Origin of the sequence: Methylobacterium mesophilicum (genome assembly GCF_036441335.1) — a bacterium.
GTDB classification, from domain to species: domain Bacteria; phylum Pseudomonadota; class Alphaproteobacteria; order Rhizobiales; family Beijerinckiaceae; genus Methylobacterium; species Methylobacterium mesophilicum_B.
Genome location: NZ_MLBW01000005.1, coordinates 55,564 through 112,184, shown reverse-complemented (window position 1 = coordinate 112,184; position 56,621 = coordinate 55,564). Strand labels below are relative to the sequence as shown.

Here is a 56,621-nt window from a genome sequence, read left to right as displayed (position 1 = left end):
GCCAAGCCCTTCGAGCCGATTTTCAGGCCCGAGCGGTTGATCGAAGGCGGAGACACCGGACGACGGGATCTGGGAGAGCCCTGTGCCGCGAGCGGCACCGTCCGTTCAGCCCCCGGCCGGAGCGAACGCGAGGGGCGGCGCATAGTCGGTTTTTCGCGACCTGGCAAGGTCGCGGCTCGGATCGCGGGCCCGGATCCGCGCGCGGCGGCGTGGATCAGGACATGCGCCCCGAGCCGGGCCCTTCCGGCGCGGCCCTGTCTGTGCGTCACACATCCAGGGGGGCGTGCCGCGCCGCGGCGCTGCCCTGTCCGGCACCGCCTAAGCTTGCCGCTCGGGCGGTTCGATGACACAAGCGCGCCGCGGCCCGGGATCCCCGGCCGCGCTGGTTTCTCGGTAATCCTCCAGATCCGCGATGGCAGAGGCCCCATCTTCCGGCCCTTCCGAGGTCGGTCCCGTGCTGATCACCGGCGCGAGCGGCTTCCTCGGTTCAGCCCTGGTCGACGTGTTCCGCCGGGCCGGCTTCCCGGTGCGCATCCTCGTGCGCGCGTCGAGCCCCCGCCGGAACCTCACCTGGACCGACGTCGAGATCGCCGAGGGCGACATGCGCGACCCGGCCGCCGTGGCGGCGGCGATGCGCGGCCAGCGCTACCTGATCCACGCCGCGGCCGATTACCGGCTCTGGGCGCCGGACATGGAGGAGATCGTCCGCACCAACCGCGACGGCACGCGCCTGATGATGCGCGCGGCCCTCGAGGCCGGGGTGGAGCGGGTGGTCTACACGTCGAGCGTCGCGACGATCAAACCGCCGGCCGACGGCGTCACGCCCTCCGACGAGACCATGCCGCTCACGCCCGAGACCGCGATCGGCGCCTACAAGCGCAGCAAGGTCGTGGCCGAGCGGGTGGTCGAGGAGATGGTTGCCCGGGACGGGCTCAAGGCGGTGATCGTCAACCCGTCGACGCCGATCGGCCCCCGCGACGTCAAGCCGACGCCGACCGGCCGGATCATCCAGGAGGCGGCGCTCGGCAAGATGCCGGCCTTCGTCGATACCGGGCTCAACCTCGCCCATGTCGACGACGTGGCCCAGGGCCACCTGCTGGCGCTGCGCAAGGGCCGCATCGGCGAGCGCTACATCCTCGGCGGCGAGGACGTCTTCCTCTCGCAGATGCTCGCCGACATCGCCGGCATGGTCGGGCGCAAGCCGCCGACCGTGAACCTGCCCCGGGCCGCCGTCTACCCGGTGGCGTTCTTCGCGCAGCTCGCAGCGCGGGTCACCGGCAGGCAGCCCTTCGCGACGATCGACGGGATCCGCATGTCGCGCTACCGGATGTTCTTCTCGGACAGGAAGGCGCGCGCCGAACTCGGCTACACGGCCCGGCCGTACCGCGAGGGCCTGTCGGACGCGATCACGTGGTTCCGGGAGGCGGGCTACCTCGCATGAGCACCCTCGATTCCGCCACCGCGACGCGCTCCGGCAAGGGGCACCGCGACGAGAACTTCCCCGTCGCCTCGCACCTGATCCATCCCCGCCACCGGGGCGCGATCCTGGCGTTCTACAACTTCGTCCGCGCCGGCGACGACGTGGCCGATCACGCCGCCCTGTCGCCCGAGCGCAAGATCGAGCTGCTCGATCGCCTCGCCGACGCGCTCACCGGCGCCGGGCCGTCCGATCCCGAGGCCGCGCCGCTGAAGCGCGAGCTCGCGGCCCGCGGCCTGCCGCCCCGGCACGCCCTGGAGCTCCTCGACGCGTTCCGCATGGACGCGCGCAAGAATCGCTACGCGGATTGGGACGAGCTGATCCACTATTGCCGCTACTCGGCCATGCCGGTGGGGCGCTACGTCCTCGACGTGCACGGCGAGGACCCGGCCCGGGTCTACCGCGCCTCCGACGCCATCTGCGCGGCGCTCCAGGTGATCAACCACCTTCAGGATTGCGGCAAGGATTTCGCCGCGCTCGACCGCGTCTACCTCCCGCAGGATTGCCTCGACCGTCACGGCGCCACCGTGGCGATGCTCGGCGAGCCGAAGGCGCCGCCGCAGCTCCGGGCCGCGATCCGCGAGCTGGCGCAGCGCTGCCTCGACCTCCTCGACGAGGGCGCGGTCCTGCCGGACCTGATCGACGACCTGCGCCTGTCGCTGGAGATCGCCGCCATCCACCGGCTCGCCGTCGTGCTGAGCCGGGGCCTGCTGGAGCGCGACCCGCTCTCGGAGAAAGTCCATCACGGCAAGGCCGCCTTCGCGCTGACGGCGCTGGGCGGCGTCGCCGCCACCCTGGCGCGCCGGCCGTTCCGCGGCCGGACCGTCCGGGCCGCGGCTCAGGGAATCCGCTCGTGACCGCCACCGCCACGCCCGCCCAGGACCCGGAGAGTGCCGCCCCGGCGCTGCCCGCCGCCGGCTCGTCCTTCTACACGGCGATGCGCCTGCTGCCGAAGGAGCGGCGGGAGGCGATGTACGCCGTCTACGCCTTCTGCCGCGCCGTCGACGACGTCGCCGACGACGGCGGCACCCGGGCCGTCCGGCAGGTCGAGCTCGACCGCTGGCGGGCCGACATCGACGCGCTCTACGCCGGCCGGCCGGCCGCGCGCGTGCGCGACCTCGTGGAGCCCGTGCGCCGCTTCGGCCTGAAGCGCGAGGATTTCCAGGCGGTCATCGACGGCATGGCGATGGACGCCGTCGCGGACATCGTCGCCCCCGACGCCGAGACCCTCGACCTCTACTGCGACCGGGTCGCGAGCGCGGTCGGCCGGCTGTCGGTGCGGATCTTCGGCATGCCCGAGGCGGACGGCATCCGGCTGGCGTGGCACCAGGGCCGCGCGCTCCAACTCACCAACATCCTGCGCGACATCGACGAGGACGCCGAGCGCGGCCGCCTCTACCTGCCGCGCGAGAAACTCCGGGCGATCGGCCTCACCGACCCCACGCCGGCAGAGGCGATCGGCCATCCCCGCATCGGCGAGGTCTGCATCTCCCTCGCCCGCGAAGCCGAGGACCATTACCAGGCGACCTGGGAGATCATCCGGCGCAGCCCCCGCAAGGCGACCAAGGCGGCCCGGCTGATGGCCGCCGCCTATCACCTCTACCTGAAGGCGGTCCTCGCGCGCGGCTGGGCGATGCCCCGCGCCCGAGTGAAGCCCGGCAAGCTCGCGCTGCTGGGCGTCGCCGTCCGGCACGGCCTGATCTGATGGGCACGGTCCACGTCGTCGGCGCCGGCCTCGCCGGCCTCTCCGCGGCCGTCGCGCTCGCCGAGACCGGCGCCCGGGTGGTCGTGCACGAGGCCGCCAAACAGGCCGGCGGCCGCTGCCGCTCGTACTACGACCCGGCCCTCGGCCTGACCATCGACAACGGCAACCACCTGCTCCTGTCCGGCAACGCCGATTCCCTCGGGTTCCTCCGGACGATCGGCGCGCCGGCCGACGCCCTGGTCGGCCCGGACGTGGCGGAGTTCGACTTCGCCGACCTGAAGACCGGCGAGCGCTGGCGGCTGCGGCCCAATGCCGGGCGGCTGCCCTGGTGGGTCATGAGCCCGGCCCGCCGCGTTCCCGGCACGCGGGCGCTGGACTACCTCGCGCCCCTCGGGATCCTGCGTGCGGCTTCCGGCAAGGCGGAGGGTGCGGGCGGGACGATCGGCGCGCACATGGCCTGCGAGGGCACGCTCTACCGGCGCCTCTGGCACCCGGTGCTGCTCGCGGCCCTCAACACCGAGCCCCGCGACAGCGACGTCGGCCTGGCGGCGCGGATCCTGCGCGAGACCCTGGGCGCGGGCGGCAAGGCCTGCCGCCCCCTCGTCGCCGTCGAGGGCCTGTCCTACGCCTTCGTCGATCCGGCGATCCGCTACCTGACGGAGCGCGGCTGCGAGATCCGCCTCGGCCGGCGCCTGCGCGGGCTGGAGATCGCGGACGGCCGGGTCGGGCAGCTCGTGTTCTCGGACGGCCCGGAGAGCCTCGGCCCGGAGGACGGCGTCGTGCTGGCGCTGCCGCCGTGGGTGGCCCGGGAGGTGTTGCCCGGTCTCCTCGCCCCGACGGAATTCCGCTCCATCGTGAACGCGCATTTCGCGCTGGTGCCGAAGCCCGGCAGCCCCCTCGTCCTCGGCGTCGTCAACAGCCTGACGGAGTGGCTTTTCGCCTATCCCGACCGGTATTCGGTCACGATCAGCGGTGCCGACCGGCTCCTCGACGTGCCCCGCGAAGACCTCGCGCGGCAGATCTGGGCCGAGATCGCGCAGCTGTGCAACCTTGCACCCGACCTGCCCAGCTGGCAGATCGTAAAGGAGAAGCGTGCGACCTTCGCGGCGACGCCGGCCGAGGCCGCGCGGCGCCCGAAAGCCGAAACCGCCTACGACAATCTCGTCCTGGCAGGCGATTGGACCGCCACCGGCCTGCCGTCGACGATCGAGGGAGCGATCCGCTCGGGCCAGACGGCCGCACGTTCCTTGCGTGCGGGACCTGTCGTGCGCGCTGGAACCCAGGTGCGCGGCGCAGCTTGAGGCATGGCGTCCGCCGCGAGGCGGTCGTTCGAGGCGAGGACTATGAGAGAGGCCGTAAGCAAAGTCGAGGCGCTGCAGCGCTCCAAGACTCAGGGGATCTCGCTCGAGGACGTCGAGCGCGGCGTGGCGCAGGCGACGCGCGCGCTGACCGCCCTGGCGCACGACGACGGGCACATCTGCTTCGAGCTCGAGGCGGATGCCACGATCCCGTCCGAGTACATCCTGTTCCACCATTTCCGCGGCACGCAGGTCCCCGGCGACCTCGAGGCCAAGATCGGCAACTATCTCCGCCGCACCCAGGGGCGGCACGGCGGATGGGCCCTCGTCCATGAGGGTCCGTTCGACATGAGCTGCACGGTCAAGGCGTACTTCGCCCTCAAGATGATCGGCGACGACATCGAGGCGCCGCACATGCGCCGGGCGCGCGAGGGCATCCTGTCCCGCGGCGGCGCGGCCAACGCCAACGTGTTCACCCGCTTCATGCTGGCCCTCTACGGCGAGGTGCCGTGGCGCGCCGTGCCGGTGATGCCCGTGGAGGTGATGTTCCTGCCGAAGTGGTTCCCGTTCCACCTCGACAAGATCAGCTACTGGGCCCGCACCACCGTGGTTCCGCTGTTCGTGCTCCAGGCGACCAAGCCGCGGGCGCGCAACCCGCGCGGCATCAGCGTGCAGGAGCTGTTCGTCACGCCGCCGGAGAGCGTCCGCTCCTGGCCGGGCTCGCCCCACGCCACGTGGCCGTGGACGCCGATCTTCGGCTTCATCGACCGGGTTCTGCAGCGGGTCGAGAATCACCTGCCGCGCAAGAGCCGGCAGCGCGCCATGGAGATGGCCCGCGCCTGGGTGAGCGAGCGCCTCAACGGCGAGGACGGCCTGGGCGCCATCTTCCCCGCCATGGTCAACTCGGTGCTGATGTACGAGGTGATGGGCTACCGGCCCGATCACCCGCAGGTCCGCGTGGCCTGCGACGCGATCGAGAAGCTCGTGGTCGAGAAGGCCGACGAGGCCTACGTGCAGCCCTGCGTCTCGCCGGTCTGGGACACGGCGCTCGCGAGCCACGCGCTGCTCGAGGCCGGCGGCCCCGAGGCCGAGGCCCAGGCCCGCGCCGGCCTCGACTGGCTGAAGCCCCGCCAAGTGCTCGACATCGTCGGCGACTGGGCGGCGCGCAAGCCGAAGGTCCGGCCGGGCGGCTGGGCGTTCCAGTACGCCAACGCGCACTATCCCGACCTCGACGACACCGCCGTGGTGGTCATGGCGATGGACCGGGCCATGCACCAGCACGGCCTCGTCGCCGGCATGCCGGACTACAAGGCCTCGATCGCCCGCGCCCGCGAATGGGTCGAGGGGCTGCAGTCCGAGGACGGTGGCTGGGCGGCGTTCGACGCCGACAACAATCACATGTATCTCAATCACATCCCGTTCTCGGATCACGGCGCGCTGCTCGACCCGCCGACCGCGGACGTGACCGCCCGCGTGGTCGGGATGCTGTCCCAGCTCGGCGAGACCCGCGAGACCTCCCGCGCCCTCGACCGCGGCGTGAACTACCTCCTAAACGACCAGGAGGAGGACGGCTCGTGGTACGGCCGCTGGGGCATGAACTTCATCTACGGCACGTGGTCGGTGCTCTGCGCCCTCAACGCCGCCGGGGTGGACCCGGCCGATCCGCGCATCCAGAAGGCCGTGTCCTGGCTGATCCGGATCCAGAATCCGGATGGCGGCTGGGGCGAGGACGCCTCCTCGTACAAGATCGACCCGGCCTTCGAGCCCGGCTCGTCCACCGCCTCGCAGACCGCCTGGGCGCTGCTCGCCCTGATGGCGGCCGGCGCGGTCGACGACCCGGCCGTGACCCGCGGCATCAACTTCCTGACCCGCACGCAGGGCGCGGACGGGTTCTGGAAGGAGGAGCGCTACACCGCCACGGGCTTCCCGCGGGTGTTCTACCTGCGCTACCATGGATACCCGAAGTTCTTCCCGCTCTGGGCGATGGCGCGGTTCCGCAACCTCAAGCGTGGCAACAGCCGGCGCGTCCAGTTCGGCATGTGACGTCCACCGACGTCCTGGGACCGGCCCGACGGGCCGGTCCCGCTCCGCCGGATCGCAGCGCGCTCGACCCTCTCGACAGCCGATCCGCGAGCCCCGGTACCCGACACGTGGCCTCCTCAGACAGCGATCCCGCGGGACCGGACGAGCCGCCCCCCGCGCCGGATCCGGCCCGGACTCCGCCCCGGCGCTCGCGCCTGCTTGCGGACCTCGCCGGACTCGTCCACGAGCGCGCCATGATCGATCCCACCGCACCCGTCCTGGCCGTCACAGGCCTCGCCCGCGAGCGCCGCATGGCGGCGGGGGAGGGGGTCGAAGCCGTGGGGGCCGGCGGCAACCCGCACCGGCTCCGCCAGCTGCTCGAGGCCCGCGGCCAGCCCGGCTGCCGGGCGGTTGTCAGCTTCGGCATCGCCGGCGGCCTCGACCCGTCGCTCCGGCCCGGCGACGTCGTGGTCGGCACCGGCGTGGTCAGCGAGGAGGGGCGGCGCGCCGCCGATCTCGACCTCTCGGCCACGCTCCTCAACCTCCTGTCCGGCGTCGGAGCGCGGGTGATCCCGGCGGATCTGGCGGGGGTCGATACCGCGGTTCTCGCGGTCGACGGCAAGACCGATCTGCGGACCACCACCGGCGCCGCGGCCGTCGACATGGAATCGCACGTGGCCGCGTCCTTCGCGGGCCGGCACGGCCTGCCCTTCGCGGCCGTGCGGGTGATCTGCGATCCGGCCGATCAGGCCCTGCCGGCCTTCGCGGCCTCGGCGCTCACGCCGGACGGCGAACCCGACATCGCCGCCGTGTTCTTCGCCTTCGCGCGCGGCCGGGCACGCCTGGGAGACCTGATGCGCCTCGCCCGGGACTCGAACGCCGCCTTCGCGGCGCTGGGACGGTGCCGGGCGCGGCTCGGGCCGGGCCTCGGCATCCCGGTCCCGGGGCGCTGAGACGCGCAGACGCCGTGAGGCGGCCACGAAAAAGCGCCGGCCTGCACGGCCGGCGCGAGTCGGAGGTCACCACGAGACGGCGCGGGGCGGACCCCGCGCCGGGACAGACCGGCCTCAACCGGCCTTCTTGTTGAGCGAGACCGCCACGAACCGGGTCTGGCCCTTGCCGCTCTTCACCCGCATCAGCACGGCCTTGCGTCCGCTCGACTCGGCCGCCCGGATCTGCGTCGCCACGTCCGCCGGACGGGACACGCTCTGGCCGCCGACATCGAGGATCACGTCGCCCGCCTCGATACCCTTGGCGGCCGCCGGGCCGTCGGGATCGACCTGAACCACCGCGACGCCCTGATCCGACAGGCCGACATCGCCGGCCGGGGCGAGCTGCAGGCCGAGCCGCGGCTGGCCGTTGCCCGAGTCGTCGTCGCGGCTCGCCATCTTGGTGCCGTCGGTCGGCATCGTGCCCAGCGTCACCGTGGCGGTGTCGGTCTTGCCGCCGCGCAGGTAGCTCAGCTCGACCTTGGCGCCCGGCTTCAGGCCGGCGATCTTGCGCGACAGCTCGCGGGCGCTGTCCACCGTGTCGCCGTTGACCTTCTCGATCACGTCGCCCGCCTTCAGGCCGGCCTTGGCCGCCGGCGTACCGTTCTCGGCGTGGTCGACCAGGGCGCCCTTGGCCTTGTCGAGGCCCAGACCCTCGGCGATGTCCTGCGTCACGGGCTGGATCTGGACGCCCAGGTAGCCGCGGGCGACCTTGCCGTCGGTCCGGAGCTGGTCGACCACCGCCTGAACGGTCTCGGCCGGGATCGCGAAGGCGAGGCCGACGCTGCCGCCCGACGGGGACGCGATGGCGGTGTTCATGCCGACCACCTCGCCGTTGACGTTGAAGGTCGGGCCGCCCGAGTTGCCCTTGTTGATGGGCGCGTCGATCTGCAGGAAGTCGTCGTAGGGACCGGCGCCGATGTCGCGGCCGCGGGCCGAGACGATGCCGGCGGTCACGGTTCCGCCGAGGCCGAACGGGTTACCGATCGCCACCACCCAGTCGCCGACCTGCGGCGCGGCCTTGCCGAACTGGACGTACGGGAAGTTCGAGCCCTCGGTGATCTTCAGCAGAGCGACGTCCGTCTTGGAATCCTTGCCGATGACCTTCGCGTCGAGGGTGCGACCGTCATCCAGCGTCACCTGCACGGTCTTGGCATGGTCGACCACGTGGTTGTTGGTGACCACGTAGCCGTCGGCCGAGATGATGAAGCCGGAACCGACCGCGCCGCGCGGGCCCTGATGCTGGGGCTGCATGCCGCCGGGACCGTTCTGGCCGAAGCGCTTGAAGAACTCGCGCAGCTGCGGCGGCACGTTCTGGAGGTTGCGGCCCTGGCTCGGGCCATCGTCGTCGTCGCTGCTCGCCGAGTCGTCGAGCTTCACCTTCACCGAGACCACGCCCGGCTTCACCTTGTTGACGATGCCGGCGAACGAACCCGGCGGGTGCTCGGGCGCCTCGATCGGCGACTTGGGCAGGGCCTGCGCGTAGGCCGGGGTCGCGGCCGGCAGATAGCCGCTGCCGATGGCACCGCCGGCGATCAGCGCGGCGGCCGCCACGGAGGCGAGGGCGCGGCGCGAGGTGCGGCCAGTGGGACGGGTCTCGGTCATGGGGGGGGCTCAACCTCTCGGGACTGATCGGGACGACGCCGGCGGTCGCGGCCGTCGATGGGATCTGTCTAAGGGGCGGCGCCTGACCCGGGCGTGGCGATCAAATTACCGTTTGGACAGGTGGGCGAGCGGTCGCGGAGCCCCAGCGCGATCGCGGCGAGCGACCGAGATCGGAGAACCGACGCTCCGGCGCGGGCCGGGCCGGATCCAGGCTCGTGCTAACCAGCACCGCAGTTTCCGGGAGCCGATCTAAAATACCGCTGAGTTAGGCAGGCCGGCGTAAACTTGGCGCTGCTAGACCCGAGTGTGTAGGCAGAGGAATTGACGATGAAGGTGCTGTTAGCGGCCGCCATGATTTTCGGCTCGACTGTCGGTGCGCTGGCGGTCGAGTCGTACGCGGATTACCGTGATTACTTCGACGCGAAGCCTGTCGTCAGAAGTCGCGCGCCGTGCAGCGTTTCCGACAGGACGTACGGCGTCGACACGCGCCGCCCCGGCGACGAACGCGCCGCGAAATCGGCGGCCAACTTCCGGCCCGGCTACTGGAACCAGTCGGGCGGTTACGTTCCGCCGGACTATTCCCTGCATCCGCGGGGCGCGTCGCAGGACGGCTTCTGGACCCCGAACGACGCCGCTGCCGCCAGTTGGGGCGGGCCGCGGGCGTTCACCGGCACTCTCGGGACCCGCCGCTGAAGCGCGGCGGTTCCGTCCGGCGCCCGGGCGAGGCCCGGACGCGGCCTTGACGGACCGGGGCGCGCCCCGGACGGGCCCTCAGTCCCCGCTGAGCCGGACCAGAGCTTCCTCGATCTTCGCCAGCCGCGCCGACTCGGTCTCGCGACGCTCGCGGTTCTCCTCGATGATCTCTTCCGGCGCCCGGGCCACGAAGTCGGCGTTGCCGAGCTTCGCGTCGATCTTCTTGATCTCGCCCTGCGCCTTGCCCTGCTCCTTCTTCAGGCGCGCGACCTCGGCCGCGAGGTCGACCACGCCTTCCAGCGGCAGCGCGGCGACGCTGCCGCGCACCAGGAGCTGGACCGAGTTCTTCGGTGGCGTCTCCGAGAAGGTGATCTCCGACAGCCGGGCGAGGCGCAGGAGCGTGTCGCGCCACGCCTCCACCCGCGCCCGGACCTCCGGCGCCGCGCCGACCATGACCAGCGGGATCTGCGCGCCGGCCGGGACATTGGTCTCGGACCGCGCCGAGCGGATCTGGCTGACGAGATCGACCACGAACCCGACCTCGGCTTCCGCGGCCGCGTCGGCGAGGCCGCCGAGGTCCGGCCAGGAGTCGAGGGTCAGCAGGCCGCGCTCCGGCAGGTCGGCGCCCTTGATCGCCCACAGCTCCTCCGTGAGGAACGGCATGAACGGGTGCAGCAGCTTGGCCACCTGATCGATCAGGAACGCCACGCTCGCCTGCGTCTCGGCCCGGATCGCGGGATCGACGCCCTCGCCCTGGAGCACCGGCTTGGCGAGCTCGAGATACCAGTCGCAGAAGATGTTCCAGACGAAGCGGTAGGCGGCCGCCGCCGCGTCGTTGAAGCGGAAGGCCTCGAGGGCGCCCGCGACCTCGTCGACCGCGCGGGCCGCCTCTGTGAGCGCCCAGCGGTTGATGGCGCCGGTGGCGGAGCGCGGGTCGAAGGCCGGATCCAGGCGGCAGCCGTTCAGCTCGGCGAAGCGGGCGGCGTTCCAGAGCTTGGTCGCGAAGTTGCGGTAGCTCTGGACCCGGTCGGTGGACAGCTTGATGTCGCGGCCCTGGACGGCCAGGGCGCAGAGAGTGAAGCGCAGGACGTCGGCGCCGACCTGATCGATCAGCTCCAGCGGGTCGACGACGTTGCCCTTCGACTTCGACATCTTCGCGCCCGACGCGTCCCGCACCAGGGTGTGCAGGTAGACCGTGTCGAAGGGCGCCCGGTCGGTCAGGTGCAGGCCCATCATCATCATCCGGGCGACCCAGAAGAACAGGATGTCCTTGCCGGTCACCAGGGTGTTGGTCGGGTAGTAGCGGGCGAGTTCCGGGGTCGTGTCGGGCCAGCCCAGCGTCGAGAACGGCCAGAGCGCCGAGGAGAACCACGTGTCGAGGACGTCCTCGTCGCGGGTGAGCGCGACCGGTCGGCCGTGCTGCGCGTCGGCCGCGGCCTGCGCCTCGGCCTCGCTCTCGGCGACGAAGATGCCGCCCTCGTCGTCGTACCAGACCGGGATCTGGTGCCCCCACCAGAGCTGGCGCGAGATGCACCACGGCTCGATGTTGGTGAGCCACTGGAAGAAGATCTTCTCGTAATTCTCCGGCACGAACTTGGTCTGCCCGTCGCGCACCGCCTGCAGGGCGCGCTCCGCGAGCGGCTTGACGTTCACGTACCACTGGTCGGTCAGGTACGGCTCGATGACCACGCCCGAGCGGTCGCCGTGCGGGACCGCGTGCGTGTTCGGCTCGATCGCGCGCAGGCGCCCGCGCGCCTCCATCAGCGCGACGACCTCCTTGCGGGCCTGCGCCCGGTCCAGGCCGTGGAGCGCCAGGGCCTCCGGCTCGGGCGCGACGCCGTCGAGGAAGTCGGCGTTGCCGGCGAGCAGCATCCGGCCCTCGGGGTCGAGGACGTTGATCAGGCCGAGCCCGTGGCGGCGTCCGACGTCGAAGTCGTTGAAGTCGTGGGCGGGCGTGATCTTGACCGCGCCCGTGCCCTTCTCGGGATCCGAGTAGGTGTCGGCCACGATCGGGATCAGCCGCCCGACCAGCGGCAGGCGCACGCGCTGGCCGACGAGCGCGGTGTAGCGCGCGTCCTCGGGGTGGACCGCGATGCCGGTATCGCCCAGCATCGTCTCGGGCCGCGTGGTCGCCACCGTGACGACGGCGCCGGTCTCGTTGCCGGCCTCGTCCACCACCGGGTAGTCGAAGTGCCAGAGGTGGCCCCGGGTCTCGATCTGCTGGACCTCCAGGTCCGAGATCGCGGTCTGGAACTTCGGGTCCCAGTTCACCAGCCGCTTGTCGCGGTAGATCAGGCCCTGCCGGTGGAGGTCGACGAAGGTCTTGAGGACGGCCCGGCTCAGGCCCTCGTCCATGGTGAAGCGCTCGCGCGACCAGTCGCACGAGGCGCCCAGCCGCTTCAGCTGGTTGACGATCGCGCCGCCGGATTCCGCCTTCCAGGCCCAGACCTTCTCGACGAAGGCCGCGCGGCCGATCTCGCGGCGGCCGGGCTCCTGACGCTCCATCATCCGCCGCTCGACCACCATCTGGGTGGCGATACCGGCGTGGTCCGTCCCCGGCTGCCAGAGCACGTCCTTGCCGCGCATGCGCTCGAAGCGGCAGAGGATGTCCTGCAGCGTGTTGTTGAGGGCGTGGCCCATGTGCAGCGAGCCCGTCACGTTCGGCGGCGGGATCACGATGCAGTACGGCGGGGCCCCGGCGCGCTCGGGCCGACCGGCACGGAAGGCGTCCGCATCGGCCCAGGCGGCGGAGATCCGCGCCTCGACGGAGGTGGGCTCGAAGGTCTTGTCCATCATCGCGGGTACGGGCCGGCGCTTGTCCAAACGGGGGGGTGCCCCGCTTTCGACCGTCACGCCGCTCCCGTCAACACGCGGACAGGCCCCCGCGGCCACCGCACCCCGGCCGCCGGCTCACCGGCCGCGCGAGACCCGCTCGATCTCGGCGCGCACGAGGCGCTCGACCACGGCCGGGAGGTTGTCGTCGAGCCACGACTTCAGCATCGGCCGGAGCATCTCCTTGACGAGATCCTCCAGGGTCCGGGCGTTCTGCGTCAGCACCGTATGGGCCAGCAGGTTGAACGCGCCGCTGACGCTGGCGTCGGTGGCGGGCGAGACCAGGGCCTCGGGCTCCGGCTCGGGCGCGCGGGCGGCCTGGAGCACGGGCTGCGGGGGCGGTGGGGGCGGCGGCTCCGGGACCGGTTCGGGCTCCGGTTCGGGCGCGGCCGTGACCGGGGCCTCGAAATCGATCGCGTCGAAGTCGAGCAGGTCGGGGGCCGGCTCGGGTTCCGGCTCCGGCTCGACGACGCGCGGACGCGTCACCGGCTCGGCGACCTCCGCGAGGTCGAGCACGTCGTCGGGTTCCGGCGCGGGCGCGGGGACGTCGGCCGGCTTGGCGGCCTGATCGTCGGCGATGATCCTCCGGATCGACGCGAGGATCTCTTCCATCGAAGGCTCGTGCGCCTTATCGGCAGCCTTGTCCTGGAATTTCGAGTCCGGGATCTTGGGGCTTGCTGCACTCATCGGCAGGCGCACTCGGGCATGGGAGACTGGAAAGCGACCCGAACGGATCGATGTTCAATCAGTATTCCATGCCGTTTCATGGCGGCAAGCGCGCCCGCAACACACTCCCCGTGGAAAAGCCGTCAGCGGCCGTCCGGCGTGCGCAGACCGAACCAGAGATCCTTGACCTGATCGTAGTGGACCTTGGCGCTGTAGTATTCGACCGGCAGCGCCGTGAAGCGCGCGGTCAACTGTCCGATCGCCTGGACCACCCCGTAGGAGAAGATCACCCGGTCGCGCTGGGCGACGATGAGGCTCACGCGGGAGTTCAGCAGTTCCTGCTGCGCGTTGAGCACGTCGAGGGTCGTGCGCTGGCCGACGCGCGCTTCCTCGCGCACGCCGTTCAGCGCCACCTCGTTGGCCTGGACCTGGGCCTGGGCGGCGATCACCTGCGCCTTGGCGGCCTCGAGGCGACCCCAGAAATCGACGATCTGGGCGCGGACCTGGTCGCGGATCTGATCGACCTGGATCCGGGCCTGGCCGACCGTCTCCTTGGCCTGCCGGATCTGCGCGTAGGTCTGGCCGCCCTCGTAGATCGGGATCGAGAGCCGGCCGCCGACGAAGCCCACGAAGAAGCTCTGATTCGGGCCGTTCTGGTCGTAGAGCTGGCTGAGCGAGCCCTGCAGGCTGAGCTGCGGCGCGAGCTGGCCCTCGAGGATCTTCACCTGGGCTTCGGACACATCGACGTTGTGGATGGCCGAGACAACCTGCGGATGTTCGCGCAGGCCGATGGCGATCGCCGAGTCGAGATTGCGGGGCACGAACCGGTCCAGCGGCCGACCCGGCGCGAGCTGGCGCGGTTCGACGCCGATATTCTGCCGGTAGACGCCGATGCTCGTGCGCAGGGTGGATTCGGCGGCGCTGACCTGAGAGCGCGCGCCGGCCAGCCGGGCCTCGGCCTGCGCGACGTCGGTCCGGGTCACCTCGCCGACGTTGAACCGGTCACGGGTCTGGCGGAGCTGCTCCTCCAGGACCTCGACGTTGTTCCGGTTCAGCTCGAGCGTCGCCGTGTTGCTGAGCACGTTCATGTACGCCTGGACGGCGTTGTAGAGGACGGTCAGCTCGGTGAAGCGCAGGGTTTCGCGCTGGCTGTAGACCTGCGACTCGGCGCGGCGGACCGTGTTGTCGGTCTGGAAGCCGTTGAAGATCGTCTGCGTGACGTTCAGGCTGGCGGAGCTCGGCAGGTACGTCGTGCGCGTTGTCCGGCTCGAGGTGATGACCTGGCTCGCGATGTCGGCCGTCGCGCCCGAGGACAGACCACCGGCGCCCGTCGCGGCCCCGGTCGCGCTGGTGCCGGTGGTTCCGACGCCCGTGGTCGCGACACCGGTCGTCCCGACACCCGTGGTCGCGACACCGGTGGTGCCGACGCCCGTCGTCGTTCCGGCGCCGGTACCCGCCGTCCCGAGGGAGGAGGCGGCGCTGGTTCCGGTCGTGCCGGCGGAGGCGACGGTGCTCGAGGAGCGCGTCTGCAGGTACTGGACGCCGATGGAGCCGTTGACGGTCACGGTCGGCCGGTAGCCGGACTGCGCGATCGCCACGCCCTCGTCGATGGCGCGCACCCCCGCGCGGCCGGCATTCAGGGTTGGATTGCCCTGATAGGCCTTCGACAGAGCGCTCTCCAGGGTCTCGGCGGACGCCGGCATGGCAGCCAGCATCGCCAGTCCGGACACCATCCCGGCCAGGCGGAATGTCGAGCAACTCGCTGGTGGACGTCGTGTCACGATGAACAAGCCCTTGCGGTCTCTTTCGGTCCGGATGTCCGAGACGAAAACGGCCAAGGTACGGCGTTTCGCTCGTCTCCGATCAAGCCCGCCCCACCGTCACGCTTAGCGCAAACCGGACGCTTTGGCTCGCCTCGACGCGGGCTCGGCGGCGGAATGTGCGGCGTTGGGGCTTTAAGGTGACACACCCCGCATACTCAGCGCGGCGCGCAGGCGTATTGAGTTGTCTAGTTTCATAATACGCTCCCCACAGAGACTATTGCCGACTTGCCGGGACGTGAGAATTCAGAGCTGGCGGATCGCCTCCGGCAGGGGAGAGCGAACCCGACAGCGACTTCCCGACTCCCCGGCGGCGCCGATCCTCACCTAGTACCGGTCCATCCCGCCGCCGCCGGCGTCGGGCTCCAGATCCAGCGGTCCCTCGGGAGCCGACTCGGGCTCGGGCGCGCGCCGGGCGCGCGCCGGCGGGCGCGGCTTGGGGACCGACCCGGTCATCGCGGCCGAGGGCTTCGGCTTCGATGCCGCGCTCGGGGGAGACGGCCTCTCGCGGGAGCCGGCAGGACCGGGTGGTCCGGCCGGGCCAGCCGGGCCCATAGGCCCGGCTTCGCCACGCGGGCCCGTCTCGCCGCGCGGTCCGGCCGGTCCGGCGAGCCCGGGCGCCTGCGGCCCCTGCTGGCCGCACTCGCCGACCACGATGCTGCGGGTCTGCTTCGGTGTCCGGAGCGTCGCGATGCAGGTGGCCGGATGGTAGACGACGCGGAACTCGAAATAGCCGCGGCTGTCGGTCCGGTGCGGGAACTGGCCGTCGAGCGTGATCTCCACCCCCGGATCGTCGGCGTAGCCGATGATCCAGAGATCGCCGCCGGTGATCTTGGCGGCCTCGATGCGCATGTCCCCGGCGTGAGCCGGCACAGCGCAGGCGGCCGAAAGGGCCAGCATCGAACACAGCGCCCAGCGCTCGCGCCCCAGGCGCTTGGCAGATCTCATGGCAGGTCACACAGTCTTTTCGACGGTCAGAATGCCATAGCCCGCAAACTAAGCAATAAATTGCGGAGAAAGTTGGATGTGGAAAAACGCGGCCGGTCGACCGCCGTAATCCGAAATGGGTATTCGAAGGGCGCGCGGCGGGGCCTGTAGCGTGGCCCGGGCGGGACCGGATCGGGCGTGCGTGGACCGGGCCGGCTCGAGGCGTGGTGCGCGTCGATACGCCGGCCGGCGCCTCGCGAGCGCACCGGGTCCGCAGTCGGACACGGGGTGGAGGGTTCAGCCGTGGACGACAACGACCCGCCCTGGGACACGGACCCACTCTGGTACGACCGGACGGAGTCGGTGACGCCGCCGGGGGCCATCCTCGAGGCCCTCGCTTGGCTGTTCCTGCTGGCGATCGCCGGCTGCGCGGCGCTGGTGTGGCTCTACGGGATGCCCGACCGGCTGTGGCGCGCGGCGGCGCGCCGCCTCATGCGCCGCAATCCGGCGGATGCCGAGCGCTTCTGAGCGCGGGCCCGGCCTCTCCGCGTGCCGGCCCCGGTTCAGGCCGCGGCGACGCGCGTGCCGAGAAGGGTGGCTTCCAGAGCCTCAACCGGCATCGGGCGGCCGAGATGGTAGCCCTGCAGGAACGGGCAGCCCATCGCCTGCAGGATGTTGAGGTCCTCGGCCGACTCGACACCCTCCGCCACGACGTCGAGGCCGAGCAGACGGCCGAGGCCGAGGACGGCGAGGACGAGACCGCGCTTGTCGTCGCTCGCACCGAGGCCGGTGACGAAGCTCCGGTCGATCTTGATCCGGTCCGCTTTGAGCTGCCGCAGCGAGGAGAGCGACGAGTAGCCGATCCCGAAATCGTCGAGGGCGACCCGGATGCCGGCGCGGGACAGCGCCTGCAGCTTTCCCTGCACGGCGCCGATGTCGAGGGCCGTCTCCTCGGTGATCTCGATCTCCAGCATGGTGGGCGGCAGGCCGAGGAGGCCCAGGCGCTCGATAACGATCTCGTCGACCGGAACCTGCGCCATCTCCCGGGGTGAGACGTTCATCGCTACGCGCACGCCGCCCAGGCCGCGGCGATGCAGGATCTCCAGCATCGCGCAGACCTGCTCGAGGATGTATCGGAGCAGCGATTCGGTCAGGCCGGCCATCGCGGCGGCGGCGATCAGGTCCGGGGGTGCGATCCAGCCGAGCCGCGGGTGCTGCCAGCGGATCAGGGCTTCCAGACCGACCAGGGTCCGGCCGTCGGCCGCGTAGATCGGCTGGAACCAGACCTTCGGTGCGTTCTCGACCAGGGCCTGGGAGAGGTCGCGCTCCAGGTCCCGCCGCATCTGAAGCCCTTCGCGCAGGCCCGAATCGAACACCCGGTAGCGGTTCCGCCCGGCGGCCTTCGCGGCGTACAGCGCCTCGTCGGCGCAGCTCAGCATCTCGGTCAGGCTGGGTTCCGCGCTGGCGTGGACGCCGATGCTGACCCCGAGGCGGCCCGCGTCGAAGCCGTCGAACGGCTGCGACACCGCGGTGATCAGATTCGCCGCCATGACGTCGTCGGGCACGCCCGATGTCACGGGATCGTACAGCACGGCGAACTCGTCGCCGCCCAGCCGGGCCGCGAGCCCGTTCTCCGGGAGCGCGTCCTTCAGCCGGCGCGCCACCTCGACGAGGACCCGATCCCCCGCCTTGTGGCCGTAGACGTCGTTGACGAACTTGAACCCGTCGAGGTCGAGCATCAGCAGGCTGAGATGACCGGTGCGCGGTCGGTTCTCCGTGGCCTGGAGGAAGCCCGCGCGGTTCAGCAGACCGGTGAGGTCGTCGTGCGTGGCGCGCCACCGCATCTCGTCGACGAGGGCGCTGGCGCTGGCATGGGCCTCGGCGCGGGACCGGGCGAGGGCGTGGGCCTCGTTCTTGAGCCGGCTCGCCTCGCGAAACACCGCCTCGCTCCGGAACGCCGTGTGGGTCAGGGCGAGGAAGTAGAGCAGGACGCAGGCCGCGAGGCAGTTCCGGTCGAAGTCGCCGGCATAGGCGAGGCAGGCGACGACGGACAGCAGCGGCAGGGCGATGAAGGCGAGGGGAATGCGCGCGTACGCGATGCCGTGCGTCACCGCCCCCGCGGTCACGCCGCAGGTGATCGTGAGATAGAACAGGGTCTCGGCGGTGGTGTAACCGTCGCATAGGAGCGGCTGACCGGCCCAGACCAGTCCGGAGAGGAACGCCGCGACCGTGCAGGTGCGCAGGTGCCGGTCGACGGAGCGCGCGGCGGCCGTGGCCAGGCTCGGCGTCACGTCGGCGGTCAGCGCGAGGCCGAGGCAGGGGATACGGCAGAGCGCGATTCGCAGGAGATTGACACTGGTCGAGGCCGCGAACCAGACGGCGCCGACGGTGCCGTGTCCACTCCGGTAGGCGACCAGGACGCTCGCGAGGCCGAGCAGCATGTTGACCGGGATCGCCGCCAGCACGCTCCCGCGCATGGCTTCCAGCTGGTCCCGCCGGATCAGCGCGTTCCACCTCGGATCCGCAGGATGGAGAGAATCACCGGAGCCGGGTGAACCCGGCTCGGATCTCTCCTGCTCCCAAACGATCATCGCATGTCCACTCGAAGGTGAGGGACTCATGGCACCGAATCGTAAGATATCGTTGAACGATCAATGCTCGCCGCGCACGATCCCGCGCTTTTCGCGCGCCGCGCGGGCAGGGACGACGGGTCGCAAGGCATTCCGGCCGCGCCCGCGCGCACCATATCGGGGCCCGGGCCGCTGCCGGGCCCCGGATCGTCCATGGCCCTGACCCGCGACCTGCTCGATATCCGGACGATCTATCACGAGCCCGCCGTCGGCGACTTCCCGCTGGGCCGGGACATCCTGGCGCGCTTCCCCGACGCCGCGCGCATCGTCGTGCCGTCGCACTGGAACATCCCGGAACTCCACGGCAATGCGGGCTCGGTGGAGGATTGGGTGCGGATCAAGCGCTCGACGCTGGTCCTCGGCGTGAAGAAGGGCCTCGCCATGCGCCCCAACGGCCGCAGCGCCCACTTCATCGCGCCCTCGACCTCCAACGGCTGCGCGATGGCCTGCGCCTACTGCTACGTGCCGCGCCGCAAGGGCTTCTCCAACCCGATCTCGCTGTTCGTGAACGTCGAGCAGGCCTGCGCGGCGATCGCCCGGCATGCCGGGCGCCAGGGGCGCCTGCCGGAGCCGGATTCGATCGACCCGGAGCACTGGGTCTACGATATCGGCGAGAACAGCGACCTCTCGGTGGACGCCGCGGTGAGCGACGGTGCGCGCGCTCTGGTCGCGCTGTTCCGCACCCTGCCCAACGCCAAGGCCTCCTTCGCCACCAAGGCCGTCAACCGCGACCTCCTCGCCTACGATCCGCAGGGCAAGACGCGCATCCGCTTCTCGCTCATGCCGGCGCGGATCGCCCGGATCGTCGACGTGCGCACCGCCCCGATCGCCGAGCGGATCGCCGCCATCGACGAGTTCGTGGCCGCCGGCTACGAGGTCCACGCCAATTTCTCGCCCGTGATCCTCTACGAGGGCTGGGAGGCAGACTGGCGGGCGCTGTTCGCCGAGATCGACGCGACGCTGTCCGACGCCGCCAAGGCGCAGCTCAAGTGCGAGATCATCATGCTGACCCACAACGCGGATCTCCATGCGGTCAATCTCGGCTGGCACCCGAAGGCCGAGGACCTGCTCTGGCGGCCGGACATCCAGGAGGCCAAGGTCTCGGAGGGCGGGGGCGCCAACCTGCGCTATCGGTCCGGCTGGAAGGGCCGGTGGCTCGCCCGGTTCAAGGCCCTGCTCGCCGAGACGATGCCCTACTGCACGGTGCGCTACGCGTTCTGAGCGCGGAGGGCTGAACTTCCGGCCACCCGCGGCGTTGGCGCGCCAGCGCAGGAGAGCTCAGCCATGCCGACGCACGAGGACCATATCCGCGAGGCGGTCGACCTCGCCGCGGCGAATGTCGAGGCGGGCGGCGCCCCCTACGGCGCGGTGATCGTGCGGGACGGTGCCGTCCTGGTCCGCGCCGCCAACACCGTGCACGCGACCAACGATCCGAGCGCCCACGCCGAGATGGTGGCGCTGCGCGAGGCCAGCCGGGTGCTCGGCCGCCGCGACCTCGGTGACTGCGTGATGTACGCGAGCGGCCGCCCGTGCCCGATGTGCCACGCAGCGATGCGGCTCGCCGGCTTCCGGGAGGGCTATTTCGCCTACTCGGCCGAGGAGGCCGAGACATACGGCGCCGGCAGCGCGACGATCTACGCCGAGCTCTGCCAGCCCCTCGACGCGCAGCCCATGCGGTTCACGCAGCTCCGGCCGCCGGGCGATTCGCCCTACCCGGCGTGGAAGGCGCGCCGCGAGGCCTGACGCGGCGGCGACGGCCTCAATGGGTCCAGGGGGCGGTGCGGTTGAATTTGAAATTGTCCGAATACGACAGGCCCTTGCGCTGAACGGGCTTGGCCGGCTGCTCGACGCGGAACGCGATCCCCTCGCGCTTCGCGTAGGCCACGGCCTCCTCCTCGGTGTCGAATTCCAGGCGCACCTGCTGGAGCATGTCCGAGGATCCGTTCCACCCCATCAGCGGATCGATCTCGCGCGGGCTGGTCCGGTCGAACTCCAGGATCCACTGCTTGGTCCGGGCGAGGCCCGACTGCGTGGCATCCCGAGACGGACGGAAGATGCGGGCGCTCGGCATCTGACTCGACAAGCTCCTGATCGAATGGTCGGGGCGATAGGATTCGAACCTACGACCCCCTGGTCCCAAACCAGGTGCGCTACCAGACTGCGCCACACCCCGACTGCCACACGGCCTCAATGCCGTAGCGGTTCCGCCGTTCCCCCGCAAGGCGCGGCGCGGGCCGGCCCTGCCGGGAGCCGCTGTCCGCGCGAACGGCGCGGCCCGCCGAACTTGTCAGACAAATTCCGCGGCGTTAGCGTCCGTGGGGGGCGAGGGCCGGCCCTCCCCGCCGTCGAACCGGCGCCTGCCATCACTGGGGGGTGGAGGATGGTGCGCTCGGATCGCCGTGCCGGGCGGCTCCGGTCCTCGTCGCCGCGGCGCTGGACCGTGCCGGCGCGGCGGGCCTTGCCGGTCCGCGTCGAAACGGTGACGATCGCCGCGAGTGACAGGGATTTGCCCGTGTGGACACCGAGCCCGCGCTACCCCGACCCGGCGGTCGAGATCCTCGACGCCGCCTTCGCCCGCTACCGGGTGTTCAACGCGGCCGTCGAGCGGCTGGCAACCGGCTTCCGCTGGTGCGAGGGGCCGGTCTGGTTCGGCGACGGGCGCTACCTGCTCTGGAGCGACATCCCGAACGACCGCATCCTGCGCTGGGACGAGGAGAGCGGGGCGATCGGCCTCTACCGGAGGCCGTCGGGCTTCGCCAACGGCAACACCCGCGACCGGCAGGGTCGGCTCGTCACCTGCGAGCACGGGGGGCGTCGGGTCACCCGGACCGAGCATGACGGCGCGATCACCGTCCTGGCGGACACGTTCGAGGGCCGCCGGCTCAACTCCCCCAACGACGTGGTGACCGCCGCCGACGGCGCGGTCTGGTTCACCGATCCCCCCTTCGGCATCGGCGGCTTCTACGAGGGCGTGCGCGCCGAGCCCGAACTGCCGCAGAACGTCTACCGGCTCGACCCGGTCACCGGCGCGCTCGAGGCCGTGGCCACCGACCTCGCAGGCCCCAACGGCCTGTGCTTCTCGCCCGACGGCCGCGTGCTCTATCTCGTGGAATCGCGCGGGCAGCCGACTCGGCGGATCGTCGCCTACGACGTGGTTGCCGGCCGCGTGCTCCGGGACCGGCGGGTCCTGATCGATGCCGGGCCGGGCACGCCGGACGGTCTGCGCTGCGACGTCGACGGCAATCTCTGGTGCGGGTGGGGCATGGGCGACGACGCCCTGGACGGCGTCATGGTGTTCAACCCCGACGGCCGGCCGATCGGCCGCATCCGCCTGCCGGAGCGCTGCGCCAACCTCTGCTTCGGCGGCCGACACCGCAACCGCCTGTTCATGGCGGCGAGCCAGTCGCTCTACGCCGTCCACGTCGACGTCCAGGGCTGCGCGGGCGGATGAGGCCGGGATGCCCGGCGCATGGTGCGCCGCCGGCGTCGTGCTTGACCGGAGCGGCGCGCCGACCCACTTCCCGTCCGCCGGGGGCATTGCGGGACACCAGCCGATGATCGAACTCCACTACTGGCCGACGCCGAACGGCCATAAGGTCACGATGTTTCTCGAAGAAGCGGGCGTTCCCTACCGCATTCATCCTGTCAATATTGGCAAGGGTGAGCAGTTCAACCCGGATTTCCTCAAGATCGCGCCCAACAACCGGATGCCGGCGATCGTGGACGACGAGCCGGCGGGCGGCGGCGCGCCGGTCACGCTGTTCGAGTCGGGGGCGATCCTGCTCTACCTCGCCGAGAAGACGGGGCGCTTCATCCCGAGCGACCCGCGCGGCCGGGCCGAGGTGCTGCAGTGGCTGTTCTGGCAGATGGGCGGCCTCGGCCCGATGCTCGGTCAGAACCACCACTTCTCGCAGTACGCGCCGGAGAAGATCGACTACGCGATCAAGCGCTACGTCAACGAGACCAACCGCCTCTACGGCGTCCTCGACCGGCGGCTGGCCGACCGCGCCTACGTCGCGGGGCCGGACTACTCCATCGCCGACATGGCCTGCTATCCCTGGATCGTGCCGTGGGAGAAGCAGGGGCAGGATCTCGACGAACACCCGCACCTGAAGCGCTGGTTCACGGCGATCGCCGAGCGGCCCGCCACCAAGGCGGCCTATGCCCGCGCCCCGGAGGTCAATCCCGACTACGGCAAGACCATGAGCGAGGACGCCAAGAAGGTGATGTTCGGCCAGACCGCCTCCAATACCAAGCGCTGACCGGACCATGACCGAGAGCCTGCCCGCCCTGCCGCTGGAGGTGATCCACCGCGGCTGGAACACCTTCGGCATCGCCACGCTGACGCTTCAGGATGGCAGCACCGTGCGGCGGGCGCTGGAGGATCACGGGCAGGCGACCTGCGTGCTGCCCTACGATCCCGAGCGGCGCGTGGCGCTGCTCGTCCGGCAGGCCCGGGTCGGGCCCGCCTTCTGGGGCGAGTCCGCCGAGTTCGACGAGGCTCCGGCGGGCGGCCTCGACGGGGACGCGCCCGAGGCGACGGCGATCCGCGAGGCGATGGAGGAGGCCGGCGTCCGGCTCACCCGGCTGGAGCCGGTCGCCCACGCCTACAGCATGCCGAGCGTGTCCTCCGAGCGCCTCTGGCTCTACCTCGCGCCCTACGGTGCGGCCGACCGGGTCGGCCCCGGCGGCGGCCTGCACGCGGAGGGCGAGCAGGTGCTGGTGATGGAGGTGCCGCTGGCCGCTCTGGCGGATCAGGCCCGGGCCGGACGCCTGCCCGACCTCAAGACCCTGGTCCTCGTCCAGGCCCTGATGCTCCGAAGCCCCGAGCTGTTCGCCGCATGACCCTCTCGCCCACCGCACCCGCGCCGGATGTCCTCGCGGCGATGCTCGCCTTCGCCGAGGAGGCGGCCCCGCTGGCCCTCGCCCTGCGGGCGGGCGGCCTCGCGATGAGCAACAAGGGTCCGGATCTCGGCCAGGCCCTGACCGAGGCCGACCTCGCCGTCAGCCGGCTGATGCACGCGCGGCTGGGCCCCGACCTGATCGAGGAGGAGACCGCCGAGGATCTCGGACAGGCGTCGGCCCGGGCGCTGCTCGCCCGCGACGCCTGGACCTTCGTGGGCGACCCGATCGACGGGACCCGGCCTTTCGCGGGCGGCCTGTCGGGCTGGGGCGTGATGGTGGCGGCCTGCCGCGGTGGCTGGCCCCGCGCCTGCGTCATGAGCCTGCCGGCCTGGAACGAAGACCGCTCCGCACCGGCCGGGAGCGTGCCGGCGGAGGCCACGGAGGGTCTGCTGCTGGCGGCGAGCGAGGGCCGCGCCTACTGGGCCCCGACCCGCGGCGGCCGCATGACGGCGGCGCTGCGCCCGCTCGAGCGCCCGGAGCGCCGGACCGGCCATGTCGGCTGGCTGTCGGTCACGGCGCAGCGCTACACCTTGGATTACGGCCGCGGCTGGTTCCCCTGGAGCGAGGGCGGAGCGATCTCGGACGCCGCGCTCCTGGCCACCGGGCGCCTCGACGCGACCCTGAGCAACAACCGATTGTGGGACCTGGGCCCGATCCTCCCGCTGTTCGAGGCGCTGGGCTTCCGCCTGTTCCACTGGCCCGACCTCGGGGATCCGCCGGCGGCCTTCGTGGACCTGTTCGACGCCGAGCTGTCGGCCCACGACGATCTCTGGCTGGTGTGCCGGGACCGCGCGCAGGCCGCCGATCTGGCGACGGCCATCCGCCGTGCCTAGGACAGCGTGGGGGATGGCCGTCGATCGGGCGGTCCCGGATCGCGGGACGGTCCGGGCCCGGTCTCAGAGCGTCGCGATCAGCGACCGGATCCGTGCCTGCGATGCCTTGAGCCCATCCTCCGCCTGGGCCCTCGCAGCATCCAGCTTCGCCAGCTCGTCCTCCTGGGCACCCATGCGGGTGAGGTAGCGCCGCGCCAGCTCGCTGTCCTTCGGAACGGCGCCGAGATTGCTGCGGATGCGCTCCTGCTCCGCCTGAACCTTCGCCACGCGCTCGCCGATCTCCTCGACGGTCCGGGTCGCCGCGGCGACCTCGGCGCGGGCCTGGGAGAGGGTCTTGAGCTTGCCGCCCAGCTCCGGGTCGGTCGCCAGGGAGGCCCACCGGACGAGCAGCGCCGCGTCGGCGTCGACGAAATCGTAGAAGTCGATCCGGACGCGCTCGAGCACGGCCCGGGTCTCGGCCGTCCCGCCGGCCGGAACCGCGACCTTGAGGCGATAGGCCGTGGGGGTCTCGCTGTCGCGGGCGGACGCGGTGAGGGTCCAGCCATCCCGTCGGGGATGCTCGATGATGACCGAGCGGGCGGCGTCCGGCGCGCCCTTGATCGTGTAGGTCGTGACCTCCCGGGCGATCACCGTCGCGCGCGCCACGCCGTCGACCACCGTGATCTTGGTCAGGGCCTCGCTCGGCGCGGTCTCCGCCTGGACGGCGACCTTGCGGTCCAGGGCGAAGCTGGCGAGCCGCTGCTCGCCGACGGGCGTCGCGGGCAGGCGGGCGTCTCCCAGGTAGCCGGCCCTGCGGTCGTAGAGGGTGATGAGGCCCGCCGGAAGGGTCGCGCCGGAGCTGTTGCGGATCCGGAGGGCCGCGATCGGATGGACCCCCTGGCCCGGCTTCCAGAGGGCGACCCGCTCGGCCTCGATCTCGGTGTCGAGGAACGGCACCGACAGCGTGCCGCCGGCGCGCAGATCGACCGGATGCGGCAGCGTGAAGTTCGCCGCGACATCCCCCTCGCTGGCGGCGGCGCCCACGGTGGCGGCCGCGGCGTCGTAGCTCGGTTCCGCGGCCTCCATGCGGCTGTCGTGGGTGTCCATCCGCGCCATCGGTGCCGGAAGCGGCGCGGCGGCGGCGGCCGGGGCGCGCAGGCGCGCGACCGACTTCGGCGCGACCGTGCCCGGGTCGAGGTCCGGCATGCCGACATCCTCGATCATCACCGGCGCCTCCGGTCTCTTGCGCCAGTAGCGCCGGTGCAGGCGCTGGAGGAGCGCCACCGGCGACCCCGACGAGAGCGTGACGTCGACGCCCGTCCAGTCGGTGCCGAGGGCATTCTCGATGATGGCCCAGGCCTGAAGGTTCGCGCGTCCGCCGCCGCCGTCCACGATGCGGTAGCTCGTCTTCCAGACGGGCGCGGCGACGACGTAGGTCAACCGGACCTCGCGCTGGCCACGCCCCGCGACGTCGACCTCGACCCGGTGGGCGTCGCCGGCCTTGGCCTTGCCGGCCGCCGCGACCGCCTCGGCGATCTTGGCCGCCACGGCCGGGTCTTGGATCGTCACGGAGGCGCCGTCCTCGATCGGCACGGATTCGAGCGTGCCCGCCCCGGTCAGCACGGTCAGGATCGCGACCTCGCCGGTCTCGGTCCCGGCATTCCGCTCGGACACGCCGAGCACTCGCCCCTCGAGCGCGCGCCCGCCGCTCTGCACCCGGACCGGGACGCCCTGCAGCTTGCCCACGAGACGTGCCGGCGCGGACAGGTCGTCCGCGGTGAACGGCATCGTCCGCAGGGTCTCGTCCGCCTGATCCACCCCGTCCAGACGCAGGGCGCCGACGGTCCCGACGGGATCGCGCACGACGAGGCTCTTGAGGATGTCGTCGATCTGCTCGGGCCGGACGCTGAGCCCGATCGTCGCGTCGCCGTCCACCGGATGGAGCTGGGTGACCTCGGCGAGGCCGCCGCTCGACAGGGTGACGGCGCGGATCCCCCCCGGGGACGCCGCCATCAGGGGCGGCGCGGCCGCGATCATGCACAGCAGAACACCGGCCCACACGACATGAGACGTCACCAAATCGTCTGCCTCCCGTTCGAGCGCCGTTCGCCGCGGCATGCGCGGACGTAATGGCGGGTTCGGGCCGCCGGCCGCGATCCGGCAGCGCGAGCGCCTCGCCTGAGCCGCCCGGGGCGGTGGATCGCCTCGGGCCGCGATGGCGCGACGCCAGGATTCTCCGTCGCGTCGGCCCTGTCCAGTCGACTAGCTCATCGCTCGCTCACACCGCCGGCCCGACCCCGGGCGCTAAAAAAAAGGGGCGGCGCGCCGTCGCGTGGCGCGCCGCCCCGGCCGTGGGCCTCAGGAGCGATCAGTTCAGCGTCGCGTTGACCGGCCGGCGCTCGGCCCCGACCGTCACGTCGCCGATCATGAGGCCCATCGGGCCGAGCCGGACCGGCACCGTCTCGCCGTCGTGGACCTTGCCGGAGAGCACCAGCTCGGCCAGCGGATCCTGGACGTTCTTCTGAATCACCCGCTTGAGCGGCCGCGCCCCGTAGGCCGGGTCGTAGCCCTTGTCGGCGAGCCAGTTCTTGGCCTCCTCGTCGACCTCCAGGGTGATCTTGCGATCGTCCAGCAGCTTCTGCAGGCGCCCGAGCTGGATCTCGACGATCGCGCCCATCTCCGACCGCGCGAGGCGATGGAACAGGATGATCTCGTCGACCCGGTTCAGGAATTCCGGCCGGAAGTGACCCCGGACCACGCCCATCACCTCCTCGCGGACCGCGTCGGTGTCCTGGCCCGCGGGCTGGTTCACCAAGTACTCGGCCCCGAGATTCGAGGTCATGATCAAGAGCGTGTTGCGGAAGTCGACCGTCCGCCCCTGGCCGTCGGTGAGCCGCCCGTCGTCGAGAACCTGCAGCAGGACGTTGAACACGTCCGGATGCGCCTTCTCGACCTCGTCGAACAGCACGACCTGGTAGGGCCGCCGCCGCACGGCTTCGGTGAGGGCGCCGCCCTCCTCGTAGCCGACATAGCCCGGAGGCGCGCCGATCAGCCGGGCGACCGCGTGCTTCTCCATGTACTCGGACATGTCGATGCGCACGAGCGCCGTGTCGTCGTCGAACAGGAAGCCGGCGAGGGCCTTGGTCAGCTCGGTCTTGCCGACGCCGGTCGGGCCCAGGAACATGAACGAGCCGATCGGCCGGTTCGGATCCTGCAGCCCGGCGCGGGCACGGCGGACCGCGGTCGAGACCGCCTCCACCGCCTCGCGCTGGCCGACGACGCGCTTGGCGAGCGCGTCCTCCATGGCCAGCAGCTTCTCGCGCTCGCCCTCCAGCATCTTGTCCACCGGCACGCCGGTCCAGCGGGAGACGACGCCCGCGACGTGGGCGGGCGTCACCGCCTCCTCCATCATCGCGTCGCGGCCGTTCTCGGCCTTCGCCTCGATCTCGGCGAGCTGCTTCTCGAGGCCCGGGATGACCCCGTAGGCGAGCTCGCCCGCGCGCTGGTACTGGCCCTGGCGCTGGGCCGCGGCGAGGTCGTTGCGGGCCTCGTCGAGCTTCTTCTTGAGGCCGGCCGCCGTCCCGAGCTTGTCCTTCTCGGCCTTCCAGCGGGCGGTGATCGCCGCCGAGCGCTCCTCCAGGTCGCCGAGTTCCTTCTCCAGCCGGACCAGACGGTCGCGGGAGGCGGAATCGGTCTCCTTCTTGAGCGCCTCGCCCTCGATCTTCAGCCGGACGATCTCGCGGTCGATGTTGTCGAGCTCCTCGGGCTTCGAATCGACCTGCATGCGCAGGCGCGAGCCGGCCTCGTCGACGAGGTCGATCGCCTTGTCGGGCAGGAAGCGGTCGGTGATGTAGCGGTTCGAGAGCGTCGCGGCCGCGACCAGGGCGGAATCCTGGATGCGCACGCCGTGGTGCTGCTCGTACTTTTCCTTGAGGCCGCGCAGGATCGAGACCGTGTCCTCCACGGTCGGCTCCGACACGAAGACCGGCTGGAAGCGCCGGGCGAGCGCCGCGTCCTTCTCGACGTGCTTGCGGTACTCGTCGAGTGTGGTCGCGCCGACGCAGTGCAGCTCGCCGCGGGCGAGCGCGGGCTTCAGCAGGTTCGAGGCGTCCATGGCCCCGTCCGCCTTCCCGGCGCCGACCAGCGTGTGCATCTCGTCGATGAACAGGATGATGCCGCCCTCGGCCGCTGTGACCTCGGAGAGCACGCCCTTCAGCCGCTCCTCGAACTCGCCACGGTACTTCGCACCGGCGATCAGCGCGCCCATGTCGAGGGCGAGCAGGCTCTTGTCCCGCAGGGACTCGGGCACGTCGCCGTTGACGATGCGCAGGGCCAGACCCTCGACGATCGCGGTCTTGCCGACGCCGGGCTCGCCGATGAGGACCGGGTTGTTCTTGGTGCGCCGGGACAGGACCTGGATGGTCCGCCGGATCTCCTCGTCGCGGCCGATGACCGGGTCGAGCTTGCCGTCCCGGGCGGCCTCGGTGAGGTCGCGGGCATACTTCTTCAGCGCGTCGTAGGCGTTCTCGGCCGAGGCGTTGTCGGCGGTGCGGCCCTTGCGCAGCGCGTTGATCGCGGCGTTGAGCGAGGCCGGGGTGACGCCCGCCGCCTGGAGCGCGCGGCCGGCCTCGGAATCTTTCTCGACGGCGAGGGCAAGGAGCAGCCGCTCCACCGTCACGTAGGAATCGCCCGCCTTCTCTGCGGCCTTCTCGGCGGTGTCGAACAGGCGCATCAGCTCGCGCGTCGCCTGCGGGGCGGACGCGTTGCCGGACACCTTCGGCTGCTTGGCGAGCCACTGCTCGGTCTGAGCGAGCGCCACCCGGGACTGGCCGCCCGCGCGGTCGATCAGGCCGGCGCAGAGGCCCTCCGGATCGTCGAGCAGCACCTTGAGCAGGTGGCCCGGCTGAAGCTGGGGATGTCCCTCGCGCATCGCGAGGTTCTGAGCCGCCTGCACGAAGCCGCGCGCGCGCTCGGTGTACTTTTCGAAGTTCATGCACAACCCTCCCGTACCGGCATCCGCCGCCCGATGAGAGGCGCGGCGCCACCGAAACGTCGCCCTCCGGCTATCCGCCGCGCGAGGGCCCCGGCGCCTTCGATGGCCGCCGGTAGACCCGATGTGGTGTTGCAATTGAGCACCACAAGGGGCGGCGAAGCCCTTGCGCGCCGGATCATTTCAGGGCCACGCTCCGCGCATGACCGCATTGATTCATGTCAGCGCCCTGTATCGCTATCCGGTGAAGGGCCTGAGCCCCGAACCGGTCGACCGGGCGGAGCTCGAGACCAGCGGCTACTTCCCGGGCGACCGGCTCTACGCCATCGAGAACGGGCCCTCGGGCTTCAACGCGGTCGCGCCCCGCCACCAGCCCAAGACCAAGTACCTGATGCTCATGCGCGACGAGGCGCTCGCCCGCCTGCGCACCCGCTACGACGATGCCACGGCGACGCTGACCGTCGAGGGGCACGGCGAACCGCAGGCCTTCCGGCTCGACACCGAGGCGGGCCGCGAGGGGCTCGCGGAGCTGATGCGGCGCTACGTCCCCGAGAGCCTCCGGGGCGAGCCGAAGGTCCTCGCCGCGCCGCCGCAGTACCGATTCACCGACTCCCCGACCGGCTACGTGTCGCTGATCAACCGGGCGAGCGTGGCCGCGGTCGAAGATTACCTCGGCGCGCCCGTCGATCCCCTGCGCTTCCGCGGCAACCTGCTGGTCGAGGGGCTTGCCCCCTTCGCCGAGCTGGAGATGGTCGGGCAGGTGGTCGAGGCGCCGAGCGGGCTGCGCCTCAAGATCACCAAGCGGACCGTGCGCTGCGCGGCGACCAACGTCGACCCGGTGAGCGGCATCCGCGACGGCGACATTCCCTGGACCCTCGACGCGCGGCTCGGCCACCGCGACCTCGGCGTCTACGCGGAGGTGATCGCCGGCGGGGCGCTGGCGAGGGGCGACGCGCTGCGCGTGGTGGGGTGACGCGCGACGGGTGATCCCAGCGCTGCCGTCGTTGCGAGCGCAGCGAAGCAATCCAGGCAGCGCTACGCTGACAAGCCGCGCGCCGCCCCGGGTCACTTCGCTGCGCTCGTGATGACGGGTGGACGCGGTCCAGTGGACGTCGTGTCAGAGCCGCGACACGTAGGCCGCGAGATCCTGGATGTCGGCCTCGCTCAGCCCCTGCGCGACCTCGTTCATGGCGGGGTCGTAGCCGGGCCGGGCGTTCGACTTGTAGCCGGCGAGCGCCTTGGCGAGATACTCCTCCCGCTGCGCCCGGATTCGCGGGATCGCGTCCCGGCCCGCGAGATCCGGCCCGTGGCAGGAGTTGCACTGGTGCTTGGCGACGAGCGCCTGCGCGCGCGCCGTCACGGCCGCATCGGCCGGCGGCCCGGACCGGTCGGGCGGCGGCAGCGTCGCAACCGCGTCGGCGTAGGCGCGCAGGTCGTCGTCGGAGAAGCCCGCCGCGACCTCGTTCATCGGCGGCGCCTCCCGCTGCTTCTCGCGGAACTGGAAGAGCTGCGTCACGACGTAGTCCGGGAGCTGCCCCCCCAGCGAGGGCACGCCCTCCGTCGCCGAGGTACCGGCCCCGTGGCAGCCGATGCAGGGCGCGAGGCGCTCCTGCGTGGCCGCGTCCGGGGCGGCGAGCGCGCCGCCCGCGAGCAGCAGGCCGCCGAGGGCCGTGGCCGGTCCGCGGAGCGCGCGCAGGTGACGGCGCATCACTGGCCGTAGCTGACGCGGTAGATCGCGCCGTTGTAGTCGTCGGAGACGAGCAGCGATCCGTCCTTGGCGACCAGCACGTCGACGGGCCGGCCGACATACTTGTTGTCTTGGAGGAAGCCGGTCAGGAACGGCTCGACCGCGGCGATCTTGCCGTCAGCTCCGGGCTTGGCCACGACCACGTCACCGCCGAGCTTGGTCGTGCGGTTCCACGAGCCGTGCCGGGCGACGAACATCGCGTCGCGGTAGGCCTCCGGGAACTGCGTCCCTGTGTAGAACCGCAGACCGAGGGAGGCCGTGTGCGGGCCGAGGAGCGCCGCCGGCGCGGTGAATTCCGAGCAGGCATGGCCCCAGCCGTATTCCGGATCCGTGAACGTGCCCTGGTGGCAGTACGGATAGCCGAAATGCTGCTTGCCCGGTTCCGTAAGGACGTTCAGCTCGTCGTTCGGGATGTCCTCCGAGACCCAGTCGCGGCCGTTATCGGTGAACCAGAGCTGCTTGGTCTTCGGGTTCCAGTCGAACCCGACGGTGTTGCGCACGCCGCGGGCGATCACCTCGGCGTTCTTGCCGTCGAGGTCCATGCGCCGGATCTGCGCGTGCGTGTCCGGCGGCATCACGATGTTGCCCGGCGCGCCGACCGGGACGTAGAGCTTGTTGTCCGGGCCGATGGCGATGAACTTCCAGCCGTGGGCCTCGTCCTTCGGCAGGTCGTCGTAGACCAGGGTCGGCTTCGCCGCGCCGTCGAGATGGTTGGCGATGTCGTCGTAGCGCCAGATCTTCGAGAGTTCGGCCACGTAGAGCGCGCCGTCGTGGTACGCGACGCCGTTCGGCCGGTGCAGCCCCGTCGCGATGGTCTTCACCGCGCGCTTCCCGTCGCCGTCCGCCTTCGGCAGCACCGCGTAGACCTTGCCCACCGTCCGGGTGCCCACGTAGAGCGTGCCGTCCGGTGCCTGGGTCATCTCGCGGGCGTTGGCGAGGCCGCTGGCGTAGACCTCGATCTTGAAGCCCTCCGGCACCTTCAGCTTGTCGAGCGGCAGCTTGGCGGCCGCGGTCGCCAGCGGCGGTCCGGCCACCGGTGCGAGCCTGGCCGCGGCGCCGCCCTCGGGCCGGCCGTAGAGGGCCGAGCCGCGATCGACCTGCACGCTGGGAGGCGGGGCTGCGGTCGCGGGCGTCTCCTGCGCGGCGACCGGGCCCGATCCCATCAGGCCGAGACCGAGTCCGGCGAGGGCGGCGAGGCTGCGGGTCAGGATCGGCTGGCTGATCGGCGTCATGGTGTCTCCCGGTGGGGGCGGCCTCGCGGACCGCCCGCCTGCTCTGCACTCTTTATTCAACGGTCGGCCGGGCAGCGCGACCGGGCAGGATGGCGCAGAGGCGACACTCCGCTGCCACCGTAACGGGGGACGGGACCGGGCGCGGCGCCGCGTCCACCGGGGCCATCGTCGGCTGTCGCGTCGGCTCACCTTGCGTTTTGGGCGACGATCTCCGAAAACGCCCCCCGTCCGGGAAGCTTAGGCTTGGCCGGGGCTGCCGGCCGTCCGCCGGGGCCCGGCCGACGCGGCGTTCCGATCCGGTTCGAGGACACGTATCGATGATCGATTACGCGCAGGCGCGGCGGATGATGGTCGACTGCCAGTTGCGGACCTTCGACGTGAACGACAACACGGTCCTCGACGCGTTCGACACCGTGCCGCGCGAGGCCTTCGTGCCGAAGGGCCGCGAGCCCTTCGCGTATATCGACCAGACCCTGACTCTCGGCGAGGCGGCCGGCGAGACCCGCTGCATGCCGGCCCCGATGGTCGTGGCCCGGATGATCCAGGCCCTGCGGGTCCGACCGGGCGTGGCCGCCCTCGACGTCGCCACTGGCTACGGCTACGCCGCCGCGATCATGGCGCAGCTCGGCGCGCAGGTCACGGCCCTGGAATCGGTGCCCGATCTCGCCGCGGCGGCGCGCACCCGGCTCGGCGCCTCCGCCCAGGTCGTCGAGGGCCCGATCGCCGATGGCGCCCCCAAGCACGGCCCGTTCGACGTCATCCTGATCAACGGGCGCGTCGAGGTCCGGCCGCAGGCGCTGCTGAACCAGCTCAAGGACGACGGCCGTCTGGTCTGCGTGTTCGGCCCGCACCGCAACGCCAAGGTGACGCTCTTCGTGCGCGCCGGCGACGCGTTCGGGGCCCGGCCGCTGTTCGACGCGTCGCTGCCCGGTCTCGAGGCCTTCGCGGCGGAAGCCGGCTTCGCGTTCTGACAGCGCGCCGCCGGATCGCTTCCGCTTCCGTCCGCGCGGGCGGCTCCGCGGCGGCGCGGGCAGGCTCCGATCAGCCCAGCCTGTAATCCCCCAGCCGGGCCCGACGGGCGCTCCGACGATAGGCCATGACCGATTCGGGCCAGAGGGTGCTGTTGCGCCCGCTCGCGTCGAGGTACCAGCTGCGACAGCCGCCGGCCTGCCAGATGCTATCGGCCATGCGGCTGTGGATCCGGTCGACGAACCGGGCCTGGGCCTCCGGCCGGACCTCGACGGTGCTCGACCCGCGGCGCAGGGCCTTCAGGCAGTCGAGGACGTGCTGCACCTGGATCTCGATCATCGAGACGACCGAGTTGTGGCCCAGCCCGGTATTCGGCCCGAGCAGCATGAAGAAGTTGGGAAATCCCGCGACCGTGATGCCCTGGTAGGCACCCACGCCGTCGGCCCAGGCTTCGGTCAGGCTCCGGCCTTCGCGGCCGACGAGGTGCATCCGCGCGAAGGTCGCGGCCACGTCGAAGCCCGTGGCGTAGACGATCACGTCGAGCCCGTGATGCTGCCCGGCGTCGGTGGTCAAGCCGGTCTCGGTGATCCGGGCGATGCCGTCCGTCTCCAGGGTGACGTTCGGGCGCTGGAGCGCGGGGTAGTACTCGTCGGAGATCAGCACCCGCTTGCAGCCGAGCCGGTAGTTCGGCGTCAGCTTCGCCCTCAGGGCCTTGTCGGGGACAGCCTTGGCGAGATGGTGCCGCGCTAGGGATTCGGCCTGGCCGGTGAGCTTCGAGACCTTGGTGAAGCCGAGCAGCGCCCGCACCTCGTGCAGCCAGAACAGCCGCGCCCGCTCGAGCCGCCGGCTGAGCGGCAGGCGCCGGTAGCGCTCCCGGGCCCGTTCCGCGATGGCGTGGTCGTTCTTGGGCATGATCCAGGGCGGGGTCCGCTGGAACAGCGTCAGGTGCGACGCGACGGCCGCGAGTTCCGGCACCACCTGGATCGCGCTCGCACCGGTGCCGATCACCCCGACGCGCTTGCCCGCCAGTGACACGGAATGATCCCAGGCCGCGGTGTGGAAGGCGGGCCTGGCGAACGCGTCGCGGCCCGGGATGTCCGGGTAGGCCGGATGGTGCAGCCCGCCCATGCCCGCGACGATCGCGCGCGCCGTGATCGGGCCCCGGTCAGTCTCAACGTGCCACAGGGCGCGCGCCGCGTCCCAGGTGGCGCCGGTGAAGGTCGTCCCGAGCTGGATGAGGGGCATCAGCCCGTTCCGCTCGGCAGTGTCCTGGAGGTAGGCGAGGATCTCCGGCTGCGGCGCGTACATCCGGCTCCAGTCGGCCTTCGGGGCGAAGGACAGCGAGTAGAGATGCGAGGGGATATCGCAGGCCGCCCCCGGGTAGGTGTTGTCGTGCCACGTGCCGCCGATGCCGTCGGCCTTCTCGATCACCCGCAGCGGGCCGATGCCCGCCTGCCGGCAGCGGATCGCCATCGCGAGCCCCGAGAAGCCGGCGCCGACGATCAGGACGGCCAGGGTCTCGGGCGCGGGCTCGGTCATCGTGGGGGGCTCCCGGACGGGGCGTGGGGCGCGTGCGCCGTCAGGAAGGCCGCGGCCTCGTCGAGGGAGGTCCGCGCTTCCGGCAGCACGCCGGCGGCGAATTGCCAAGCGTGGGAGACGACCGGGAACAGCTTGAGCTCGGTCTCGACGCCGGCCGCGCGGGCGCGCTCCGCCATGCGCACGGAATCGTCGCGCAGGACCTCGCGGGCGCCGACATGGAAGAGCAGCGGCGGGAAGCCGGTCGGGTCCCCGTAGAGCGGCGAGACCCGCGGATCGGCCGGATCGGCGGTGGTGCCCAGATACATCGGCCGGATCGCCGCGAGCGCCTGCGGGTCGAACATGGCGTCGCGCCACGCATTGGTCACCCGCGACCCGTCCTCGGAGACGAAGTCCGTGGCCGGCGAGAACAGGGCGGCCGCCCAGGGCATCGGCAGGCCGCGGGCCCGGGCCTGGCCCATCAGCACTAGGGCGAGGTTGCCGCCGGCCGACTCGCCCGCCACGCAGGCGGCGCCCTCGGCGCTGAACGCCGCCCAGACGGCCGTGACGTCGTCGACCGCCGCGGGGAACGGGTGCTCGGGGGCGAGGCGGTACTCGGGCGCGAAGATCGTGAAGCCCCGGTTCGCCAGCGCGCCGGTGACGGGACGGTGCGTGCGGGGCGAGCAGGCGATGAAGCCGCCGCCGTGGATGTAGAGCATCCGCCGGCCGGGGCCCGCCTTCGGCCGGACCCACTCGCCCTTCACGCCGCCGACGACGCCCGGCTCGTAGGTGACGCCCTTCGGATCGGGGAAGGTCGGCGCCTCGAAGATGCGGCGGAACGCGGCCGCATCCCGTGCCCGGGACAGGGGGCCGCGGACCCGGCTGCGGACCATGTAGGTGGCGAGATACGCGCGCAGGCTCGCCATCTCAGAGCGTCCCGCCGGACAGGCGCACGATCGTCTTCCAGTAGCCCACCGGCATCAGGCGCTGGATCAGCGCGGCGTTCTTGGCGTCCTTGCCGACGACGATCCGGGGCGCCCGGGCCTCGATGCCGCGGATGATGGCGGCGGCCGCGTCGGCGGGCGCCAGGGTCAGGAGCTTGCCGAAGGCCTCCCGCGCCTTCTCGTCCTCCACGGCCGCGCGCTTCGCCGCCTCCGGGTCGGTCGGCGGCCGCCGGCCGCGGGCGTTGCGGGAGATGGCGGTGGCGACGCCGCCCGGATGGACCACCGTCACCCCGAGGCCGGTGCCGGCGTACTCGTGCCGCAGGGCCTCGGAGAAGCCGCGCACCCCGAACTTGCTGGTGCAGTAGGCGACCTGCCCGGGCGGCGCGATCAGGCCGAACAGGCTCGACAGGTTGACGATCTGCGCCGCCGGCCGGGCGCGCAGCATCGGCAGGAAGGCGTGGCACATCCGCACGACGGCGCGCAGGTTGATGTCGAGCAGCCACTCGAAATCGTCGAGATGCGTCTCGTCGAACCGGCCGCCGAGGGCGACGCCGGCATTGTTGATCAGCAGGTCGAGGCGGCCGGACCGCTCGGCGACCCAGGCGGGCAGCGCGCGGATCCCCTCGGCATCCGTGAGGTCGAGGACGCGCGTCTCAACCGTGACGCCGCGGATCTGGGCGGCGACGGCCGCCAGGCCGGTCACGTCCCGGTCCACGAGGAGGAGGTTGCAGCCCTTCGCGGCGAGGCCCGCGGCCAGCGCCGCGCCGATGCCGCTCGCCGCGCCGGTGATCAGGGCCACCGCACCCGCGAGTTGGAACCGCTGTGCCAAACCGCGCCTCCCCGTGCCGCCGATCTGGATCGGGCGGTTCTCGGGGGATAGGCCCGGCCGGCGGGATTGTCTAGGGTGAACACCCTAGACGGGGACGGGGACATGTCGCGGGGCGAGGGTCGCAGGGGCGGGTGCGAGGCGGAGGTCGGCCCGGAGGTCGGCCCGGAGGCCGGTCCCGCGGCCGCGTCTGCCGACACGCGCACCCGGATCCTCGCCGTCAGCCTCGCGCTGTTCAATGCCCGCGGCCTCGGCCACGTCACGACGGCGGAGATCGCGGCCGCGGCGGGGATCCGCGAGGGCAATCTGCAGTACCATTTCCCGCGCAAGCGCGGGCTCGTCGAGGCTCTGTTCGCCGCCTTCGAGACCGAGGCCGTGGCGGTGGCGGGCCGCATGCCCGCCGACCCCGCGGCGCCGGAGGCGCTGCTCGCCTACCAGAGGTCTTGGTTCGACCTGATGTGGCGCTACCGCTGCGTCTATCGCGACGGCATCGCCATGGTGGAGATCGCGCCGGGCCTGCGCCCCCGGATCCACACGCTTCGGGCCGAGACCCAGGCGCTGGCCCGCGGCGTGTTCGAGGCGGCCGTGCGGGCGGGTCGGCTGCGCGTCGCCCCGGACGCCCTCGGGCGGCTCATCGACAACGCCTGGATCGTGTCGAGCCACTGGATGAGCCACCGCCTCCAGGGCGGCACCGCCCTGACGGAGGCGGACCGGGACTGGGGCTTCGCGCAGGTCCGCGACCTCTTCGCGCCCTATCTCGCGCCCGAGAGCCCCACTTGACGGCCACTGGCCCGATCCTTCCATGCGCTCCGGCCAAGCTCGGACCCGAAGGACGCGATGCTCGACCGCCTGACCCATGCCGGCCTCAGCCTGCTCGTGCTGCTCGCGGTCGCGTTCCTGTTCTCGACGAACCGGCGGGCGATCAGTCCCCGCGTGGTCCTCACGGGGCTGGCTTTGCAGGTCGGCCTCGGCGCGCTGGTCCTGTTCCTGCCCGCCGGGCAGGCCGCGCTGCGGACCGCCGCCGACGGGGTCGTCACCGTGCTGTCCTACGGTGACCGCGGCACGGCCTTCCTGTTCGGCGGGCTCGTCGAGCCCAAGATGTTCGAGCTGTTCGGCGGCTCGGGCTTCATCCTGGCCCTGCGGGTCCTGCCACAGATCCTCTACGTCTCCGCGCTGATCGGCGTGCTCTACCATCTCGGCGTGATGCAGGCGCTCGCCCGCGGGCTCGGCGCGGTGCTCCGGCGGATCCTCGGCACGTCGCCGATCGAGTCGTTCGCGGCGGTGATCACGATCGCCATCGGCCAGAGCGAGATCGCCGTCGCCCTGCGCCCGTTCCTCGCGCTGCTGACCGGGGCCGAACTGTTCGCCGTCATGTCGAGCGGCGCCGCGTCGACGGCGGGCTCGATCCTGGCCGGTTACGCGGCTCTCGGCGTGCCGATGACCTACCTGCTCGCGGCCTCCGTGATGGCGATTCCGGGGGGGCTCGTCTACGCCAAGATCCTCGTGCCCTCCACGGAGCCGACCCGGATCGCCACCACCCGGGTGGAGTTCGGCGAGACGCGGGCGGCCAACATCATCGAGGCGGCGGCCGACGGCACTCAGAAGGGGCTCGCGGTGGCCGTGTCGGTGGGGGCCATGCTGATCGCCTTCGTGGGGCTGATCGCCCTGGCGGACGGCCTGTTCGGCTTCCTCGGGAGCTGGCTGGGCTACCCCTCCGCATCGTTCGAGGGCGTTCTCGGTCGGGCGCTCGCCCCGCTGGCTTGGCTCCTGGGCGTCCCCTGGGACCACGCAACCCTCGTCGGCGGCGCGATCGGCCAGAAGCTCGCCTTCAACGAGTTCCTGGCCTACGCCAACCTGTCGCCGGTGCTGAAGGCCGGCACCCTGGAGCCGCGGGCGCAGGCGATCGCCTGCTTCGCCCTGTGCGGCTTCGCGAATTTCGCGTCGATCGCGATCCAGCTCGCGAGCTTCTCCAGCCTCGTCCCGGAGCGGCGCTCCGAGGTCGCCCGGTACGGCCTGCGGGCGATCCTCGCCGGGACGCTCTCGAACCTCACGAGCGCGGCGATCGCCGGGCTGTTCGTGGCGTGACCGATCAGGTGCCCTTGCGCGCCGCGAGCAGCAGCGCGTTCGGGCGCGTCCGCTTCGGCACCGGCAGGACGCGGTCGAGGACGGCGCCGACCCCGTACGCGAAGGCGAGCGCCGCCGCCCAGGACCACGTCCGCCGGAAGAAGCGGTCGCGGCAGCGCACGGGGCTGATCTTGGCCATCCAGTGGATCAGCGAATCGTGCCGGTCCATGCCGATGGCGTGGACGGCCTCGGGCGTGCAGCCGAGCGTCCCGGCCAGCGCCTCCAGGGCGTTGGGCGTCCACCATGTCAGGTGGTGGGGCGGCGCGTTGATGACGAAGTTCGGGATCGTGGTGTTGGGCGAGGGCCAGAGCGGGGTGCCGATCAGGACCGTGCCGCCCGGCTTGACGCAGGCCGCGAGCGCCCTGGCGAAACCCAGCGGGTCCGCCACGTGCTCGATCACCTGGAACGCGCAGGCGACGTCGTAGACCGGGCCGACGCGCGCCGCGTGCGCCTCCACGGTCTCGTCGAGGATCGCGCCGGTCGGGTCCTCGGCGGAGAAGTTCGGGTCGAGGCCGGTATAGGTGGCGTCCGGCATGTAGGCGCGGAACCCGCCGTGGCCGCAGCCGACATCGAGCACCCGGGCGCCCGACGGCACGTGCGCGGCGGCCTGGCGGAACTCCAGGCGCTCCGTCTCCGGTCCGGCGAGCTTATCGTGCGCCGCGATCCGGCCGTAGAACGCCCGGTAGAAGGCCGCGTCACCGCCCACCGGCGGGTCGAAGAAGAGCAGCCCGGTCGGGGATTCCCAGAGCCGGAACGTGCCGGCGGGGCGCAGCAGCGGCCCGACATCGACGCGGCCGGAATAGTGCCACAGGAGGGTGAGGAAGGCGGCGTCCAGGCGCTCGACGCAGCGCAGGGCGGGAGCGCCGGTGATCGGGCAGGGCGGTATCGCCTGATCGGCCATGCGCGCGCTCTCTGCCAAACCGGTCCTCGCTCGTTCCGCAAGCCCGGATGGTCCGGGATCGCCGCAGCGGCACAGGTTCGGCGCGGTCCGTCAAGCCGAGGCGCGCCTGCTGTCGAGCGCGCACAGAAAAGGCGCCGCTTCGGATGAAGCGGCGCCCGCGAACGTCTGAGCGACGTCTTAGTGGAAGGTGTCGATCTCAGCCGACTCGTAGCTGGTGACTTCCATGCCGACGCAGATCTCGGAGACGACGGGGGCGGACCAAGCCATGATTTCCTCCAGGTAAATTGAAGCGATGGATAGAGGGTCAACGGAGGCCGGAGCGACGCGCGCTCCAGGCCGCGCGACTTAGTGGAACGTGTCGATCTCGGCCGACTCGTAGCTGGTGACTTCCATGCCGACGCAGATCTCGGACACGATCGGGGCGGACCAGGCCATGGCGTTTCTCCTCGCTGTTGGTGAGACCCATATAGGCAATATCTTGGACGCAATACAAGCGAGCACAACACTTATATTTCTCATAGGGAGCCCGGCCGTGTGCCGCCCCGCGGCCGCCCCGTGACTGCGCATCGGCGCCCCGTGGCCGCGCGGCCACCCGCCCGAGCCCTGTTCGGCATCGGCTGCGGATGGGCGCGGTTTCGGCTTGACGGGCCCTGCGCGCGGGCGCACGACGCACCCGCGCGACGGTGTCCCCGACGGTGTCGCGCTCCCATTCCAGCAGCGACCCGCGAAGCGACGTGCCCGACCGATCGTGCCTGCCGTGCCCGGCCCCATGCCGTCGTCCCGCCTGAGCCGCTGAGAGGCCTGGCCGCGGGGCGACCGACGCGGCGGCCGGTCACGGCCCTGAACCCAGGATGACCGGCGCCGCGTCGCCTCGTAACCACGAGGCGAGGCCATGAACGAGATCGCCCCCTTCGACACGCGCGTCGATCCCTCCGTGTTGGCCGCACGCCTGTCGGACGAACGGGCGCCCGACATCGTCGAGGCCCTGAACGACGAGGCTCCCGAGGTCGCCGCCGCCATCCTGCTCGGCCTGCCGACGGAGCGGGCGATCGAGGTGCTGGACCAGCCTGAACTCGACTGCGCCGCCGACATCATCGAGATGCTGCCGCGGGACCGGGTCGCCGGCTACCTATCGGGCATGTCGGCCGACCGGGTCACGGACGTGTTCCGCGAGATCGAGGAGCCGGGCCGCTCCGACCTGCGCGCCCGCCTCGACGCCGAGACCCGCGGTGCCGTCGACCGGCTCTCGGCGTACGGCGAGGAGACCGTGGGCTCGCTGATGACCACCGAGTTCGTCACCGTGCCGGGCACCTGGACGGTGGGCCAGACGCTGGAGCACATCCGCCACGTCGAGAAGACCCGCGAGACGATCTACGCGATCTTCGTGCTCGACCCGCGCACCCGCGCGCTCACCAAGGCGGTGCCCCTGCGGCGCCTGATCTCGGGGGACCCGAGCGACAACGTGCTCAGCGTCGCGCCGGGGCGCCGGCCGCTCGCGGTCTCACCGACGGCCAGCCGCGAGGAGGCGGCCCGGCTGATCTCCAAGTACGACCTCCTGGCGCTGCCGGTGGTCGACGCGGTCGGCCACGTGATCGGCATCGTCACCGTCGACGACATGATCGACGCGATGATCGAGAAGCAGACGCAGGACGTGCAGCGCTTCGGCGGCATGGAGGCGCTGCCCGAGCCCTACATGGATATCGGCTTCTTCACGATGATCCGGAAGCGCGCCGGCTGGCTGTGCGCGCTGTTCCTGTCGGAGATGCTCACGGCCTCGGCCATGCAGGGCTTCGAGGGCGAGCTGGAGAAGGCGATCGTCCTGACCCTGTTCATCCCGCTGATCATGAGCTCCGGCGGCAATTCCGGCTCGCAGGCGACCTCGCTGCTGATCCGGGCGCTGGCGCTGCACCAGATCCGCCTGCGCGACTGGTGGCGGGTGGCGCTGCGCGAGTTGCCCACCGGCATCGTCCTCGGCGCGATCCTCGGCGTGATCGCGGTGGTCCGGATCGTGGCGTGGCAGAAGCTCGGCCTCTACGATTACGGCGCGCACTGGCCGCTGGTCGCCGCCACGGTCGGTGCGGCCCTCGTCGGGATCGTGACCTTCGGCTCCCTCGCGGGCTCGATGCTGCCGTTCCTGCTCCAGCGGATCGGCTTCGATCCGGCCACCGCCTCGGCGCCCTTCGTGGCGACGCTGGTCGATGTCACCGGCCTCGTCATCTACTTCTCGGTGGCGCTGCTGATCCTGCGCGGGACTCTGCTGTAGGGGAGGTGGCCGCGCCTCAGCGCGCCACCGCCTCGGCCAGGCGCTTGCGCTGCACCTTGCCGTTCGCGGTGCGCGGCAGGGCGTCGAGGAAGCGGATCTCCCGCGGGCGCTTGTAGGCCGCGAGCCGCTCGGCGCACCACGCCAGAAGACCCTCCGCGTCGGGCTCGGCGTCCGGCTGGAGCACCACGAAGCCGCAGATGACCGAGACGTCCGCCCGGACCGGCAGCTCGGCGACGCCCACCTCCGCCACGGACGGGTGGGTCGAGAGCGCCGCCTCCACCTCATTGGGCGAGACCCGGTAGCCCATCGCCTTCATCAGGTCGTTGTTGCGGCCCTCGAACCAGAGGTAGCCGTCGGCGTCGAGGTGGGCGAGGTCGCCGCCGACGAACCAGTCGCCGCGCATCACCTCGGCCTCCTCCTCGGGGCGGTTCCAGTAGCCGAGCATCAGCGCAGGCTCGGTGCGGTGGACGGCGAGGAGACCGCTCTCGCCGGCCGGGAGCGGCACCGGCTCGCCCGCCACGGGCAGGATCGCCACAAGCCGGCCGGGCTGCGGCTTGCCGGGCGAGCCGGGGCGCACCGGGACGGTCGGCCCGCTGGAGATGTAGGTCGAGATCTCGCTCATCCCGAGCGCCTCGTAGAGGGGCTTCCCGGTGGCCTGACCCCAGGCCTCCAGCAGCTCTACCGCCAGGGGCTCTCCGGCCGTGCAGCCGTGGCGCAGGCTCGACAGGTCGTGGGCGCCGAGGTCGCCGTACTTCAGGATCTGGCGGTAGAGCGTCGGGACGGCGGCGAACAGGGTCGCGCCGTAGGCGGCGATCAGGCGCGGCCAGACCCCGGGATCGCGCGGGCCGTTGTAGAGCACCGCGGTCGCGCCCACCGACCAGGGATCGCTCAGCCCGACGCCGAGCGTGTAGGTCCAGTTCATGGTGCCGGCGTGGAGCATCACGTCGGTCTCGGTGAGCCCGAGCCAGTGGTCGAGCATCGGGCGGCGTCCGTAGGCGGCGCGGTGGGCGTGCAGCACGCCCTTGGGCCGGCTCGTCGTGCCGGAGGTGTAGATCAGCATCGCCGGGTCGTCGGCGGCGGTGTCGGCGTAGTCGGGCAGGGGCGGGCCGGCCTTCATCCGCGCGACGGCGGCGGCGTCGAGGAGCAGGCGGCCGCCCAGTGCCTCGGGCGCGACGGTGCAGCCGCTGCCGATCACCACGGCGGCGGCGCCGGAATTCTCCATCAGGAACGCCGCCTCGGCCTCAGTCAGCTGCGGCGAGGACGGCAGGGCCACGAGGCCCGCCGCCAGGGCGCCGAAATAGACGAGGACGTAATCGGCCTCATTGCCCATGCGGATCATCACCCGGTCGCCAGGTCTCAGGCCGAGGCCGAGGAGACCCGCCGCGATGCCGCGCACCGCCCGCTCGACGGCGCCGAAACTGAGGCGCTCGGCGGTGCCGTCGCCGACCATGATCAGGGCGGTCTTGTCCGGTCGCAGGCGCGCGTTCTCGGCCAGGCAGTACCGCGCCGCGTTGAAGCGGGCCGGCGGACGGCGATCATCGTGCTGGCTGTCGGACACCGGACGCTCCCCCCGCGGGCTTATCGCCGCGTGTCCCGCCTGGACGCGCCTGCGTCAACTGGGGCGGACGCCCCGCGAGCGCGCGCGGCCTCCGGGGAGGCCGTCGCTCACGTCCGCCGCTGCGCTTGGCCCTCCTGCTCCTCGAAGCCCTTGAGCATCTTGTCGAGGGTCATCGGGTAGTCGCGGACCCGGATCCCGGTGGCGTTGTAGATGGCGTTGGCGAGCGAGGCGCCGGCGCCGCAGATGCCGAGCTCGCCGAGCCCCTTGCTCTTCAACGGGTTCGCCTTGTCGTCGAGTTCCGGGAGGAACACCGCGTCGATCTCCGGGAGGTCGGCGTGGACCGGGACGTGGTACTCGGCCATGTCGTGGTTGACGAAGTAGCTGTAGCGCGGGTCGACCACGGCATCCTCCATCAGAGCGGCGCCGACGCCGAAGGTCATGCCGCCGATCGCCTGGCTGCGCGCGGTCTTAGCGTTCAGGATGCGCCCGCCGGTGAACACCCCGAGCATCCGCCGCAGCCGGATCTCGCCGGTATCGACGTCGACCCCGACCTCGGCGAAGTGGGCGCCGTAGGAGTACTGCGAGAATTTCTGCTTCATCTCGCCGGGCTTGATCTCGCCGGAGGCCTCCAGCCCGGACTTGGCGAGGTCGGTGAGCGACTCCGTGCGGTTGCCGGACGTGACCGCGCCGTCGCGGAAGACGGCGCCGTCCGGGTTCAGGTCGCCGGCCTTGAGCAGGGCCTGTCGGAGGTTGTCGCAGGCGACGTAGAGCGCCGAGCCCGCCGAGCCGGCGCCGAAGGATCCCCCGGAGCCGGCCGCGAACGGGAAGTCGGTGTCGCCCATCTCGACCCGCACGCGCTCGGGCGGGAGCCCCAGCATCTCGCCGGCGATCTGGGTCAGGATCGTGTAGGTGCCGGTGCCGGGATCGGTCATCGCCATCCGCACCACCAGCACGCCGTCCGGCCCGAGCCTGACCTTCGCGGCGGACGGCATCAGCGGGTTGAGGCGCGCGGCCGCCGACATGCCCATGCCGACGAGCCAGCTGCCCTCGCGCCGGGAGCCCGCGGCCTGCCGCTTGTCCCAGCCGAACAGGCGCGCGCCCTCGCGCATGCACGGAACCAGCTTGCGGGTCGAGAACGGGACCTTCTTCTCAGGATCCTCGGCCGGCTCGTTGCGCACCCGGAGCTCGATCGGGTCGATCTTCAACTGCTCGGCGAGCTCGTCCATGGCGCACTCGAAGGCGAGCTGGCCCACGGCCTCGCCGGGCGCGCGCATCGCCGAGGCGATCGGCATGTTGAGGTTCACCAGCCTGTGGCGCGTCACGCGGTTCTGCGCGGCGTACAGGGAGCGGGTGACGTTGGCCGAGGTCTCGAAGAACCCGTCGCCCTCCGCGGTGTCGGACCACGATTCGTGGCTGATGGCCGAGAGCCGGCCGTCCTGGTCGGCGCCGAGGCGGATCCGCTGGATCGTGTCGGTCCGGTGGGTCGCGACGTGGAACTCCTGCTGCCGGGTGAGCGCCACCTTCACGGGGCGCTGGATCACCTTCGAGGCCAGGATCGCGAGCGTCGCCTCCGGCTGGGCCTGCAGCTTCGAGCCGAAGCCGCCGCCGATATACGGGCTGACGATCCGCACCTTCTCGGGGGGCAGCTTGAGCACCGAGCCGAGGGATTTCTGGCCGCGATTCGGCATCTGGTTGGCCGTGTGGAGCACGACGCCGTCGCCTTCCCAGGACGCGATGGTCGCGTGCGGCTCCATCTGCGCGTGGATCTGGTTCGGGGTGACGTACTCCACGTCGAGCTTCACCGGCGCGGCCGCGAAGGCGGCGTCGAAGTCGCCGAGCTTCGAATCCGGCGGCGAGTTGACCGGCTTCGGCTCGTAGGCCGCCGCCAGGCTGCCCCTGAGCAGCCCCTTGGGCTTGGCCGCGTCGTACCGGACCTCGACCAGCATCGCGGCGGCGCGGGCCTGCTCGAAGGTCTCGGCAACCACGAAGGCAACCGGCTGCCCGTAGAACCGGACCTCCGTCCCCTGGAGCTGCGGCCAGACCTGCTCCTTCTTCTCGCCCTGCTCCGGAACGTTCTCGTGGGTCATCACCAGGATCGCGCCGGGCGCCTTGCGGGCGGCCTCAGCGTCGATCGACCGGATCGTGCCCGCCGCGATCGTGGCCGGCACGATAAATCCGTAGGCGGGGTTCTGCAGTGCCCGGGTCTCGTACGCGTAGGGCGCGTGGCCCGTGACCTTGAGCTTGCCCTCGACCCGGTCGAGGGGCTTGCCGACGAGGCCGTCGGGCCGGTCGTCGAGGGGCGTCCGGCCGATCGGCTGGTTCATCTCCATGGGAACGGTCCTTGCCGGGATCTACGCGCGGGTCGCCTGCGCCACGACGGCCCGGAGGGTCCGGCGCGTCAGCGGGATCTTGAAGTCGTTGCTGCCGTAGCCGCGGGCGCCCTTGAGCACCGCGTCGGCGGCGGCGTCGGCGGAGCCGGTCTGGACCAGCGCCGCCTCGGCCTCGGCCACGCGCCAGGGCTTGTGCGCGAGGCCGCCGAAGGCGAGTCGCGCCGCCTGAGGCTTGCCGCCCTCGGCGCCCGCGATCACGGCGGCCACCGACACGGTCGCGAACGCGTAGGACGCCCGGTCGCGGACCTTCCTGTAGATGTGCGTGCCGGACACCGGCTTCGGCAGCGTCACGGCCGTGATGATCTCGCCCTTGCGCAGCTCGGTCTCGATGTGCGGCGTGTCGCCGGGCAGCCGGTGGAAGTCGGCGATCGGGATGCGGCGCGTCTGCCCGTCCGGGTTGACGGTCTCCACCGTCGCGTCGAGGGCCCGCATGGCGACGTTCATGTCGGACGGGTTGGTGGCGATGCAGGCCTCGCTCGCGCCGACCACAGCCATGATGCGGTTGAACCCGCCGATCGCCGAGCAGCCCGAGCCGGGCTCGCGCTTATTGCAGGGCATGGCCGTGTCGTAGAAGTAGTAGCAGCGGGTCCGCTGGAGCAGGTTGCCGGCGGTGGTCGCCTTGTTGCGCAGCTGCCCCGAGGCGCCGGCCAGAAGCGCCTTCGCCAACACGGCGTAGTCCTTCCGGACCCGCGGGTCGGCGGCGAGGTCGGCGTTGCGCACGAGCGCGCCGATGCGCAGGCCGCCATCCTGCGTGGCCTCGACCTTGTCGAGCGGCAGCCGGTTGACGTCGATCAGCGTGGCCGGGGTCTCGATCTGGAGCTTCATCAGGTCGAGCAGGTTGGTGCCGCCGGCGATGAACTTGGCGTTCGGCCGCTCGGCCGCGAGCTTGGCGGCGTCCTGCACGGTGGCGGGGCGCTCGTAGGCAAAGGCCTTCATCTCCGCCTCCTCAGAGGTTGCTGGCGGCGGTGTCGCGGATCGCCGCGACGATGTTCGGATAGGCGCTGCAGCGACAGATGTTGCCGCTCATCCGCTCGCGGATCTCGGCGTCGCTGAGGGTCGGCGTGGCGGCAACGTCCTCGGTGACGTGGCTCGGCCACCCGGCCTTGGCCTCGCTCAGCATGCCGACCGACGAGCAGATCTGGCCCGGCGTGCAGTAGCCGCACTGGAAGCCGTCATGCGCCAGGAACGCCGCCTGCATCGGGTGGAGGTTGTCCCCGTCCGCCAAGCCCTCGATCGTGGTGATCGGGTCGCCGTCGTGCATCGCCGCGAGCGTCAGGCAGGAATTGATGCGCCGGCCGTCGACCAGCACCGTGCAGGCGCCGCACTGGCCGTGGTCGCAGCCCTTCTTGGTGCCGGTGAGCGCCAGGTGCTCGCGCAGGGCGTCGAGGAGCGTCGTGCGGGTGTCGAGGACGAGGTCGTGCGCCTGCCCGTTGATGGTGAGCCGTACCGGCAGGGTTTGGGGAGCCGGGTCGCCGGGGGCCGCCGCGGCGACCGCGGGGGCTGGCCGGAACCCGAATGCGCCCAGGGCGCCGGCCACCGCGCAGCCCTCCACGACGGCCCGCCGCGTCAGAGCGAACGGCTTCGTCGGAGTCGCGTCTGTCATGCTGCCATCCCGCCCGCTCACCGCGCGTCGAACGCCGCGCAGCTTGGAATCTGGTCGGCCAACGTGCGGCCGGCCGGATTAGATCCGGTCCAGACTGCGCCCGTTCAGCGCGGCTCCGCGGCTCCGGGCGCTGGACTCTGGTCGCGACCCGATCGGTCCGTCTCTCCGGCCGCGGGGAAACGATCCGGGGCACCGCGACAGCGGCGGCCGTGGCGCCCGCTGGGTTGCCTCGCCGCGCCCGTGAGGACGGGGGCGCCGCGGAACGCGTCCCGCTGCGAGCGTTTGGGTTGATCGACAACGACACCGGAGTCTCGTCTCATGGCTATCCCGACCCTGCCGCTCAACGACGGGCGCCGCATCCCGCAGATCGGCTACGGCTGCTGGCAGCTCTCGGACGCGCAGGCGCCGGATCTCGTCGGACAGGCCCTCCGCGCCGGCTATCGGCTGATCGACACGGCCGCCGCCTACGGCAACGAGGCGGGCGTCGGGCGCGGCATCCGGGACGCCGAGATCCCCCGCGAGGAGATCTTCCTCACCACGAAGCTCTGGAACGACCGCCAGGGCCGCGACGAGGCCCGGCGCGCCTTCGACGAGAGCCTGCGGCAACTCGGTCTGCCGTATGTCGACCTGTACCTGATCCACTGGCCGTGCCCGCAGCGGCGCCTGTTCGTCGAGACCTGGAAGACGCTGATCGAGCTCCGACAGGAGGGCCGCGCCAGATCCATCGGCGTGTCGAACTTCGCGCCCGAGCACCTCGCCACGCTGATCGGCGAGACCGGCGTGGCCCCGGCCGTCAATCAGATCGAGCTGCACCCCTATTTCCAGCGCGCGGAGCCGCGCGCGGAGGACGCTCGTCACGGAATCGTGACCGAGTCGTGGAGCCCGCTGGGCCGCGGCAAGGAGCTGAACGATCCGGTCATTCTCGCGATCGCGAAGGCCCGCGGGAAGACGCCGGCACAGGTGGTGCTGCGCTGGCAGATCCAGGCCGGCTGCGTGGCGATCCCCAAGACCGCCACACCGCGGCGCATCGCCGAGAACATCGCGCTGTTCGACTTCGAGCTCGGCGCCGACGAGATGGCCCGGATCGCCGGCCTCGACCGGCCCGACGGCCGCATCGGGCCCGACCCGGCGACCTTCTGCTAAGCGCACCAGCCTTCGGCGGCGCAGCGTAACATCGCAGCGCAAAAGATTTATGCTCACAGCTAGCATATCTGGACAGGGACGCGCGGCCCCCATAAGTTAGACGGCACAATGCTCAAACTGAGCATAATGGAGGACGCCATGGCGGCGACCGTTGCACCCGTCTCCCGCACGACGATTCCGGGCCTGCCCCTTCCGGATCTCTACGCCCGTGTCAGCCGGCACGTCCCCGCGATCGAGTGGCCGGCGCTCGCGCCGGACATCGAGGCGATCCTGCGCCTGAAGCGGGAGCGCAACGCCGTGATCCTGGCGCACAACTACCAGGCACCGGAGATCTTCCACACGGTGGCGGACATCGTCGGCGACAGCCTCGCGCTGGCCCGCGAGGCGGTGACCGTCGACGCCGACGTGATCGTGCTGGCGGGCGTCCACTTCATGGCCGAGACCGCCAAGCTCCTGAACCCGAGCAAGACGGTGCTCATCCCCGACATGGGCGCCGGCTGCTCCCTGGCCGATTCGATCACCGCCGCGGACGTGCGCGGCCTGCGCGCCAAGTACCCCGGCGTGCCGATCGTGACCTACGTGAACACCTCGGCGGCCGTGAAGGCCGAGTCCGACCTGTGCTGCACCTCCGGCAACGCCGTCGCGGTGGTGAAGTCGCTGAACGCCCCCCGCGTTCTCATGATCCCCGACGAGTTCCTCGCGCAGAACGTCCAGGCCGAGATCCCGGAGGTCGAGATCCTGACCTGGGCCGGCCACTGCGAGGTGCACGAGCGCTTCACCCCGGCCGATATCCGCGACGTCCGCGACAGCTATCCGGGCGTGACGGTGATCGCGCACCCCGAATGCCCGCCGGACGTGGTGGCCGAGTCGGACTTCTCCGGCTCCACCGCGATGATGATGGACTTCGTCGTCGAGAAGCGGCCGAAGCAGGTGGTGCTCGTCACGGAGTGCTCGATGGCCGACAACATCGCGGCGCAGAACCCCGACATCGAGTTCATCAAGCCCTGCAACATGTGCCCGCACATGAAGCGGATGAGCCTGAAGAACATCCGTCGCTCGCTCGAGACGATGACCCACGAGGTCACGGTCGATCCGGCGCTGGCCGACCGCGCCCGGGCGGCGGTCGAGCGCATGCTCCAGGTGCGCACGCGATGAACGCGATCTCCCCCACCAATGCCGACCGCGTCGTCGTGGTCGGCGGCGGCGTCGCGGGCCTCAGCGTCGCCCTGCGCCTCGCGCCCCGACCGGTGACTTTGGTCACCGCCTCGGCGCTCGGCCTCGGCACCGCCACCGGCTGGGCCCAGGGCGGCATCGCGGCCGCGGTCGGCGACCTCGCCCCCCGCGACGTGGTCGCCCGCGGCATCTTCCAGGCGCTGCAGCGGGGCCGCACGGTCTTTCTCGACGCCCGGGGCGCGCTCGGCGCCGCGATGCCGTCGCGCTTCCCMACCGTGGCGGGGCTCTGCGCCGCCGCCGGCATCGACCCGGCCGCGCAGCCGATCCCGGTGCGCCCGGCCGCGCACTACCACATGGGCGGGGTGAGGGTGGACGCGCACGGCGCCACCTCGGTCCCGGGCCTCTACGCCTGCGGCGAGGTCGCCTCGACGGGGCTGCACGGCGCGAACCGGCTCGCCAGCAACTCCCTGCTCGAAGGTCTCGCCTACGCGCGGTTCATCGCCGACTGGCTCGACGCGCCGCCGCCCGCCACCATCGTGCCCGAGGCCGTGTCGGCGCGCGCCGCCGGCGATCTGCCGGCGATCCGGGCGCTGATGGAGCGCAGGGTCGGCGTCGTGCGCGACGCCGCGGGCCTCGCCGCGGCCGTCGCCACCCTGGAGCCGGAGGCGCAGACCTGCGACGCTGCCCTCGTGGCGCTGCTCATCGCCCGCGGCGCGCTCGCCCGCCAGGAGAGCCGCGGCGCCCACTGGCGCAGCGACTTCCCCCGCCTCGCCCCGGCCGCGCACACCGAGACGACGGCGGCCGACCTCATCGCCGCGACCCCGTCCGCCGAGGAGGCGCTGACGCCATGACCCAGTCGGTTCTCTCCGAAGAGATCCTGCCCCTGCCGCGTCTCCTCGTGGAGCCGGTGGTCCGCGCCGCCCTCCTGGAGGATCTCGGCCGGGCCGGCGACATCACCACCGACGCCATCGTGCCCCCGGGCGAGCGGATGCGCGGCGTGATCGCCTCCCGGCAGGACGGCGTCATCTCCGGCACCGACGCCGCCGCCATCGCGTTCGCGCTTGTGGACCCCGCCGTGACCGTCACGGTCGAGCGGGGCGACGGTGCCCGCGTGACGCCGGGCGACGTGGTGCTGCGCCTCGAGGGGCCGGCGCGGGCGATCCTCACGGCCGAGCGCGTGGCGCTGAACCTGCTCTGCCGGATGTCGGGCGTGGCCACCGCCACCCACGGCCTCGTCGAGGCCGCGCGCCCGCACGGCAGGGCGTCGATCGTCTGTACCCGCAAGACCACGCCGGGCCTGCGCGCCCTGGAGAAGCACGCGGTCCGCGCCGGTGGCGGCTCGAACCACCGCTTCGGCCTCGACGACGCGGTGCTGATCAAGGACAACCACGTGGCGGTGGCCGGCGGCATCGTGCCGGCGATCGAGCGCGCCCGGTCGCGGGCCGGCCACCTCGTGAAGATCGAGTGCGAGGTCGACCGCCTGGAGCAGCTGGAGGAGGCGCTCTCTGTCGGGGTCGACGCCGTGCTCCTCGACAACATGAGCCCCGCTCAGCTGGCCCGTGCGGTGGCGATGATCGACGGTCGCGCCCTGTCCGAGGCGTCGGGCCGGATCACCCGCGAGACGGTGGGGGCGGTCGCGGCCTCGGGGGTCGACCTGATCTCCTGCGGCTGGATCACCCACTCGGCGGCGATCATCGACCTGGGCCTCGACGCCGCCTGACCGGCGGGCCCCGCTCGCCACCGGCGCGGCGGGGCCATCGCGGTCGTTCGACTGTCATCACGTTCGGGTGACAAGTCTTCGTCGGGGTCGCTCGGGAGATCTGCCGAGTCTATCGCCGCGCGGCCGACGCGCTAAGGTTTCGCCCAACCGCGACGCCATCGACCGGACCCGACCGTGAGCCACGCCCTGCCTCCCGCGGCTGCCCCGGCGGTCGATCTCCCGGCGGCGCCCGTCGCGCGCAAACCCGGCGCGACCCGGCACGGACCTGGCACCGCGCTCCTGCTGGGCGCGCTGGGCGTCGTGTACGGCGACATCGGCACGAGCCCGCTCTACGCGTTCAAGGAGGCCGTGAAGGCCGCGACCAGCGGCGGCGCCTCGGTGCCGGTCGCCGCCACCGGCGCGGTGTCGCTGATCCTGTGGTCGCTGATCCTGATCGTGTCGCTGAAATACGCGGTGCTGATCCTGCGCGCCGACAACCGGGGCGAGGGCGGCATCGTCGCCATGCTGGCGCTGCTCGGCGCGCGGCAGGCCCGGCCGGGGACGTGGAAGGCGCTGCTGCTGGTGGTCGGGCTGGTGGGCGCGGCCCTGCTCTACGGCGACGGCGCGATCACGCCGGCGATCTCGGTGCTGTCGGCGATCGAGGGGCTGAAGATCGACGCGCCGGCGCTCGGGCCGTACGTGGTGCCGATCACCCTGGTGATCCTGGTCGGGCTGTTCCTGGTCCAGCACAAGGGCGTGGCCGCCATCGGCCGGGTGTTCGGGCCCGTCATGCTGGTCTGGTTCGTCGTCCTGGTCCTGCTCGCGATCCCCAGCATCCTGCGCACGCCGGAGATCCTCGGAGCGGCCAACCCCTGGCGCGCGGTGGACTTCCTGGTCCATGCGGGCTGGCACGTCAGCTTCCTGATGCTCGGCGCGGCCTTCCTGGCGGTGACCGGCGGCGAGGCGATGTACGCCGATCTCGGCCATTTCGGCGCCCCGGCGATCCGGATCGCGTGGTTCGGCCTCGTGCTGCCGGCGCTGCTGATCCACTATTGCGGCCAGGGCGCGCTGATCATCGCCGACCCGAGCGCGATCGAGAACCCGTTCTACCGGCTCGCGCCGGACTGGGCGCATTACCCGCTGGTGGCGCTCGCCACGATGGCGACCGTCATCGCCTCGCAGGCGGTGATCTCGGGCGTCTACTCGCTGACGCAGCAATCGATCCAGCTCGGCTTCATGCCGATGATGCGGGTCGTGCATACCGATCAGGACGAGCGCGGCCAGATCTACGTGCCGGCGGTGAACTGGCTGCTCGCCGCCGCGACCCTGACCGCCGTCGTGGTGTTCGGCTCCTCCGACGCCCTGGCCGGCGCCTACGGCATCGCGGTCTCGGCGCTGATGGGGATCACCACCCTGCTCGCCGCGCTGATCGCATTGCGCTGGGGCTACAACCCGGTCCTGGTCCTCGCGGTCAACGGCTTCTTCCTGGCCATCGACGCCGTGTTCTTCGCCGCCAACAGCGTGAAGCTGTTCGAGGGCGGCTGGTTTCCGCTGCTGCTCGCCGGCGCGGTCGCGTTCCTGATGCTGACCTGGATGAAGGGCAACCACGTCCTCGAAACGGTCCGCCAGACCATGCGCATGTCCGAGGCCGCCTTCCTGTCCAGCCTCAGCTCGCACCCGCCGGTGACGCTGCCCGGCACCGCGGCTTTCCTGACCGCCGCCACCGAGGGCATCCCGATGGCGCTCGGCCGCCTGCTGGAGCGCAGCCGCTGCCTGCACGAGCGGATCCTGCTGATCACCGTGATCTACGAGGAGGAGCCGGTGATCCCGGCGAGCGAGCGGGCGCAGGTCACGCTGGTCGCGCAGGGCATCCGCAAGGCGATCTCCAAGTACACGCCCGGCATGGAGCGCGTCGTGCTGCGCTACGGCTTCATGCAGACCGCCTCGATCCCCGAGGGCCTGCAATGCGCGGTGGCGAGCGGGCTGCTGCCGCCGGAATACCTGGAGGACATGACCTACTTCGTCGGCCACGAGGTGGTGATCCCGTCGCCGACCCATCCCGGCATGGCGCCGTGGCGGGAGGGCCTGTTCGCCTTCATGAAGCGCAACGCCGAGCGCACCGGCGCGCATTTCGGCCTGCCGACCCGGCAGATCGTCGAGGTGGGCACCGAGATCGAGATCTGAGCGCGCCTTCGGGATGGGCCGCTCCGCGGCGATTCCTGCGCTGGATCTCGCGTCGCATTCCGCTGGCGCTCCATGCGCCCGGGAAAGGGTCGGTGTATCGTCCTGCACCACCCCTTTCCCGGACAGGTCGAGCGAAGCGGGACCTGATCCGGGACCCGGCACACGAACAGGCCGCGAAGCGGCGCATCGCGAGCCGGAGCCAGCCGCATTGAAAACGGCCCCGTTCGCCAGCATATCGCCACCGCAATTTCCCCCACAGCGGAGGCATCACCCGTGAGCGAGACGATCGAGCGGCACGAGTTCGGGGCGGAGGTGGGTCGCCTCCTCGACCTCGTCGTGCACGCGCTCTACTCCGACCGCGAGATCTTCCTGCGCGAACTCGTCGCCAACGCCGCCGACGCCATGGACCGGCGGCGGTTCGAGGCGCTGACCTCGGCGGCGAGCGCCCTGCCGCCGGACGCCAAGGTCCGGATCGCGCCCGACAAGGAGGCGCGGACCCTGACCGTGTCGGATGCCGGCATCGGCATGACCAAGGAGGATCTCGCCACCAACCTCGGCACCATCGCGCGCTCCGGCACGCGCGCCTTCTCGCAGACGCTCGAATCCGCCAAGGCCGAGGACCGGCCGAGCCTGATCGGCCAGTTCGGCGTCGGCTTCTACTCGGCCTTCATGGTCGCCGACCGGGTGACCGTCACGTCGCGCCGCGCCGGCAGCGACGAGGCCTGGACCTGGGCCTCGGAGGGGCAGGGCAGCTACACGCTGGAGCCGGCGACGCGCGGCGAGCCCGGCACCGACATCGTGCTGCACCTCAAGGCGGATGCCGACGAGTACCTCGAGCCCTACCGCCTCGACCATCTCGTGCGGAAATGGGCCGACTTCATCACCGTGCCGATCGCCGTCGTGCGCGACGGCAAGGACGAATCGGCCAACCAGGGGACCGCGCTCTGGCGCAAGGCGAAGTCCGAGGTCACCGAGGAGCAGTACGAGGAATTCTACCACTCCATCGGCATGAACTTCGACAAGCCGTGGGCGACGCTCCACTGGCGCGCCGAGGGCCAGCTCGAATTCTCCGCCCTGCTCTTCATCCCCGGCTCGAAGCCGTTCCAGGCCCTCGAGAACGAGCGGCAGAGCAAGGTCCGGCTGCATGTCCGGCGGATGTTCATCACCGACGAGGCCGAGCTGCTGCCGCCGTGGCTGCGCTTCGTCCAGGGCGTGGTCGACACCGAGGACCTGCCGCTGAACGTCTCCCGCGAGATGCTGCAGTCGACCCCGGCCCTCGCCCGGATCCGCCGCGCGGTCACCGGGCGCGTGGTCTCCGAACTCACGACCCGCGCCAAGGACGCGGAGGGCTACCAGTCCTTCTGGGAGAATTTCGGCCCCGTCCTCAAGGAGGGGATCTACGAGGATTTCGAGCGCCGGGGCGAGATCGCGCCGCTCCTGCGCTTCCGCTCCTCGGCCGTCGAGGGCTGGACCTCGCTGCCCGACTACGTGTCCCGCATGAAGGACGGCCAGGAGGCGATCTACTACCTCGTCGCCGACGATGCCGAGGCGCTCAAGTCGTCGCCGCAGCTGGAGGGCTTCCGGGCCCGCGGCCTCGAGGTGCTGCTCCTCTCCGACCACGTCGACGCGTTCTGGCCCGATCAGCTCGGCACCTTCGACGAGAAGCCGCTCCGTTCGATCACCAAGGGCGGCCTCGACCTGTCGAAGTTCGCGCCGGAGGGCGGGCAGCCGGAGGCGCCGGAGGGCATCGAGGCCTTCGTCGCCGCCGTGAAGGCCGCCCTCGGCGCCGAGGTCTCGGACGTGCGCACCACCGACCGGCTCGTCGACTCGGCGGTGGTCCTCTCGGCCGGCACCGGCGGGCCCGACCTGCAGATGCAGCGGCTCATGCGCCGGGCCGGGCGGGCCGGTGCCGGGCAGCCGGTCCTGGAGATCAACCCGCGCCATCCGCTGATTCGGGCGCTGTCCGCGGCGCCCGAATCGGAGGTGCCGCAGGCTGCCGGGACGCTCCTCGACCTCGCCCGCATCCAGGACGGCGACAGCCCCCGCGACCCGGCCGCCTTCGCCCGCACGGTGGCGGCGGCGCTCGCGGCCGCGCGCGGCGCGTAGGACTACGGAGACCCGCGCCGCGCGCTGCCGTGAGGTCGCGCGCGGCGTGTGTCTCCACACACATCCGCTCGGGATGATTGCGGGTTCGGTTGATCATTCGGAAATGGTCGAGCCATAACTTCGCCACCGGTCGGGATCATTGCCCGGCCGAAGGCGCGGGCGCGGTGGGGGCCGCAGGCGTCTGAGCCGAAACCTCTCGCGCGCCTCGGGCGCGCCTCACGGACGCTGCATGAACCCGGTCGAGGCTGAAGCCGGCAACGGACAGGCGGTCGCGGCGGCGCGGACCCGGGCCCACGCCCGGGCGTACCGCCACAGCGGACGCGTGCGCACCATGCGCCGGCTGATCCCGGTGGTCGCCGGCGGCGCGGTGGCGCTGCTGCTGGGCTACCTGTTCAACCCCTTCGCGGCGCAGCTGCCGGGCGTCTCGGTCGGCCCGGTGACGCTGGCCGGCTCCAAGGTCCGCATGGAGAACCCGCGGCTCGCGGGCTTCCGTCAGGGCACGCGCGGCTACGAGGTGACGGCCGACGCCGCCCTCCAAGACGTGCGCAAGCCGAGCCAGATCGAGCTGCAGCAGATGCGCGGCCACATCGCCACCGACGACCAGGGCGGCATCGCCCGCCTCTCGGCGACGTCGGGCCTGTTCGACACCGCCCGCGAGGCGCTCGACCTGAAGGACGACATCCGCATCTGGACCGACAAGGGCGAGGAGGCGCGCCTGCGCTCCGCCGCCGTCGCGTTCAAGACCGGCTCCATCAGCTCGCAGGAACCCGTCACGGTCTCGAGCCCGCGGGCCACCGTGAAGGCCGACACGCTCGACGTCGTCGAGAACGGCAAGCGGATCTCCTTCGTGGGGAACGTCCACGTGGTCATCGT

At 71.7% G+C, this 56,621-nt stretch carries 47 protein-coding genes and 1 tRNA gene (1 of these 48 running past the window's edge); 26 read left to right on the top strand and 22 right to left on the bottom strand.

Features of this window, described 5'->3' with window-relative positions:
• Window positions 1–412 precede the first annotated feature (412 nt).
• From hpnA to MMR14E_RS03505, 6 genes are all read left to right on the top strand, one after another.
• Window positions 413–1,441, top strand: coding sequence for a hopanoid-associated sugar epimerase (gene hpnA / locus MMR14E_RS03530; RefSeq protein WP_331312838.1), 1,029 nt, complete (start codon window positions 413–415; stop codon window positions 1,439–1,441).
• Window positions 1,438–2,334, top strand: a complete 897-nt coding sequence (gene hpnC, locus MMR14E_RS03525; RefSeq protein ID WP_331312837.1) for a squalene synthase HpnC — start codon at window positions 1,438–1,440, stop codon at window positions 2,332–2,334. The genes hpnA and hpnC overlap by 4 nt, the downstream gene beginning before the upstream one ends.
• Entirely contained in the window at window positions 2,331–3,182 is an 852-nt protein-coding gene (hpnD, locus tag MMR14E_RS03520) for a presqualene diphosphate synthase HpnD (RefSeq protein WP_331312836.1), read from the top strand. The genes hpnC and hpnD overlap by 4 nt, the downstream gene beginning before the upstream one ends.
• Window positions 3,182–4,483 carry a hydroxysqualene dehydroxylase HpnE gene (gene hpnE / locus MMR14E_RS03515; RefSeq protein ID WP_331312835.1) on the top strand — a complete coding sequence of 434 codons (1,302 nt, stop codon included), beginning with the start codon at window positions 3,182–3,184 and terminating at the stop codon, window positions 4,481–4,483. Before hpnD ends, hpnE begins: the two co-directional genes overlap by 1 nt.
• A gap of 42 nt (window positions 4,484–4,525) precedes the next feature.
• Window positions 4,526–6,523, top strand: a complete 1,998-nt coding sequence (gene shc, locus MMR14E_RS03510) for a squalene--hopene cyclase (protein ID WP_012322316.1) — start codon at window positions 4,526–4,528, stop codon at window positions 6,521–6,523.
• A gap of 233 nt (window positions 6,524–6,756) precedes the next feature.
• A complete protein-coding gene (locus MMR14E_RS03505) occupies window positions 6,757–7,455 on the top strand; it encodes a phosphorylase (protein WP_331312834.1) in 699 nt (232 codons plus the stop codon).
• 114 nt (window positions 7,456–7,569) lie between these two features.
• Here the strand turns inward: MMR14E_RS03505 and MMR14E_RS03500 are convergent, their stop codons facing one another.
• Window positions 7,570–9,096: a Do family serine endopeptidase gene (locus tag MMR14E_RS03500; RefSeq protein WP_331312833.1), complete on the bottom strand. Its 1,527-nt coding sequence runs from the start codon at window positions 9,094–9,096 to the stop codon at window positions 7,570–7,572.
• A gap of 327 nt (window positions 9,097–9,423) precedes the next feature.
• Between MMR14E_RS03500 and MMR14E_RS03495 the strand changes: the two genes are divergently transcribed.
• Window positions 9,424–9,789: a hypothetical protein gene (locus MMR14E_RS03495; protein WP_331312832.1), complete on the top strand. Its 366-nt coding sequence runs from the start codon at window positions 9,424–9,426 to the stop codon at window positions 9,787–9,789.
• A gap of 78 nt (window positions 9,790–9,867) precedes the next feature.
• Here MMR14E_RS03495 and MMR14E_RS03490 read toward each other — a convergent pair whose 3' ends face one another.
• The 4 genes from MMR14E_RS03490 to MMR14E_RS03475 all read right to left on the bottom strand — a co-directional run bounded on the left by MMR14E_RS03490 (window position 9,868) and on the right by MMR14E_RS03475 (window position 16,007).
• Window positions 9,868–12,585 (bottom strand): valine--tRNA ligase, encoded by a 2,718-nt coding sequence (locus tag MMR14E_RS03490; protein ID WP_331312831.1) that lies wholly within the window; start codon window positions 12,583–12,585, stop codon window positions 9,868–9,870.
• A gap of 114 nt (window positions 12,586–12,699) precedes the next feature.
• Window positions 12,700–13,233: a DUF2497 domain-containing protein gene (locus MMR14E_RS03485; protein WP_331312830.1), complete on the bottom strand. Its 534-nt coding sequence runs from the start codon at window positions 13,231–13,233 to the stop codon at window positions 12,700–12,702.
• Window positions 13,234–13,430: 197 nt separating this feature from the next.
• On the bottom strand, window positions 13,431–15,020 hold the full coding sequence (locus tag MMR14E_RS03480; protein ID WP_331312829.1) for a TolC family outer membrane protein: 1,590 nt from the start codon (window positions 15,018–15,020) through the stop codon (window positions 13,431–13,433).
• Window positions 15,021–15,434: 414 nt separating this feature from the next.
• Window positions 15,435–16,007 (bottom strand): collagen-like protein, encoded by a 573-nt coding sequence (locus MMR14E_RS03475; protein ID WP_331312828.1) that lies wholly within the window; start codon window positions 16,005–16,007, stop codon window positions 15,435–15,437.
• A 330-nt stretch (window positions 16,008–16,337) separates the two neighbouring features.
• Between MMR14E_RS03475 and MMR14E_RS03470 the strand changes: the two genes are divergently transcribed.
• Window positions 16,338–16,562: a hypothetical protein gene (locus MMR14E_RS03470; RefSeq protein WP_331312827.1), complete on the top strand. Its 225-nt coding sequence runs from the start codon at window positions 16,338–16,340 to the stop codon at window positions 16,560–16,562.
• A 35-nt stretch (window positions 16,563–16,597) separates the two neighbouring features.
• On the opposite strand, the gene MMR14E_RS03465 is transcribed toward MMR14E_RS03470, so the two are convergent.
• Entirely contained in the window at window positions 16,598–18,511 is a 1,914-nt protein-coding gene (locus MMR14E_RS03465; RefSeq protein WP_331312826.1) for a putative bifunctional diguanylate cyclase/phosphodiesterase, read from the bottom strand.
• Between the two features lie 306 nt (window positions 18,512–18,817).
• Between MMR14E_RS03465 and MMR14E_RS03460 the strand changes: the two genes are divergently transcribed.
• Both MMR14E_RS03460 and MMR14E_RS03455 read left to right on the top strand, forming a co-directional pair.
• A complete protein-coding gene (locus MMR14E_RS03460) occupies window positions 18,818–19,885 on the top strand; it encodes a spore photoproduct lyase family protein (RefSeq protein WP_331312825.1) in 1,068 nt (355 codons plus the stop codon).
• A 63-nt stretch (window positions 19,886–19,948) separates the two neighbouring features.
• Entirely contained in the window at window positions 19,949–20,407 is a 459-nt protein-coding gene (locus MMR14E_RS03455; RefSeq protein ID WP_331312824.1) for a nucleoside deaminase, read from the top strand.
• A 16-nt stretch (window positions 20,408–20,423) separates the two neighbouring features.
• Here the strand turns inward: MMR14E_RS03455 and MMR14E_RS03450 are convergent, their stop codons facing one another.
• The gene (locus MMR14E_RS03450) at window positions 20,424–20,735 is read right to left on the bottom strand and encodes an ETC complex I subunit (RefSeq protein WP_331293510.1); all 312 of its coding nucleotides are present in this window, start codon (window positions 20,733–20,735) and stop codon (window positions 20,424–20,426) included.
• Between the two features lie 25 nt (window positions 20,736–20,760).
• Window positions 20,761–20,837, bottom strand: a tRNA-Pro gene (locus MMR14E_RS03445).
• 339 nt (window positions 20,838–21,176) lie between these two features.
• Here MMR14E_RS03445 and MMR14E_RS03440 point away from each other — a divergent pair.
• The 4 genes from MMR14E_RS03440 to MMR14E_RS03425 all read left to right on the top strand — a co-directional run bounded on the left by MMR14E_RS03440 (window position 21,177) and on the right by MMR14E_RS03425 (window position 24,402).
• A complete protein-coding gene (locus MMR14E_RS03440) occupies window positions 21,177–22,115 on the top strand; it encodes an SMP-30/gluconolactonase/LRE family protein (protein WP_331312823.1) in 939 nt (312 codons plus the stop codon).
• A gap of 103 nt (window positions 22,116–22,218) precedes the next feature.
• The gene (locus tag MMR14E_RS03435) at window positions 22,219–22,926 is read left to right on the top strand and encodes a glutathione S-transferase N-terminal domain-containing protein (RefSeq protein ID WP_331312822.1); all 708 of its coding nucleotides are present in this window, start codon (window positions 22,219–22,221) and stop codon (window positions 22,924–22,926) included.
• Between the two features lie 7 nt (window positions 22,927–22,933).
• A complete protein-coding gene (locus tag MMR14E_RS03430) occupies window positions 22,934–23,509 on the top strand; it encodes an NUDIX hydrolase (RefSeq protein WP_331312821.1) in 576 nt (191 codons plus the stop codon).
• Window positions 23,506–24,402 carry an inositol monophosphatase family protein gene (locus tag MMR14E_RS03425; RefSeq protein ID WP_331312820.1) on the top strand — a complete coding sequence of 299 codons (897 nt, stop codon included), beginning with the start codon at window positions 23,506–23,508 and terminating at the stop codon, window positions 24,400–24,402. Before MMR14E_RS03430 ends, MMR14E_RS03425 begins: the two co-directional genes overlap by 4 nt.
• A 63-nt stretch (window positions 24,403–24,465) precedes the next feature.
• On the opposite strand, the gene MMR14E_RS03420 is transcribed toward MMR14E_RS03425, so the two are convergent.
• Entirely contained in the window at window positions 24,466–26,457 is a 1,992-nt protein-coding gene (locus MMR14E_RS03420; protein ID WP_331312819.1) for a DUF4139 domain-containing protein, read from the bottom strand.
• A 292-nt stretch (window positions 26,458–26,749) separates the two neighbouring features.
• Window positions 26,750–29,374, bottom strand: coding sequence for an ATP-dependent chaperone ClpB (clpB, locus tag MMR14E_RS03415; RefSeq protein ID WP_331312818.1), 2,625 nt, complete (start codon window positions 29,372–29,374; stop codon window positions 26,750–26,752).
• A 199-nt stretch (window positions 29,375–29,573) separates the two neighbouring features.
• On the opposite strand from clpB, the gene MMR14E_RS03410 reads away from it, so the two are divergent.
• Complete coding sequence (locus MMR14E_RS03410; RefSeq protein WP_331312817.1) at window positions 29,574–30,344, top strand: MOSC domain-containing protein; 771 nt, start codon at window positions 29,574–29,576, stop codon at window positions 30,342–30,344.
• 144 nt (window positions 30,345–30,488) lie between these two features.
• Here the strand turns inward: MMR14E_RS03410 and MMR14E_RS03405 are convergent, their stop codons facing one another.
• Window positions 30,489–31,079 carry a c-type cytochrome gene (locus tag MMR14E_RS03405; protein WP_331312816.1) on the bottom strand — a complete coding sequence of 197 codons (591 nt, stop codon included), beginning with the start codon at window positions 31,077–31,079 and terminating at the stop codon, window positions 30,489–30,491.
• A complete protein-coding gene (locus MMR14E_RS03400) occupies window positions 31,079–32,350 on the bottom strand; it encodes a PQQ-dependent sugar dehydrogenase (protein WP_331312815.1) in 1,272 nt (423 codons plus the stop codon). The genes MMR14E_RS03405 and MMR14E_RS03400 overlap by 1 nt, the downstream gene beginning before the upstream one ends.
• A gap of 317 nt (window positions 32,351–32,667) precedes the next feature.
• Here MMR14E_RS03400 and MMR14E_RS03395 point away from each other — a divergent pair, with 317 nt between their 5' ends.
• Window positions 32,668–33,321: a protein-L-isoaspartate O-methyltransferase gene (locus MMR14E_RS03395; protein WP_331312814.1), complete on the top strand. Its 654-nt coding sequence runs from the start codon at window positions 32,668–32,670 to the stop codon at window positions 33,319–33,321.
• 70 nt (window positions 33,322–33,391) lie between these two features.
• On the opposite strand, the gene MMR14E_RS03390 is transcribed toward MMR14E_RS03395, so the two are convergent.
• Genes MMR14E_RS03390 through MMR14E_RS03380 form a run of 3 tightly spaced genes read right to left on the bottom strand, consistent with a single transcriptional unit; the run spans window position 33,392 to window position 36,607 of the window.
• On the bottom strand, window positions 33,392–34,858 hold the full coding sequence (locus MMR14E_RS03390; protein ID WP_331312813.1) for an NAD(P)/FAD-dependent oxidoreductase: 1,467 nt from the start codon (window positions 34,856–34,858) through the stop codon (window positions 33,392–33,394).
• The gene (locus tag MMR14E_RS03385; RefSeq protein ID WP_331312812.1) at window positions 34,855–35,760 is read right to left on the bottom strand and encodes an alpha/beta hydrolase; all 906 of its coding nucleotides are present in this window, start codon (window positions 35,758–35,760) and stop codon (window positions 34,855–34,857) included. The genes MMR14E_RS03390 and MMR14E_RS03385 overlap by 4 nt, the downstream gene beginning before the upstream one ends.
• A 1-nt stretch (window position 35,761) precedes the next feature.
• Complete coding sequence (locus MMR14E_RS03380) at window positions 35,762–36,607, bottom strand: SDR family NAD(P)-dependent oxidoreductase (RefSeq protein ID WP_331312811.1); 846 nt, start codon at window positions 36,605–36,607, stop codon at window positions 35,762–35,764.
• Window positions 36,608–36,682: 75 nt separating this feature from the next.
• On the opposite strand from MMR14E_RS03380, the gene MMR14E_RS03375 reads away from it, so the two are divergent.
• Together MMR14E_RS03375 and MMR14E_RS03370 are read left to right on the top strand one after the other, a co-directional pair.
• Window positions 36,683–37,384: a TetR/AcrR family transcriptional regulator gene (locus MMR14E_RS03375; protein ID WP_331312810.1), complete on the top strand. Its 702-nt coding sequence runs from the start codon at window positions 36,683–36,685 to the stop codon at window positions 37,382–37,384.
• Window positions 37,385–37,441: 57 nt separating this feature from the next.
• Complete coding sequence (locus tag MMR14E_RS03370; protein ID WP_331312809.1) at window positions 37,442–38,689, top strand: NupC/NupG family nucleoside CNT transporter; 1,248 nt, start codon at window positions 37,442–37,444, stop codon at window positions 38,687–38,689.
• A gap of 4 nt (window positions 38,690–38,693) precedes the next feature.
• Here MMR14E_RS03370 and MMR14E_RS03365 read toward each other — a convergent pair whose 3' ends face one another.
• From MMR14E_RS03365 to pqqA (MMR14E_RS03355), 3 genes are all read right to left on the bottom strand, one after another.
• Entirely contained in the window at window positions 38,694–39,629 is a 936-nt protein-coding gene (locus MMR14E_RS03365) for a class I SAM-dependent methyltransferase (protein WP_331312808.1), read from the bottom strand.
• A 177-nt stretch (window positions 39,630–39,806) separates the two neighbouring features.
• Window positions 39,807–39,896 carry a pyrroloquinoline quinone precursor peptide PqqA gene (pqqA, locus tag MMR14E_RS03360; protein WP_020090597.1) on the bottom strand — a complete coding sequence of 30 codons (90 nt, stop codon included), beginning with the start codon at window positions 39,894–39,896 and terminating at the stop codon, window positions 39,807–39,809.
• Between the two features lie 78 nt (window positions 39,897–39,974).
• Entirely contained in the window at window positions 39,975–40,064 is a 90-nt protein-coding gene (pqqA, locus tag MMR14E_RS03355) for a pyrroloquinoline quinone precursor peptide PqqA (RefSeq protein WP_041372433.1), read from the bottom strand.
• Window positions 40,065–40,521: 457 nt separating this feature from the next.
• Between pqqA (MMR14E_RS03355) and mgtE the strand changes: the two genes are divergently transcribed.
• Window positions 40,522–41,892, top strand: a complete 1,371-nt coding sequence (mgtE, locus tag MMR14E_RS03350) for a magnesium transporter (RefSeq protein ID WP_331312807.1) — start codon at window positions 40,522–40,524, stop codon at window positions 41,890–41,892.
• Window positions 41,893–41,908: 16 nt separating this feature from the next.
• On the opposite strand, the gene MMR14E_RS03345 is transcribed toward mgtE, so the two are convergent.
• From MMR14E_RS03345 to paoA, 4 genes are all read right to left on the bottom strand, one after another.
• Window positions 41,909–43,450, bottom strand: coding sequence for an acyl-CoA synthetase (locus MMR14E_RS03345; RefSeq protein WP_331312806.1), 1,542 nt, complete (start codon window positions 43,448–43,450; stop codon window positions 41,909–41,911).
• 107 nt (window positions 43,451–43,557) lie between these two features.
• Entirely contained in the window at window positions 43,558–45,780 is a 2,223-nt protein-coding gene (locus MMR14E_RS03340; protein WP_331312805.1) for a xanthine dehydrogenase family protein molybdopterin-binding subunit, read from the bottom strand.
• A 21-nt stretch (window positions 45,781–45,801) separates the two neighbouring features.
• Window positions 45,802–46,776: a xanthine dehydrogenase family protein subunit M gene (locus MMR14E_RS03335; RefSeq protein WP_331312804.1), complete on the bottom strand. Its 975-nt coding sequence runs from the start codon at window positions 46,774–46,776 to the stop codon at window positions 45,802–45,804.
• Window positions 46,777–46,786: 10 nt separating this feature from the next.
• Window positions 46,787–47,443, bottom strand: coding sequence for an aldehyde dehydrogenase iron-sulfur subunit PaoA (gene paoA, locus MMR14E_RS03330; protein WP_331312803.1), 657 nt, complete (start codon window positions 47,441–47,443; stop codon window positions 46,787–46,789).
• Window positions 47,444–47,761: 318 nt separating this feature from the next.
• On the opposite strand from paoA, the gene MMR14E_RS03325 reads away from it, so the two are divergent.
• From MMR14E_RS03325 to lptC, 7 genes are all read left to right on the top strand, one after another.
• The gene (locus tag MMR14E_RS03325; protein ID WP_331312802.1) at window positions 47,762–48,586 is read left to right on the top strand and encodes an aldo/keto reductase; all 825 of its coding nucleotides are present in this window, start codon (window positions 47,762–47,764) and stop codon (window positions 48,584–48,586) included.
• 138 nt (window positions 48,587–48,724) lie between these two features.
• Window positions 48,725–49,741 (top strand): quinolinate synthase NadA, encoded by a 1,017-nt coding sequence (nadA, locus tag MMR14E_RS03320; protein WP_331312801.1) that lies wholly within the window; start codon window positions 48,725–48,727, stop codon window positions 49,739–49,741.
• Window positions 49,738–50,610 (top strand): FAD-binding protein, encoded by an 873-nt coding sequence (locus MMR14E_RS03315; RefSeq protein ID WP_331312800.1) that lies wholly within the window; start codon window positions 49,738–49,740, stop codon window positions 50,608–50,610. Before nadA ends, MMR14E_RS03315 begins: the two co-directional genes overlap by 4 nt.
• Window positions 50,607–51,479, top strand: a complete 873-nt coding sequence (nadC, locus tag MMR14E_RS03310; RefSeq protein ID WP_331312799.1) for a carboxylating nicotinate-nucleotide diphosphorylase — start codon at window positions 50,607–50,609, stop codon at window positions 51,477–51,479. The genes MMR14E_RS03315 and nadC overlap by 4 nt, the downstream gene beginning before the upstream one ends.
• 174 nt (window positions 51,480–51,653) lie before the next feature.
• The gene (locus MMR14E_RS03305) at window positions 51,654–53,642 is read left to right on the top strand and encodes a potassium transporter Kup (RefSeq protein ID WP_331312798.1); all 1,989 of its coding nucleotides are present in this window, start codon (window positions 51,654–51,656) and stop codon (window positions 53,640–53,642) included.
• A 273-nt stretch (window positions 53,643–53,915) separates the two neighbouring features.
• Window positions 53,916–55,748 (top strand): molecular chaperone HtpG, encoded by a 1,833-nt coding sequence (gene htpG / locus MMR14E_RS03300; protein ID WP_331312797.1) that lies wholly within the window; start codon window positions 53,916–53,918, stop codon window positions 55,746–55,748.
• Between the two features lie 229 nt (window positions 55,749–55,977).
• Window positions 55,978–56,621 carry the 5' portion of an LPS export ABC transporter periplasmic protein LptC gene (lptC, locus tag MMR14E_RS03295; RefSeq protein WP_331312796.1) on the top strand. The gene runs 76 nt beyond the window's last position, so 644 of the gene's 720 nt are visible here — the first part of the coding sequence; its start codon is at window positions 55,978–55,980; its stop codon lies beyond the right edge, outside the window.

What these genes read in the sequence shown, in the direction of transcription:
- hpnA (WP_331312838.1), top strand. Translation starts at nt 413, where the DNA reads ATGGCAGAGGCCCCATCTTCCGGCCCTTCCGAGGTCGGTCCCGTGCTG.
- hpnC (WP_331312837.1), top strand. Translation starts at nt 1,438, where the DNA reads ATGAGCACCCTCGATTCCGCCACCGCGACGCGCTCCGGCAAGGGGCAC.
- hpnE (WP_331312835.1), top strand. Translation starts at nt 3,182, where the DNA reads ATGGGCACGGTCCACGTCGTCGGCGCCGGCCTCGCCGGCCTCTCCGCG.
- shc (WP_012322316.1), top strand. Translation starts at nt 4,526, where the DNA reads ATGAGAGAGGCCGTAAGCAAAGTCGAGGCGCTGCAGCGCTCCAAGACT.
- MMR14E_RS03505 (WP_331312834.1), top strand. Translation starts at nt 6,757, where the DNA reads ATGATCGATCCCACCGCACCCGTCCTGGCCGTCACAGGCCTCGCCCGC.
- MMR14E_RS03500 (WP_331312833.1), bottom strand. Translation starts at nt 9,096, where the DNA reads ATGACCGAGACCCGTCCCACTGGCCGCACCTCGCGCCGCGCCCTCGCC.
- MMR14E_RS03495 (WP_331312832.1), top strand. Translation starts at nt 9,424, where the DNA reads ATGAAGGTGCTGTTAGCGGCCGCCATGATTTTCGGCTCGACTGTCGGT.
- MMR14E_RS03490 (WP_331312831.1), bottom strand. Translation starts at nt 12,585, where the DNA reads ATGATGGACAAGACCTTCGAGCCCACCTCCGTCGAGGCGCGGATCTCC.
- MMR14E_RS03485 (WP_331312830.1), bottom strand. Translation starts at nt 13,233, where the DNA reads ATGGAAGAGATCCTCGCGTCGATCCGGAGGATCATCGCCGACGATCAG.
- MMR14E_RS03480 (WP_331312829.1), bottom strand. Translation starts at nt 15,020, where the DNA reads ATGGTGTCCGGACTGGCGATGCTGGCTGCCATGCCGGCGTCCGCCGAG.
- MMR14E_RS03475 (WP_331312828.1), bottom strand. Translation starts at nt 16,007, where the DNA reads ATGCTGGCCCTTTCGGCCGCCTGCGCTGTGCCGGCTCACGCCGGGGAC.
- MMR14E_RS03465 (WP_331312826.1), bottom strand. Translation starts at nt 18,511, where the DNA reads ATGCGCGGGAGCGTGCTGGCGGCGATCCCGGTCAACATGCTGCTCGGC.
- MMR14E_RS03460 (WP_331312825.1), top strand. Translation starts at nt 18,818, where the DNA reads ATGGCCCTGACCCGCGACCTGCTCGATATCCGGACGATCTATCACGAG.
- MMR14E_RS03455 (WP_331312824.1), top strand. Translation starts at nt 19,949, where the DNA reads ATGCCGACGCACGAGGACCATATCCGCGAGGCGGTCGACCTCGCCGCG.
- MMR14E_RS03450 (WP_331293510.1), bottom strand. Translation starts at nt 20,735, where the DNA reads ATGCCGAGCGCCCGCATCTTCCGTCCGTCTCGGGATGCCACGCAGTCG.
- MMR14E_RS03435 (WP_331312822.1), top strand. Translation starts at nt 22,219, where the DNA reads ATGATCGAACTCCACTACTGGCCGACGCCGAACGGCCATAAGGTCACG.
- MMR14E_RS03430 (WP_331312821.1), top strand. Translation starts at nt 22,934, where the DNA reads ATGACCGAGAGCCTGCCCGCCCTGCCGCTGGAGGTGATCCACCGCGGC.
- MMR14E_RS03425 (WP_331312820.1), top strand. Translation starts at nt 23,506, where the DNA reads ATGACCCTCTCGCCCACCGCACCCGCGCCGGATGTCCTCGCGGCGATG.
- clpB (WP_331312818.1), bottom strand. Translation starts at nt 29,374, where the DNA reads ATGAACTTCGAAAAGTACACCGAGCGCGCGCGCGGCTTCGTGCAGGCG.
- MMR14E_RS03410 (WP_331312817.1), top strand. Translation starts at nt 29,574, where the DNA reads ATGACCGCATTGATTCATGTCAGCGCCCTGTATCGCTATCCGGTGAAG.
- MMR14E_RS03405 (WP_331312816.1), bottom strand. Translation starts at nt 31,079, where the DNA reads ATGCGCCGTCACCTGCGCGCGCTCCGCGGACCGGCCACGGCCCTCGGC.
- MMR14E_RS03400 (WP_331312815.1), bottom strand. Translation starts at nt 32,350, where the DNA reads ATGACGCCGATCAGCCAGCCGATCCTGACCCGCAGCCTCGCCGCCCTC.
- MMR14E_RS03395 (WP_331312814.1), top strand. Translation starts at nt 32,668, where the DNA reads ATGATCGATTACGCGCAGGCGCGGCGGATGATGGTCGACTGCCAGTTG.
- MMR14E_RS03390 (WP_331312813.1), bottom strand. Translation starts at nt 34,858, where the DNA reads ATGACCGAGCCCGCGCCCGAGACCCTGGCCGTCCTGATCGTCGGCGCC.
- MMR14E_RS03385 (WP_331312812.1), bottom strand. Translation starts at nt 35,760, where the DNA reads ATGGCGAGCCTGCGCGCGTATCTCGCCACCTACATGGTCCGCAGCCGG.
- MMR14E_RS03370 (WP_331312809.1), top strand. Translation starts at nt 37,442, where the DNA reads ATGCTCGACCGCCTGACCCATGCCGGCCTCAGCCTGCTCGTGCTGCTC.
- MMR14E_RS03365 (WP_331312808.1), bottom strand. Translation starts at nt 39,629, where the DNA reads ATGGCCGATCAGGCGATACCGCCCTGCCCGATCACCGGCGCTCCCGCC.
- pqqA (WP_020090597.1), bottom strand. Translation starts at nt 39,896, where the DNA reads ATGGCTTGGTCCGCCCCCGTCGTCTCCGAGATCTGCGTCGGCATGGAA.
- pqqA (WP_041372433.1), bottom strand. Translation starts at nt 40,064, where the DNA reads ATGGCCTGGTCCGCCCCGATCGTGTCCGAGATCTGCGTCGGCATGGAA.
- mgtE (WP_331312807.1), top strand. Translation starts at nt 40,522, where the DNA reads ATGAACGAGATCGCCCCCTTCGACACGCGCGTCGATCCCTCCGTGTTG.
- MMR14E_RS03340 (WP_331312805.1), bottom strand. Translation starts at nt 45,780, where the DNA reads ATGGAGATGAACCAGCCGATCGGCCGGACGCCCCTCGACGACCGGCCC.
- MMR14E_RS03335 (WP_331312804.1), bottom strand. Translation starts at nt 46,776, where the DNA reads ATGAAGGCCTTTGCCTACGAGCGCCCCGCCACCGTGCAGGACGCCGCC.
- paoA (WP_331312803.1), bottom strand. Translation starts at nt 47,443, where the DNA reads ATGACAGACGCGACTCCGACGAAGCCGTTCGCTCTGACGCGGCGGGCC.
- MMR14E_RS03325 (WP_331312802.1), top strand. Translation starts at nt 47,762, where the DNA reads ATGGCTATCCCGACCCTGCCGCTCAACGACGGGCGCCGCATCCCGCAG.
- nadA (WP_331312801.1), top strand. Translation starts at nt 48,725, where the DNA reads ATGGCGGCGACCGTTGCACCCGTCTCCCGCACGACGATTCCGGGCCTG.
- nadC (WP_331312799.1), top strand. Translation starts at nt 50,607, where the DNA reads ATGACCCAGTCGGTTCTCTCCGAAGAGATCCTGCCCCTGCCGCGTCTC.